At 70.7% G+C, this 55906-nt stretch carries 59 protein-coding genes and 2 pseudogenes (2 of these 61 running past the window's edge); 35 read left to right on the plus strand and 26 right to left on the minus strand.

Annotated elements, in window-relative coordinates; all coding sequences use genetic code 11:
- The 4 genes from ABD256_RS23890 to ABD256_RS23905 all read right to left on the minus strand — a co-directional run.
- A protein-coding gene (locus ABD256_RS23890) for a PhoX family protein (RefSeq protein WP_344422879.1) crosses the window boundary here: on the minus strand, positions 1-1948 show its 5' portion. 152 nt of this gene lie to the left of the window's left edge; the window shows 1948 of its 2100 coding nt (coding positions 1-1948); the start codon lies at positions 1946-1948; the stop codon falls past the left edge of the window.
- Between the two features lie 254 nt (positions 1949-2202).
- On the minus strand, positions 2203-3096 hold the full coding sequence (locus tag ABD256_RS23895; protein WP_344422882.1) for an alpha/beta fold hydrolase: 894 nt from the start codon (positions 3094-3096) through the stop codon (positions 2203-2205).
- Positions 3097-3123: 27 nt separating this feature from the next.
- Entirely contained in the window at positions 3124-4350 is a 1227-nt protein-coding gene (locus tag ABD256_RS23900; protein ID WP_344422885.1) for an MFS transporter, read from the minus strand.
- Positions 4337-4810 (minus strand): MarR family winged helix-turn-helix transcriptional regulator, encoded by a 474-nt coding sequence (locus ABD256_RS23905; RefSeq protein ID WP_344422888.1) that lies wholly within the window; start codon positions 4808-4810, stop codon positions 4337-4339. The genes ABD256_RS23900 and ABD256_RS23905 overlap by 14 nt, the downstream gene beginning before the upstream one ends.
- Positions 4811-4951: 141 nt before the next feature.
- On the opposite strand from ABD256_RS23905, the gene ABD256_RS23910 reads away from it, so the two are divergent.
- A complete protein-coding gene (locus ABD256_RS23910; protein WP_344422891.1) occupies positions 4952-5590 on the plus strand; it encodes an HAD family hydrolase in 639 nt (212 codons plus the stop codon).
- Positions 5591-5713: 123 nt separating this feature from the next.
- Here the strand turns inward: ABD256_RS23910 and ABD256_RS23915 are convergent, their stop codons facing one another.
- Both ABD256_RS23915 and ABD256_RS23920 read right to left on the minus strand, forming a co-directional pair.
- On the minus strand, positions 5714-6793 hold the full coding sequence (locus tag ABD256_RS23915) for an inositol-3-phosphate synthase (RefSeq protein ID WP_344422894.1): 1080 nt from the start codon (positions 6791-6793) through the stop codon (positions 5714-5716).
- Between the two features lie 44 nt (positions 6794-6837).
- A complete protein-coding gene (locus tag ABD256_RS23920) occupies positions 6838-7413 on the minus strand; it encodes a PadR family transcriptional regulator (RefSeq protein WP_344422897.1) in 576 nt (191 codons plus the stop codon).
- Between the two features lie 298 nt (positions 7414-7711).
- On the opposite strand from ABD256_RS23920, the gene ABD256_RS23925 reads away from it, so the two are divergent.
- The 3 genes from ABD256_RS23925 (at position 7712) to ABD256_RS23935 (ending at position 12294) form a co-directional block, all read left to right on the plus strand.
- Positions 7712-8125, plus strand: a complete 414-nt coding sequence (locus tag ABD256_RS23925; RefSeq protein WP_344422900.1) for a DUF5318 domain-containing protein — start codon at positions 7712-7714, stop codon at positions 8123-8125.
- Positions 8126-8222: 97 nt separating this feature from the next.
- Entirely contained in the window at positions 8223-11036 is a 2814-nt protein-coding gene (locus ABD256_RS23930) for a transglycosylase domain-containing protein (protein WP_344422903.1), read from the plus strand.
- Positions 11037-11121: 85 nt separating this feature from the next.
- On the plus strand, positions 11122-12294 hold the full coding sequence (locus ABD256_RS23935; protein WP_344422906.1) for a macrolide family glycosyltransferase: 1173 nt from the start codon (positions 11122-11124) through the stop codon (positions 12292-12294).
- On the opposite strand, the gene ABD256_RS23940 is transcribed toward ABD256_RS23935, so the two are convergent.
- Entirely contained in the window at positions 12287-13342 is a 1056-nt protein-coding gene (locus tag ABD256_RS23940) for a Gfo/Idh/MocA family oxidoreductase (RefSeq protein WP_344422909.1), read from the minus strand. The two genes, ABD256_RS23935 and ABD256_RS23940, sit on opposite strands and share 8 nt — an antisense overlap.
- Before the next feature lie 54 nt (positions 13343-13396).
- Between ABD256_RS23940 and ABD256_RS23945 the strand changes: the two genes are divergently transcribed.
- Together ABD256_RS23945 and ABD256_RS23950 are read left to right on the plus strand one after the other, a co-directional pair.
- The gene (locus ABD256_RS23945; protein WP_344422912.1) at positions 13397-14497 is read left to right on the plus strand and encodes an ROK family transcriptional regulator; all 1101 of its coding nucleotides are present in this window, start codon (positions 13397-13399) and stop codon (positions 14495-14497) included.
- A gap of 46 nt (positions 14498-14543) precedes the next feature.
- On the plus strand, positions 14544-16085 hold the full coding sequence (locus tag ABD256_RS23950) for a glycosyltransferase family 87 protein (RefSeq protein ID WP_344422915.1): 1542 nt from the start codon (positions 14544-14546) through the stop codon (positions 16083-16085).
- A gap of 20 nt (positions 16086-16105) precedes the next feature.
- Here ABD256_RS23950 and ABD256_RS23955 read toward each other — a convergent pair whose 3' ends face one another.
- Both ABD256_RS23955 and ABD256_RS23960 read right to left on the minus strand, forming a co-directional pair.
- Positions 16106-16438, minus strand: a complete 333-nt coding sequence (locus ABD256_RS23955) for a hypothetical protein (RefSeq protein WP_344422918.1) — start codon at positions 16436-16438, stop codon at positions 16106-16108.
- A 151-nt stretch (positions 16439-16589) separates the two neighbouring features.
- Complete coding sequence (locus ABD256_RS23960) at positions 16590-17366, minus strand: deoxyribonuclease IV (protein WP_344422921.1); 777 nt, start codon at positions 17364-17366, stop codon at positions 16590-16592.
- 142 nt (positions 17367-17508) lie between these two features.
- On the opposite strand from ABD256_RS23960, the gene ABD256_RS23965 reads away from it, so the two are divergent.
- The 12 genes from ABD256_RS23965 (at position 17509) to dnaB (ending at position 27533) form a co-directional block, all read left to right on the plus strand.
- On the plus strand, positions 17509-18417 hold the full coding sequence (locus ABD256_RS23965) for a hypothetical protein (protein ID WP_344422924.1): 909 nt from the start codon (positions 17509-17511) through the stop codon (positions 18415-18417).
- A gap of 126 nt (positions 18418-18543) precedes the next feature.
- Complete coding sequence (locus ABD256_RS23970; RefSeq protein ID WP_344422927.1) at positions 18544-19413, plus strand: hypothetical protein; 870 nt, start codon at positions 18544-18546, stop codon at positions 19411-19413.
- Between the two features lie 111 nt (positions 19414-19524).
- Positions 19525-20445 (plus strand): hypothetical protein, encoded by a 921-nt coding sequence (locus ABD256_RS23975; RefSeq protein ID WP_344422930.1) that lies wholly within the window; start codon positions 19525-19527, stop codon positions 20443-20445.
- A gap of 120 nt (positions 20446-20565) precedes the next feature.
- On the plus strand, positions 20566-20904 hold the full coding sequence (rpsF, locus tag ABD256_RS23980) for a 30S ribosomal protein S6 (RefSeq protein WP_344422932.1): 339 nt from the start codon (positions 20566-20568) through the stop codon (positions 20902-20904).
- A gap of 4 nt (positions 20905-20908) precedes the next feature.
- Positions 20909-21415, plus strand: a complete 507-nt coding sequence (locus ABD256_RS23985; protein ID WP_344422935.1) for a single-stranded DNA-binding protein — start codon at positions 20909-20911, stop codon at positions 21413-21415.
- 33 nt (positions 21416-21448) lie between these two features.
- Entirely contained in the window at positions 21449-21697 is a 249-nt protein-coding gene (gene rpsR, locus ABD256_RS23990; RefSeq protein ID WP_091288784.1) for a 30S ribosomal protein S18, read from the plus strand.
- Positions 21698-21708: 11 nt separating this feature from the next.
- Positions 21709-22164 carry a 50S ribosomal protein L9 gene (gene rplI, locus ABD256_RS23995; protein ID WP_344422946.1) on the plus strand — a complete coding sequence of 152 codons (456 nt, stop codon included), beginning with the start codon at positions 21709-21711 and terminating at the stop codon, positions 22162-22164.
- Positions 22165-22356: 192 nt separating this feature from the next.
- Positions 22357-22764 (plus strand): hypothetical protein, encoded by a 408-nt coding sequence (locus ABD256_RS24000; protein ID WP_344422949.1) that lies wholly within the window; start codon positions 22357-22359, stop codon positions 22762-22764.
- A 2-nt stretch (positions 22765-22766) separates the two neighbouring features.
- Positions 22767-23366 carry a DUF3558 domain-containing protein gene (locus ABD256_RS24005; protein ID WP_344422952.1) on the plus strand — a complete coding sequence of 200 codons (600 nt, stop codon included), beginning with the start codon at positions 22767-22769 and terminating at the stop codon, positions 23364-23366.
- Positions 23367-23419: 53 nt separating this feature from the next.
- Positions 23420-24766: a hypothetical protein gene (locus ABD256_RS24010; RefSeq protein ID WP_344422955.1), complete on the plus strand. Its 1347-nt coding sequence runs from the start codon at positions 23420-23422 to the stop codon at positions 24764-24766.
- Between the two features lie 48 nt (positions 24767-24814).
- The gene (locus tag ABD256_RS24015) at positions 24815-25618 is read left to right on the plus strand and encodes an ESX secretion-associated protein EspG (RefSeq protein ID WP_344422958.1); all 804 of its coding nucleotides are present in this window, start codon (positions 24815-24817) and stop codon (positions 25616-25618) included.
- Positions 25619-26129: 511 nt separating this feature from the next.
- Positions 26130-27533 (plus strand): replicative DNA helicase, encoded by a 1404-nt coding sequence (dnaB, locus tag ABD256_RS24020; RefSeq protein WP_344423086.1) that lies wholly within the window; start codon positions 26130-26132, stop codon positions 27531-27533.
- Positions 27534-27613: 80 nt separating this feature from the next.
- On the opposite strand, the gene ABD256_RS24025 is transcribed toward dnaB, so the two are convergent.
- The gene (locus ABD256_RS24025; protein ID WP_425546508.1) at positions 27614-28522 is read right to left on the minus strand and encodes an enoyl-CoA hydratase/isomerase family protein; all 909 of its coding nucleotides are present in this window, start codon (positions 28520-28522) and stop codon (positions 27614-27616) included.
- 93 nt (positions 28523-28615) lie between these two features.
- On the opposite strand from ABD256_RS24025, the gene ABD256_RS24030 reads away from it, so the two are divergent.
- A complete protein-coding gene (locus tag ABD256_RS24030) occupies positions 28616-29008 on the plus strand; it encodes a winged helix-turn-helix transcriptional regulator (protein WP_344422961.1) in 393 nt (130 codons plus the stop codon).
- A gap of 100 nt (positions 29009-29108) precedes the next feature.
- On the opposite strand, the gene ABD256_RS24035 is transcribed toward ABD256_RS24030, so the two are convergent.
- Positions 29109-29573 carry a MarR family winged helix-turn-helix transcriptional regulator gene (locus tag ABD256_RS24035; RefSeq protein WP_344422964.1) on the minus strand — a complete coding sequence of 155 codons (465 nt, stop codon included), beginning with the start codon at positions 29571-29573 and terminating at the stop codon, positions 29109-29111.
- A gap of 93 nt (positions 29574-29666) precedes the next feature.
- On the opposite strand from ABD256_RS24035, the gene ABD256_RS24040 reads away from it, so the two are divergent.
- The 5 genes and pseudogenes from ABD256_RS24040 (at position 29667) to ABD256_RS24060 (ending at position 32810) form a co-directional block, all read left to right on the plus strand.
- Positions 29667-30233 (plus strand): NADPH-dependent FMN reductase, encoded by a 567-nt coding sequence (locus ABD256_RS24040; RefSeq protein ID WP_344422967.1) that lies wholly within the window; start codon positions 29667-29669, stop codon positions 30231-30233.
- A gap of 35 nt (positions 30234-30268) precedes the next feature.
- Positions 30269-31141 carry an NAD(P)-dependent oxidoreductase gene (locus tag ABD256_RS24045; protein ID WP_344422970.1) on the plus strand — a complete coding sequence of 291 codons (873 nt, stop codon included), beginning with the start codon at positions 30269-30271 and terminating at the stop codon, positions 31139-31141.
- Between the two features lie 147 nt (positions 31142-31288).
- Positions 31289-32017, plus strand: a complete 729-nt coding sequence (locus tag ABD256_RS24050) for a hypothetical protein (RefSeq protein ID WP_344422973.1) — start codon at positions 31289-31291, stop codon at positions 32015-32017.
- Positions 32014-32310 (plus strand): annotated as a pseudogene (locus ABD256_RS24055) (LLM class flavin-dependent oxidoreductase); the annotation flags it as partial. The gene ABD256_RS24050 and the pseudogene ABD256_RS24055, both read left to right, overlap by 4 nt.
- Positions 32311-32348: 38 nt before the next feature.
- Positions 32349-32810, plus strand: coding sequence for a hypothetical protein (locus ABD256_RS24060; RefSeq protein ID WP_344423099.1), 462 nt, complete (start codon positions 32349-32351; stop codon positions 32808-32810).
- Between the two features lie 46 nt (positions 32811-32856).
- On the opposite strand, the gene ABD256_RS24065 is transcribed toward ABD256_RS24060, so the two are convergent.
- The gene (locus tag ABD256_RS24065) at positions 32857-33747 is read right to left on the minus strand and encodes an AraC family transcriptional regulator (protein ID WP_344422977.1); all 891 of its coding nucleotides are present in this window, start codon (positions 33745-33747) and stop codon (positions 32857-32859) included.
- A gap of 75 nt (positions 33748-33822) precedes the next feature.
- On the opposite strand from ABD256_RS24065, the gene ABD256_RS24070 reads away from it, so the two are divergent.
- Complete coding sequence (locus ABD256_RS24070) at positions 33823-34653, plus strand: alpha/beta fold hydrolase (RefSeq protein ID WP_344422980.1); 831 nt, start codon at positions 33823-33825, stop codon at positions 34651-34653.
- A 3-nt stretch (positions 34654-34656) separates the two neighbouring features.
- On the opposite strand, the gene ABD256_RS24075 is transcribed toward ABD256_RS24070, so the two are convergent.
- Together ABD256_RS24075 and ABD256_RS24080 are read right to left on the minus strand one after the other, a co-directional pair.
- Complete coding sequence (locus tag ABD256_RS24075; RefSeq protein ID WP_344423102.1) at positions 34657-34791, minus strand: hypothetical protein; 135 nt, start codon at positions 34789-34791, stop codon at positions 34657-34659.
- Between the two features lie 53 nt (positions 34792-34844).
- A pseudogene (locus tag ABD256_RS24080) lies at positions 34845-34955 on the minus strand (hypothetical protein); the annotation flags it as partial.
- Between ABD256_RS24080 and ABD256_RS24085 the strand changes: the two are divergent.
- Entirely contained in the window at positions 34948-35097 is a 150-nt protein-coding gene (locus ABD256_RS24085) for a hypothetical protein (RefSeq protein ID WP_344422983.1), read from the plus strand. The pseudogene ABD256_RS24080 and the gene ABD256_RS24085 sit on opposite strands and share 8 nt — an antisense overlap.
- A gap of 26 nt (positions 35098-35123) precedes the next feature.
- Here ABD256_RS24085 and ABD256_RS24090 read toward each other — a convergent pair whose 3' ends face one another.
- The 3 genes from ABD256_RS24090 to ABD256_RS24100 are packed head-to-tail and all read right to left on the minus strand — an operon-like array spanning position 35124 to position 37119.
- Entirely contained in the window at positions 35124-36104 is a 981-nt protein-coding gene (locus ABD256_RS24090) for a DUF2332 domain-containing protein (protein ID WP_344422986.1), read from the minus strand.
- The gene (locus tag ABD256_RS24095; RefSeq protein ID WP_344422989.1) at positions 36101-36556 is read right to left on the minus strand and encodes an SRPBCC family protein; all 456 of its coding nucleotides are present in this window, start codon (positions 36554-36556) and stop codon (positions 36101-36103) included. Before ABD256_RS24095 ends, ABD256_RS24090 begins: the two co-directional genes overlap by 4 nt.
- Complete coding sequence (locus ABD256_RS24100; protein WP_344422992.1) at positions 36553-37119, minus strand: helix-turn-helix domain-containing protein; 567 nt, start codon at positions 37117-37119, stop codon at positions 36553-36555. The genes ABD256_RS24095 and ABD256_RS24100 overlap by 4 nt, the downstream gene beginning before the upstream one ends.
- Positions 37120-37194: 75 nt before the next feature.
- Here ABD256_RS24100 and ABD256_RS24105 point away from each other — a divergent pair, with 75 nt between their 5' ends.
- Positions 37195-38406, plus strand: coding sequence for a serine hydrolase (locus ABD256_RS24105; protein WP_344422995.1), 1212 nt, complete (start codon positions 37195-37197; stop codon positions 38404-38406).
- A gap of 6 nt (positions 38407-38412) precedes the next feature.
- Here ABD256_RS24105 and ABD256_RS24110 read toward each other — a convergent pair whose 3' ends face one another.
- Both ABD256_RS24110 and ABD256_RS24115 read right to left on the minus strand, forming a co-directional pair.
- Complete coding sequence (locus tag ABD256_RS24110) at positions 38413-39039, minus strand: hypothetical protein (RefSeq protein WP_344422998.1); 627 nt, start codon at positions 39037-39039, stop codon at positions 38413-38415.
- Between the two features lie 37 nt (positions 39040-39076).
- Positions 39077-39487, minus strand: coding sequence for a nuclear transport factor 2 family protein (locus ABD256_RS24115; RefSeq protein ID WP_344423000.1), 411 nt, complete (start codon positions 39485-39487; stop codon positions 39077-39079).
- Positions 39488-39581: 94 nt separating this feature from the next.
- Here ABD256_RS24115 and ABD256_RS24120 point away from each other — a divergent pair, with 94 nt between their 5' ends.
- A complete protein-coding gene (locus tag ABD256_RS24120; RefSeq protein ID WP_344423002.1) occupies positions 39582-40133 on the plus strand; it encodes a TetR/AcrR family transcriptional regulator in 552 nt (183 codons plus the stop codon).
- Here the strand turns inward: ABD256_RS24120 and ABD256_RS24125 are convergent.
- Positions 40123-40581, minus strand: coding sequence for a MarR family winged helix-turn-helix transcriptional regulator (locus ABD256_RS24125; RefSeq protein ID WP_344423005.1), 459 nt, complete (start codon positions 40579-40581; stop codon positions 40123-40125). The two genes, ABD256_RS24120 and ABD256_RS24125, sit on opposite strands and share 11 nt — an antisense overlap.
- Positions 40582-40620: 39 nt before the next feature.
- On the opposite strand from ABD256_RS24125, the gene ABD256_RS24130 reads away from it, so the two are divergent.
- Entirely contained in the window at positions 40621-40980 is a 360-nt protein-coding gene (locus tag ABD256_RS24130; protein ID WP_344423008.1) for a MarR family transcriptional regulator, read from the plus strand.
- A 72-nt stretch (positions 40981-41052) separates the two neighbouring features.
- Positions 41053-41829: a dioxygenase family protein gene (locus ABD256_RS24135; protein WP_344423011.1), complete on the plus strand. Its 777-nt coding sequence runs from the start codon at positions 41053-41055 to the stop codon at positions 41827-41829.
- Positions 41830-41896: 67 nt separating this feature from the next.
- Here the strand turns inward: ABD256_RS24135 and ABD256_RS24140 are convergent, their stop codons facing one another.
- Positions 41897-44986: a beta strand repeat-containing protein gene (locus tag ABD256_RS24140; RefSeq protein ID WP_344423014.1), complete on the minus strand. Its 3090-nt coding sequence runs from the start codon at positions 44984-44986 to the stop codon at positions 41897-41899.
- 218 nt (positions 44987-45204) lie between these two features.
- Positions 45205-46269, minus strand: a complete 1065-nt coding sequence (locus tag ABD256_RS24145; RefSeq protein WP_344423016.1) for a hypothetical protein — start codon at positions 46267-46269, stop codon at positions 45205-45207.
- A 302-nt stretch (positions 46270-46571) separates the two neighbouring features.
- Here ABD256_RS24145 and ABD256_RS24150 point away from each other — a divergent pair, with 302 nt between their 5' ends.
- From ABD256_RS24150 to ABD256_RS24160, 3 genes are read left to right on the plus strand one after another with little or no spacing between them, the layout of a single operon-like run.
- Positions 46572-47783: an AI-2E family transporter gene (locus tag ABD256_RS24150; protein ID WP_425546509.1), complete on the plus strand. Its 1212-nt coding sequence runs from the start codon at positions 46572-46574 to the stop codon at positions 47781-47783.
- On the plus strand, positions 47780-48907 hold the full coding sequence (gene macS / locus ABD256_RS24155) for a MacS family sensor histidine kinase (protein ID WP_344423019.1): 1128 nt from the start codon (positions 47780-47782) through the stop codon (positions 48905-48907). The genes ABD256_RS24150 and macS overlap by 4 nt, the downstream gene beginning before the upstream one ends.
- Positions 48904-49566, plus strand: a complete 663-nt coding sequence (locus ABD256_RS24160; RefSeq protein WP_344423022.1) for a response regulator — start codon at positions 48904-48906, stop codon at positions 49564-49566. The genes macS and ABD256_RS24160 overlap by 4 nt, the downstream gene beginning before the upstream one ends.
- 4 nt (positions 49567-49570) lie before the next feature.
- On the opposite strand, the gene ABD256_RS24165 is transcribed toward ABD256_RS24160, so the two are convergent.
- Positions 49571-50590: a hypothetical protein gene (locus ABD256_RS24165; protein WP_344423025.1), complete on the minus strand. Its 1020-nt coding sequence runs from the start codon at positions 50588-50590 to the stop codon at positions 49571-49573.
- A gap of 86 nt (positions 50591-50676) precedes the next feature.
- Here ABD256_RS24165 and ABD256_RS24170 point away from each other — a divergent pair, with 86 nt between their 5' ends.
- Both ABD256_RS24170 and ABD256_RS24175 read left to right on the plus strand, forming a co-directional pair.
- Positions 50677-51333, plus strand: coding sequence for a DUF1707 SHOCT-like domain-containing protein (locus ABD256_RS24170; protein ID WP_344423027.1), 657 nt, complete (start codon positions 50677-50679; stop codon positions 51331-51333).
- A gap of 2 nt (positions 51334-51335) precedes the next feature.
- A complete protein-coding gene (locus ABD256_RS24175; protein WP_344423030.1) occupies positions 51336-51953 on the plus strand; it encodes a DUF1707 SHOCT-like domain-containing protein in 618 nt (205 codons plus the stop codon).
- Here the strand turns inward: ABD256_RS24175 and ptsP are convergent.
- From ptsP to ABD256_RS24190, 3 genes are all read right to left on the minus strand, one after another.
- A complete protein-coding gene (ptsP, locus tag ABD256_RS24180; RefSeq protein WP_344423033.1) occupies positions 51950-53593 on the minus strand; it encodes a phosphoenolpyruvate--protein phosphotransferase in 1644 nt (547 codons plus the stop codon). The two genes, ABD256_RS24175 and ptsP, sit on opposite strands and share 4 nt — an antisense overlap.
- A gap of 51 nt (positions 53594-53644) precedes the next feature.
- Positions 53645-54577 (minus strand): ribokinase, encoded by a 933-nt coding sequence (locus tag ABD256_RS24185; RefSeq protein ID WP_344423036.1) that lies wholly within the window; start codon positions 54575-54577, stop codon positions 53645-53647.
- Between the two features lie 260 nt (positions 54578-54837).
- Positions 54838-55906, minus strand: the 3' portion of a protein-coding gene (locus ABD256_RS24190; RefSeq protein WP_344423039.1) for a hypothetical protein. The gene runs 29 nt beyond the window's last position; 1069 of the gene's 1098 nt are visible here — the last part of the coding sequence; its start codon lies off the right edge, out of view; the stop codon is at positions 54838-54840.

Below are 55906 nucleotides of genomic sequence, written 5' to 3' on the forward strand. Positions count from 1 at the left end.
CGAGCACGAGGTTGTCGGTGACCACCGGGCCGCAGGTCTCCGCGCCGACCGGCACCGACAGGAACTGCTTGACGTGCCCGCGTTCCGGGCCGTCGACGGGCACCGAGAACAGGCCGTCGTTGGCGCCGAGCGTGTTGCCGTCGGTGGAGATCCACAGGTTGCCGTGGCGGTCGAAGGCGACGTTGTCCGGGCACGAGATCGGCGACACCTGCTCCTTCGGGAAACCGCCGAAGTAGGTGTCCGCGGTCTTCGGGTCGCCGCACACGAGCAGCAGCCGCCACGAGAACGTCAGCGACGCGCTGTCACCGTTGTCCTCGTCCCATTCCAGGACGTGGCCGTTCTTGTTGCCGTTGCGCGGGTTCGGCTCATCGGCACCGGCCTTGCCCGCGGCGCCGCGGTCGGTGTTGTTGGTCAGCGCGGCGTAGATCCTGCCGTTGACCGGGTTCGGCTCGATGTCCTCCGGCCGGTCCATCTTGGTCGCGCCCGCCTTGTCCGCGGCCTGCCTGGTGAAGACGTACACCTCCTCCGCGCTGAATCCGTCCACAAAGGACTTGTCGCCGCTGGCGAGCGGGATCCACGAGCCGGTGCCGTCGAACTCGCCGTCCGAGGGGAGCTTGCCGGTGCCGTCGATCTCGCCGGGGCTGTTGCCGGTGAACTTGCCGACGTAGAGCGTGCCGTCGTCGAGCAGGCCCGAGTTGTGGCGGCGGGCGTGCGCGCTGTCGCCCTTCTTGTACTTGCCCTTCGACACGTACTTGTAGATGTACTCGAAGCGCTCGTCATCACCGGAGTACACCGCGACGCGGCCGTCCTTGGTGATCTTCACGTTCGCGGCCTCGTGCTTGAACCGGCCGAGCGCGGTGTGCTTGATCGGCGTCGAATGCGGGTCGTGCGGGTCGATTTCGACGACCCAGCCGAACCGGTTCGGCTCGTTCGGTTCGCGCGCGACGTCCCAGCGCTTGTCGAAGCGCTCCCACTTGCGGGTGCTCTCGCCGGTGCCGATGGCGTAGCGCTTGAGGCGCGTGGCCGCTGAAGGGTCTCCGGGGTCGGTGACCTTGTCGGCGTTCGCGAAGTACTGGTGGAAGTTCTCCTCACCGGAGAGCACCGTGCCCCACGGCGTGACGCCGCCGGAACAATTGTTCTGCGTGCCGCGCACCTTGCGGCCGCTCGGGTCCGCGGAGGTCTTCAGGAACTTCGACCCCGCCGCGGGCCCGCGCACCTCGAACTCGGTGTCGAGCGTGATGCGGCGGTTGAGCGGGCTCGGCACCGTGCGCAGCGCGCCGAACACCGGGTCGCGGAAGGTCTGCACGACCGACAGCCCGTGCGCGGCCCAGGCGATCTTCGCCTGCTCCTCGGTCGGGTTCTTCGGGTCGTACTGGTCGGCGGGGAACAGGTGCACCTCGGTGGTGTACTCGTGGTTCACCACCAGCAGGTTGCGGATGCCGAGCGGGTCCTGCGGGATCAGGCCGACGAAGTCGTTGTTGTAGCCGAACTGCTTCGCCTGCGCGGCCGCGGTCTGGTTGCGGAAGTCGAACTTCGGCGCGCCCGGCACCACCGCGTCGCCCCAGCGGATGACGACGCTCTGGCCGTAGCCCTGCGGCGTCGTGACGGCGTCGAACTTGTTCGGCGGCACGGGATCGAAGTCGGTGCCGGGGACCGGACGACCGGGGCGCGGGTGGTGACCGGCGGTAGCCGCGGCGGTGGCTTCGGCAGCCGCGGCGGTGCCGGACAGCGCGGCGAACCCGCCCGCGGTCGCGGCGAGCACGGCGCCCGCCTTCAGCGCGCCGCGGCGGGACACGACGTCCTTGACGACGTCACCGAAGTACTCGTTGTCCGAGGGGTTCGGTGCCTCGTGCGCGCAGGCGTTGCCGCAGCGGTATTCGCAGGTGACGGGGGATCGGCCACCGGGGTGGGCGATCAGGGGCAACAACCGCCCGGGCTCGATGGACACACGGCCTCCATGGTGGTCACTCGGTCAGGGGAACGCGAGCGACCGTAAGTGCCCAAAGCGATCCGATCAGGACATCGAGGTGAACGGACGGCGAACGGGACGGACCGATGCGAACGCGTTACCGCTGCTGGGACCGGTCGAAACGGCACGGACGCGGAGCGTCACCGAATCAGGGTTTCGGGCACGGCGAGGTCGTGGACGGGGAAGCAGATCTCCAGCAGGTCAGCGGGCCGGGCACGGCGTAGTCGATGGTCCTACCCCAGCAAGCTCGCGACGGCGTCCGCGAACGCTTCCGGGGCCTCCTGCGGGACGTTGTGCCCGATCCCGTCGAGGTACCGGTGTTCGTACGGCCCGGTGAAGAACTCGCGGTCCTCCGCGGCACTCGGCCCGCCGACGCCGTCGGCGCCGCTTTCGAGCACGACCGACGGGACGGTGATCGGCGGCTCGCCGTCGAGCAGGTCCTCGAGCTTCTGGTACCGCGGATCGCCGTCCGCGAGGCCGTACCGGTGCCGGTAGGAGTGGATCACCACGTCGACGAAATCGGGGTTGTGCAGGCTCGGCGCGCTCGCCGGGAACGCGGTCGCGACGCCGTCCCAGGTCGGCGACCAGGTGCGCCACAGCAGCTCGCACAGCTCGTCGCGGTTGCGGTCGAGCCCGCGGCGGCCCCGCTCGGCGTGGAAGTAGTACTGGTACCAGTACGTGCGCTCCCATTCCGGCGGCGCCGGTTCGCCGGCGTAGGCCAGGTTCTGCACGTTGTAACCGTCGACGGTGACGAGCCCGCGGACGCGCTCGGGGTGCAGCGCGGCGGCGATGCAGGCCGCCCTGCCGCCCCAGTCGTACCCCGCGAGCACGGCCTTCTCGATCTTCAGCGCGTCCAGGAAGTCGAGCAGGTCCTGCGCGAGCGCGCCCTGCTGGCCGGAGCGGATCGTGGTGTCGTCGAGAAAGCGCGTCGAGCCGAAGCCGCGCAGGTACGGGGCGAGCACGTAAGCGCCCCGACCCGCGAGGATCGGGGCGACTTCGTCGAACGTCCGCACGTCGTACGGGAATCCGTGGAGCAGGACGACCGGGACACCGCCCAGGTCACCGGCCCACTCGTACGCCACGTCGAGCACTGGCGTCGAAATCCGTGCCGGGTAAGGAAAAACCATACCGTGATCTTGTCACGCCCGGCGGGCTCAGAACTCCTCGCCGCCGACCAGCGCGGCTTCGGCGGGCACCGTGTGCGCATCGGGCTTGCGCTCCCGCAACGACAACAGCCCACCGGCGATCACGCACAGCACGGCGGACACGACGAACGGCGACTGCGGCGAGCCGAGCCATTCGGCGACGTGCCCGACCAGAGTCGCCGCGACCGCGCCGCCGAGCCAGCGGCAGAAGTTGTAGCCCGCGCTCGCCACCGGGCGCGGAGCGTCCGAAATGGACATCGCGGTCCCGGTGAACAACGTGTTGAGCAGCCCGGAAACGAGGCCGCTGACCACGATCGCGACGACCAGCACCGGCTTGCTCGGCACCGCCATCACCAGCATCAGCACCGCGTACCCGAACACCGAAAGCGCCGCGGCGTGCCGCTCGCCGAGCTTGCCGGCGAGCTTCGGCGCGAACACCACGCCCGCCACCGCCACGCACAGGCCCCAGCCGCAGAAGATCAGGCCCACCGCGATCGCGTTCCACTCCAGTACGAACGGCGACCACGCGAGCACGGTGAAGAACGCGGCGGTGTACAGCGCCGACGCGACGGAGGTGCGCAGCAGCCCGCGGTGCGCGAGCGCGCGGATCGGGTCGAGCAGCCGGATCGGATCCCGTTTCTGGTGCGAGTCGCTGTTCAGGAACACCGCGCACAGCACCAGCCCGGCGAGCATCAGCACCGCCGTCCCGACGAACGGCCCGCGCCACGAAATGCTGCCCAGCAACGCCCCGAGCAGCGGACCGACCGAAAGCCCGATACCGAGCGCGGCCTCGTACAGCAGGATCGCGCCGCCCTGCCCGCCGGTCGCCGCGCCGACGATCACCGAAAGCGCGGTGGCGATGAAGAACGCGTTGCCGAGCCCCCACACCGCGCGCAGGCCGACGAGCTGCTCGATCGAACCGGCCACCGAGCACAGCGCGGTCGCCGCGACGATCAGGGTCAGCCCCACCAGCACGGTCCGCTTGGCGCCGAACCTCGCGCTCGCGGCACCGGTGACGAGCATCGCGATCACCTGCACGCCGAGGTAGCTCGAAAAGAGCAGGGTCACCTGTGACGGCGTCGCGTCCAGCCCCTTGGCGATCGAGAGCAGGATGGGGTCGACCAGGCCGATGCCCATGAACGCGATCACGGCCGCGAAAGCGGTGATCCAGACTTGTTTCGGCTGTCCCTTGACCGCGTCAAGCAGGCTGCCGTGATGGCTGTTACTTCCGCTCATCCCGGATCAGTTCCTCCTTCAATGTGCTCTGCTCCAGAAGCTTCCGGAGCGCCGGTAGCGCGGTGTCGATCGCCGCGCGGTCTTCCTCGTCGAGCGCGATGAGGCGTTCGCGAAGGAACTCCTCGCGCGCGAGCACGAGTTCGTCGTAGAACCGGAGACCGTCGTCCGTCACCGCGACGAGGACGGCGCGCCCGTCGGCGGGATCGGGCGTCCGCTTGACGATGCCGAGGCGTTCGAGCCTGGCCACCACGTCGGTCATCGACGGGAGCCGGACGCCTTCCAGCTCGGCGAGCCTGCTCATCCGGCTCGGGCCGCCGCGCACCAGCTCGGACAGCACGGAGCCCTGGGTGAGGGTGAGCTGGAGCTGGGGTGTCTGCCTGCGGACGACGTAGTACAGCCGGAACAGCAGGGGGCGCAGCTCGTGGGCCAGTTCGGCGACCGATGCGGCTCGACGATTCACTTAGCCAGGCTAACATATTTAGTTAGGGTGGCGAAGTAATTCGGCGCACACCGGCTCGAGCCGAAGCTGCCGAAGCTGCCGGGGATCAAGGATCATCAGCGGGTGCGGCGATGCGCGTCGGCGCGCACTACCGTCGCGGACATGGATGCGGTGGTGTTCGACCTCGACGGCGTACTGGTGGACTCGGAGCAGATCTGGGACGAGGTGCGCCGGGCGGTGGTCGCCGAGCACGGCGGCACCTGGACCGGCGAGGCGACCAGGGCGCAGCAGGGGATGAGCACCCCGGAATGGGCGCGCTACCTGGTCGAAGAGCTGGGCGCGCTGCTCACCCCGGACGAAATCGCCGAGGTGGTCATCTCGCGCATGGCGCGGCGGTACGCGGCAGGGCCGCCCGTCCTGGACGGCGCGGCGGAAACCGTGCGCGCGGTCGGCGAGCGGTATCCGGTGGCGATCGCCAGCTCGTCACCACCGGTGCTGATCGAGGCGTTCCTGGACGCGACGAAACTGGCTCCGCTGGTGCCGGTCGCGCTGTCGAGCGAACTCGTCGCGAGGGGGAAACCGGCGCCCGATGTGTACGTCGAGGCGGCGCGGCGGCTCGACGTCGACCCGACGCGGTGCGCCGCGGTGGAGGACTCGACGAACGGGCTGCGGTCGGCGCTCACCGCGGGCATGACCGTCTACGCGGTGCCGAACCCGCACTTCCCGCCCGACCCGGCGGTGCTGTGGCAGGTCCCGCACGTCCTCGGGAGCATCCGGGACCTGCCCAGCGCGCTCGGCTGATCCTTCCTCCAACGCCCTGAAGATGCCCTTCGCGGCAGCAGATTCCCCGAAGGGCACCTTCAAGGGCACGCACGGCCCCGCGACTACGCGAGGGCGGGGAGAGTGGCGTCAGCGCCCGGCTGGCTACTCGCCCGCGATGAACGTCTCGACCGCGTCGCGGGCGACGGAGTCGCTGTACTGCTCCGGCGGCGACTTCATGAAGTACGAGGACGCGGACAGGATCGGGCCGCCGATCCCGCGGTCCTTCGCGATCTTCGCGGCGCGCACGGCGTCGATGATGATGCCGGCCGAGTTGGGCGAGTCCCAGACCTCGAGCTTGTACTCCAGGTTCAGCGGCACGTCGCCGAACGCGCGGCCTTCGAGGCGCACGTAGGCCCATTTGCGGTCGTCGAGCCACTGCACGTAGTCCGACGGCCCGATGTGCACGTTGCCCTTGCCGAGGTCGCGGTCGACCTGCGAGGTCACCGACTGGGTCTTGGAGATCTTCTTCGACTCGAGGCGCTCGAGCTCCTTCATGTTCAGGAAGTCCATGTTCCCGCCCACGTTGAGCTGCATCGTGCGGTCGAGCTGGACGCCGCGGTCCTCGAAGAGCTTGGCCAGCACGCGGTGCGTGATGGTGGCGCCGACCTGCGACTTGATGTCGTCGCCGACGATCGGCACGCCGGCGTCGGTGAACTTCTTCGCCCACTCGGGGTCGGACGCGATGAACACCGGCAGCGCGTTGACGAACGCCACCCCGGCGTCGATCGCGCACTGGGCGTAGAACTTGTCGGCGTCCTCGGAGCCCACCGGCAGGTAGGCGACCAGCACGTCGGCCTTCGACTCGCGCAGCGCGGCGACGACGTCGACGGGCTGCTCGTCGGACTCCTCGATCGTCTCGCGGTAGAACCGGCCGAGCCCGTCCATGGTGTGCCCGCGCTGCACGGTGACGCCGACCGGCGGCACGTCCGCGATCTTGATCGTGTTGTTCTCGCTGGCGAAGATCGCCTCCGAGAGGTCGCGGCTGACCTTCTTGGCGTCCACGTCGAACGCGGCGACGAACTCGATGTCGGACACGTGGTAGTCGCCGAACTGCACGTGCATCAAACCTGGCACGCGCGATGCGGGATCGGCGTCGCGGTAGTACTGCACGCCCTGCACCAGCGACGCCGCACAGTTGCCGACGCCAACGATGGCCACCCGAACGCGGCGGTTCTCGCCCATGCCGGTTTCTCCTTAACTAGTGATCTGTAGGTGAGTGCTCGCCGTCAGCGGCCCGGGTCGCCCCGGTCGTGCTGCTCGGCCTGTTCGTGCGCGATCAGCTCGTTGAGCCACCGCACTTCCCGTTCGCTGGTCTCCAGCCCGAGCCGGTGCAGCTCGCGGGTGTAGCGGTCGATCTTCTCCTCGGCCCTGGCCATGGCGGCACGAAGCCCTTCGCGGCGCTCCTCGACGCGACGGCGACGACCCTCCAATATGCGCATCCTGACGTCGGCCGGTGTCCTCGAGAAGAACGCGAGGTGGACGCCGAAGCCCTCGTCGTCCCAGGTCTGGGGACCCGCGTCACCGAGCAGCTCGGCGAAGTGCTCCTTGCCCTCCGCGGTGAGCTTGTACACGCGCTTGGCCCGGCGGCCCCACGTCCTCGTCGACGCGGCACGGCCCGCCTCCGCCTCGTCGTCGATCTCCTCGACGAGGAAGCCGTTCCGCAGCAGCCTCCGCAAGGTCGGGTACAGCGATCCGTAGGAGAACGTGCGGAACGTGCCGAGCGTGTCGTGCAGCCGTTTCCGCAGCACGTAGCCGTGCATCGGCGCCTCGTGCAACAGCCCGAGGATGGCGAACTCCAGCACGGGGACACCTCCCTCCGGGGAATGAACGGCCTCGCCCGGCGTTGTCCCACCTGCGAGCGGGCGAACCGCTCGACGGGTGCTCCGACCGCTTGACGACACCGTCAACCTACCGCCGGAGTATATCGCGCCGATACATCGAAGTGGTGTACATAACCTTTCCGAGTGACCTCCGCGCCGCCCAGTCGACGAGGGAAATTCACCGGAGTGTTATCAAATTTCCGGCGTGTCGCATTTCGGGCGAAGATCGCTAGGCAGAACGGCTCATTGGGAGCACACGCCGGGCACGTAGTCTGTCCACGTGCGGAACGAGCGACAGATCGTGGACTACGCCTTGCAGCGCCGTGCGCTGCTGGCCGGTGTCTACTCCGGTCGCGTCGGCACGATGGACGTCTGCGACGCCAGCCCGTACCTGCTGCGGGCAGCCAAGTTCCACGGCCAGCCGAGCCGGACGAGCTGCCCGGTCTGCCGCAAGGAGGCGTTGACGCACGTCTCGTGGGTCTACGGCGACGAGCTGAAGCACGCCGCCGGCTCCGCGCGGAGCCCGGACGAGCTCACCAGGATGGCCAACCTGTTCACCGAGTTCACCGTGTACGTGGTGGAGGTCTGCCGGACATGCGGGTGGAACCACCTGGTGCAGTCATACGTCCTTGGCACGGGAACCCCTGGCTGCCCTGAACCCAGGCGCAGCTCGCGGAGGACAGCAGGACAGTGATCAGCAGGACAGTGATCAGCGCGACCGGAACGACCAGAAGTGCAGCTCATGACCACAGAACGGCGTACCCCGAACCGCCGTCCTGGGAGGCTCTTTCGTGAACGACCAGTACAACCGCTCCTGGCCTGGCGAGGAGCCTGATCGGCACCGTCACGCCCAGTGGCCGACCGACGACGAGCCGCAGTGGCCTGGCGAGCGACCCCCGCGCCGCCAGCCGCCGAGGCAGCAGAACCAGCCGCCGCAGTGGCCATCCGGTGACGAGCCGCAGTGGCCTGGCGAGCAGGAGCCGCCGCGCAGGCCGCCGAGGCAGGGCCCGCCGCCCGGGTACCGGCCACCCCCCGGCCCCCCGCCGGGCGCACCGCAAGGTCCCCCGCAGGGCCCGCCGCCAGGGCAGCGCCCGCCGCAGGGGCCACCGCCTCCCCAGTACCGGCAGCCGCCACCGCCGCCACCGCCGCCGGGCAGGCGGCCCCCCGGCGACGAACCGACCGGGTACGTGCCGCGCGGCGTCGACCCGAGCGCGCGCGAGCCCGAGCTGCTCACCCACCACGAGCACAACGGCACCGTCGGCCAGCCCGCGCACGACGACCACGGATACGACGACGGCTACGACCACGGGTACGACGATTACGACGACGGCTACGCCGACGAGCAGGCCAGGTTCAACGAGTTCGGCGCGGACGAGGAAGACCCCGGTGACGGCAAGGGCAAGAAGGAAAAGCCGGTACTGACCCCGAAGCAGCGCAAGAAGCGGCGCTGGCGGCGGATCCGGCGCACCCTCTACGTCCTGTTCGGCCTCTTCGTGGTGCTGCCGGCGGCCGCGTTCACGATCGCCTACTTCTTCGTCGACGTGCCGACGCCGGAGGAGGTGGCCGCCAAGCAGAGCCAGGTCGTCACCTACTACTTCGGCGACGGCTCGGAGATGGGCAAGGACGTCCCGCCCGGCGGCAACCGGCAGATCCTGAAGCCGGAAGAGATCCCCGAGGTGGTCAAGCACGCCGCGTACGCGGCGGAGGACGCCACCTTCGAGACCAACAGCGGTTTCGACGTCACCGGCATCCTGCGCGCGGTCTGGAACCAGGCCACCGGCAAGCAGGGCGGCGGGTCCACGATCTCGCAGCAGTACATCAAGAAGGCGACCGAGAACGAAGCCCCGACGCTCACCCGTAAGTTCACCGAGCTGGTGAAGTCCTTCAAGATGAACAACCAGCAGGACAAGAAGGACATCATCGCGGCGTACCTGAACACGATCTTCTTCGGGCGCGGTGCGAGCGGCGTCGCGACCGCGTCGGAAGCGTATTTCAAGAAGCCGGTGAAGGACCTGAACGCCTCCGAGGCGGCGCTGCTGGCCGGACTCATCCAGGGGCCGAGCCGCTCGGGGAACATCGACTACGCGAAGTCGCGCTGGAAGTACGTGATGGACCGGATGGTCGAGAACAAGTGGCTCTCGCCGGCCGACCGCGCGGCCGCCACGTTCCCGATGCCGGTACCCGCCGAGGAGACCAAGCCGAAGGGCATCACCGGCCCGAACTCGCTGGTGCAGAAGCGGGTCGAAGCCGAGCTGGACGCGGCGGGCTACTCCGAGGAGAAGATCCACGCCGGCGGCTACAAGATCTACACCACGATCGACCCGAAGGCGCAGCAGATGGCGCAGGACGCCGCCGAGTCGGTCATGAAGGACGTGATCGGCAAGCAGCCGGAACTGAGGAAGGCGCTGGTCGCGGTCGACCCGAACAGCGGCGGCGTCAAGGCGTACTACGGCGGCACCGGGCTGTTGCCCGACGGCAAGACGGCGGATCTCGACTGGGCCAACTACCAGCGAGAACCCGGCTCGTCGTTCAAGCCGTTCGACCTGGTGGCGCTGCTGCAGAAGGGCAAGGGCCTCGGCGAGACCTTCACCTCGAAGAACGGCGCGTCGTTCAAGGGCTCGCCGCCGATCGGCAACGTGAGCCACTGCGACAACGAACCGGCGCCGTGCACCGTCGCCGAAGGCATGCAGAAGTCCGTCAACACCGTGTTCTACGACATGGTGACGAACGTGACCGGCACCCAGCCGGTGATCGACGCGGCGCACGCCGCCGGGATCCCCGCCCAGCACGGCAACGTCAAGACGATGGAAGCCGGTGACGCGAACATCTCCATCGGTGGTGGCAAGACGCAGGTCACCACCGAGGACATGGCCGCCGCGTACGCCACCTTCGCCGCCGAAGGGATGCACCGCGCGCAGCACTTCGTCGACAAGATCACCATGCCGGGCGGCGATGTCGTCTACCAGACGCCGACCCAGGAAAAGCCCGCCTTCTCCGACGACGCGGAGAAGAGCAAGCAGATCGCGGGCAACGTCACCGAATCGCTGCAGCCGGTGGTCTCGTACTCGAAACTGGACTGCGCGAGCGGACGGGAATGCGCGGGCAAGACCGGTACGCACCAGTACGTCGGCGGGAGCGACAGCCCCAAGTCGAAGGACAACGCGCAGGCGTGGATGGTCGGCTACACCCCGCAGATCTCGACCGCGGTGTGGGTCGGCACCAACGGGAACCGGCCGATCTACAACGCGCAGGGCAAGCCGATGTACGGCAGCGCCGAGCCGGGCAAGATCTGGCAGAAGTTCATGGACGCCTACCTCAAGGGGCAGCAGGAGCTGAAGTTCCCCAAGGTGGACCTGATCGGGAAGCCGGTCGTGTCCGCGCCGCCGTCCACGTCGTCGAAGGCGCCGGAGACCCCGAAGACGAGCGAGCCGCCGCCCCCGCCACCGTCGACGAGTTCGGAGCAGCCACCGCCTTCGACGTCGAGCGACACGGGCACGCCGACCAAGCCGACGAAGACGACCGACCGGCCACCCTTCCCCGGCGGTGACAACGACCACAACGGGTGGCTCGGCCAGCCACCACCCGGCCGGAGCCGCGACGGCTGACCGAAGGCCCCGCACGATTCGTTCGTGCGGGGCCTTCTTCGTGTTTCCGCGTATGCTCGGGCTTGTCACCGGGGGGAGACATCTCATGAGCCACATCGCGTTCTGCGTCCCGTTCGGCGCCGGGCACGTCAACCCGACGCTCGGCCTCGCCGCCGAACTGCTCGCGCGGGGGCACCGGGTGAGCTACGCCGTGCACAGCTCGATGGCGGGGCGGGCCGAGGCGATCGGCGCGGAAGTGCTCGCCTACGAGTCGAAGATGCTCGGCGAGTTCGACGAGCCGCCCGAGTTCGGCCGCGGCGAGCTGCCGAAGGTGATGGCCGCGATGCTGCGCGAGACCAAGCGGCTCGTCCCGGAAATGATCGCGCGGTACGAAGGCGACGAGCCGGACCTGGTCGTGCACGACGGTCCCATCGCGTGGTGGGGCCGGTTCCTCGCGGCGCACTGGGGCGTGCCCGTCGTGACGAGCTGGCCGAATCTGGTGAGCAACGAACACTGGTCCATGACGCGGTACGTGGACGTGAACAGGGCGAGCCCGCGCCTGCTGCTGACGTTCCTGCGGATGGCGGTGTTCGCGAAGAAGTACAGGCTGCGCGCCGACACCGTCGTCAACGGCTCGACCGACCTGCCCCAGCTGGTGTTCGTGCCGAGGGCGTTCCAGTTCGAAGGCGGCACGTTCACCGGGGCGCACCACTTCGTCGGGCCCGGCCTCGGCGACCGGTCGGCGTTCCAGGGCGGCTGGGCCCCGCCGGGGGACCGGCCGGTGGTGCTCGTCTCGCTCGGCACCGCCTACAACGACCGCCCGGAGTTCTACCGGACCTGCCTCGACGCCTTGGCCGGTCGCGACGAGCACGTCGTGCTGTCGGTCGGCGAGAAGATCGACCCGGCGGGCCTCGGCGCGCTGCCGTCGAACGTCGAAGCGCACCAGTCGGTGCCGCAGCTCGCCGTGCTGGAGCGGGCGTGCGCGTTCGTGACCCACGCGGGGATGGGCTCGACCATGGAGGCGCTGCACTTCGGCGTGCCGACCGTCGCGATCCCGCAGATGCCGGAGCAGCGCGCCAACGCCGACCGGCTGGCCCAGCTCGGCCTCGGCGTCCACCTGCCACCCGCGAACGTCACCGCGGCGAGCCTGTCGGCCGCGCTCGACTCGGTGCGCGGCAACGAGGAGATGGCCGCGAACCTGGCGTCGATGCGCGACGAGATCAAGCGCGCCGGGGGCGTGCGTGCGGCGGCCGACGTCGTGGAAGCCGAACTCAGGTGAGTTCGACGACCCTTCGCTCGGTACCGGCCACGCGAGCGGCCTCGAGCACGCGCAACGCCTCCAGCGCGCTCGCCGGGTCGACCGGGAACTCGCCCTCGCCCAGCAGCGCGTCGCGGGTGCGCGCGTAGAAGTCCTCGTACCGGCCCGTTTCCGTCGGCACGGTCTCGACGTCGTCTCCCACGCCGAGCACACCGGCGTCGGCTGCCGGTTCGACGCCCCAGCCTTCGTCGCCGGGTCGCATGCCGTCCTTGATCTGCGGCTCCTGCACGTCGAGCCCGTACTTGGTGAACGTGCCCGCGTCGCCGAGCACCCGGAAGCGCGGGTTCCGCGTCCCCGCGAGCGCCGAGGCCCACAGGTGCGAGCGCACGCCGTTGGCGTGGTGGAGCGCGACGAAGGTGTCGTCGTCGGAGGCGCAGGCGGAGACGCCTTCGCGGCGGCGGTCGAGTTCCGCGTAGACCTCGGTGACCGGCCCGAACAGCGTCAGCGCCTGGTCGACGATGTGCGCGCCGAGGTCGTAGAGCAGGCCGCCGGCTTCGGCGGGATCGCCGAGCTCCCGCCAGTTGTCCTTGGGCCGCGGCACCCAGCGGTCGTACCGGGACTCGAACCGGAAGACCCTGCCGAGCCTGCCCGTGTCCAGCACTCCGCGGACGGTCAGGAAATCGGAGTCGAGGCGGCGGTTCTGGAACACGGTGAGCCCGACGCCCGCCTCCGCCGCGGCGCGGACGAGCCGTTCGCCGTCGGCGACCGTCGGCGCGAACGGCTTGTCCACCACGACGGGCGTGCCGCGTTCGATGGCCCGCAGCGCCAGCGGCACGTGCGTCTTGTTCGGGGTGCTCACCACGACGAGGTCGAGCGGGAGTTCGAACAGCGCGTCCGCGTCCGCGACCACGGTCGCGCCGGGATGATCGGCGGCGGCCCGGCTCGCGCGCTCCGGGTCCGAGGTCACGATCGCGGAGACGGTCAGGCCCGGCGTCGCGGCGACGAGGGGGGCGTGGAAGACCCGGCCCCCGGTTCCGTAGCCGAGGATGCCGACACGAAGCTCAGTCATGCGGTAATTAAACAACACTGTTGCTTTATCAGCAATCGGTGGCAAGATGGACACGTGGCGAAATCCGGAGCGAACGTGCGCGGCCTGCGCCAGCACAACCGCGCACTCCTGCTCGACGAAATCCGCCGCACGGGCGGCCTCAGCCGGATCGAACTGGCGAAGGTCACCGGGCTGACCCAGCAGGCCGTCTCCAAGATCGTGCCCGATCTGCTCGACGCGGGCTTCCTCGACGAGGAAAGGCAACCCGCGCAGGGGGTCGGCAAGCCGCGCACGCGGCTCACCATCCGCGGCGAGGCACGGTACGCGATCGGCGTGCAGCTCGAACGCGACGAACTGCGCGCGGTCCGCACCGATCTGCTCGGCACCGTGCGCGCCAGGACCGGCAAGCGCTTGCGCCCCGGGTTCACCCCGGCCGAAGCGGTCACCGCGATCGCCGACTGCGCGCACGAACTCCACAGTGGTGTGGCCGGTGTGGCCGGTGTGGCCGGCACCGGCGCGCTGCTCGGCCTCGGCGTCGGGGCGGCGGGCCCGCTCGACCACGTCACCGGTGTGGTGCACCACGCCACGAAGATGCCCGGCTGGGACCGCGTGCCCCTGCGCGCCGATCTCAGCGCCAAGACCGCGCTCGACGTCGTCGTCGACAAGGACACCAACGCCGCCGCGTTCGCGCACGGCTGGCTGGCCGGCGAACGCCCCCGCGCGACCGCCGTCGTCTTCGTCGGCAGCGGGATCGGCGTCGGCCTGCTCATCGACGGCGAGGTGTACCGCGGGCCGAGGACGAACGCGGGTGAGTTCGGGCACACCACGCTCGACTACACCGGACCGCGCTGCGCGTGCGGGCGGAACGGCTGCGTCGAGGTGCTGCACAACGAGGCCGTGCTGGCGGGCGACCCGGAACGCGCCGCCGACCTGCTCGGCATCGGGCTCGTCGACCTCGTCCAGGTGCTCGACCTCGACCGGATCGTGCTGGCGGGGCGGGGCGTGCGGGCCACGCCGTCGCTCTACACCGACGCGATCAGGAAGCGGCTCGAAGCGTCGCTGCCGCTCCCGCACTGGCAGCGCATCCAGCTCGATCTCGACGAGTTCGGCGACGACATCGTCGCCGCCGGTGCCGCGGCGGAGGTGCTCGCCAAGTTCTACGCCGACCCGGGATGAGCGGGCGTTCACACCTCCGCGACGCGGATCTCGTTAACATCCCCGGGTGTCCAGCCCGACCGAGCAGACGAGCGCACCCGAGGTCCCCGAGCCGGCGCCGCGCGTGGCGCCGAGCCGGACCGACCCCTTCGCCGCCGCCGTGACCCGTCCGATCGGCGGGCCGCTCGGCTCCCACGCGGCCACCGGCAGACACTGGTTCTGGTCGCCGCTGCGGGTCGCGCTGCTGCTCTGCGTCGTCGCGCTGATGCTGGGCTGGTTCGGCAAGGCCCCCTGCATCCAGCAGTTCACCAACGACCAGGGCCAGACCGAGCTCGACTGGCGTTCGGGGCGGCCGTACGTCGCGATGTGCTACTCGGACATCGTGCCGCTCTACGGCGCCGAACGGCTCAACAAACCGGGCGCCTTCCCGTACGAGACGAGCTGGGTGGAGGACGAGGGCACCGCCGGCGCGCAGACCAGGTACATGGAGTACCCGGTGCTCACCGGCCTGTTCCAGTGGGCCAACGCGAAGGTCACGCAGGCGTGGCAGTCGGTCGCCGCGTCCGGGTGGCTGCCGAGCGGCCTCGACGTCGCCGTGTACTTCGACATCACCGCGCTCTTCCTCGCCGCGGGCTGGCTGGTGACGGTGTGGGCGACCTCCCGCACCCACCGCAGGAGACCGTGGGATTCGGTGCTGGTCGCGATCTCCCCGCTCGTGCTCGTGCACGTCTTCACGAACTTCGACGCGCTCGCGACCGCGTTCGCCGCCACCGGCCTGCTCGCCTGGTCGCGGCGAAAACCCGCGCTGGCCGGGCTGCTGCTCGGCATCGGCGCCGCGGCGAAGCTGTATCCGCTGTTCCTGCTCGGGCCGTTGCTCGTGCTGTGCCTGCGCGCGGGCAAGATGCGAGAGTTCGCGAAGACCGCCGCCGCGGGCGCCGGCGCGTGGCTGGCGCTCAACCTGCCGTTCGCGATCTGGCTGCACCAGGGGTGGGCCGAGTTCTTCCGGCTCAACACCAGCCGCCCGATGGACCCGGACTCGATCTACAACGTGATCTCGTACTTCACCGGCTGGACCGGGTTCGACGGCCCGCTCGGCGCGCACCAGACGCCGACCTGGCTCAACATCGTCAGCGGCGGGCTGTTCGTGATCTGCTGCGCCGGGATCGCCTACCTGGCGCTGGCCGCGCCGGTGCGGCCGCGGCTCGCGCAGCTGTGCTTCCTGGTGGTGGCGGCGTTCCTGATCACCAACAAGGTGTGGAGCCCGCAGTACTCGCTGTGGCTCGTCCCGCTGGCCGTGCTCGCGATCCCGCGCTGGCGGCTGCTGCTGGCGTGGATGGTGCTCGACTCGCTGGTGTGGGCGCCGCGGATGTTCTACTACCTCGGCGAGGACCACCGCGGGCTCCCCGAAGGCTGGTTCCTCGGCGCCGTCACCGTGCGGGACCTCGCCGTCGCCGGCCTGTGCGTGCTGGTGATCAGGGAGATCTACCGCCCGTCCGCCGATCCGGTGCGGATCGACGAGGACACGCTCACCGGTGATCCCGGCGGCGGCGTGCTGGACGGCGCGCCGGACGTGGTGACCTGGAAGCAGCGGGCGCCGGTTCCGGTCTGACGCCCGGAACCGGCCTCCCCTCAGCCGGGGCGGAGCACCTCGGGACCCGGCCGGTCGAGCACCCGGGTGGCGCCGAACCCGGGTGAGCCGAAGTCGGTGATCCGCACCGTGACCCGGCCGGGCGCCGCCTCGGCGAGACGGCACGCGAGCCACTCGCCGTCGTGGCGCACCGACCACCGGTCACCGAGGACCGCGAGCCCGCGGCCCTCCAGTTCGGCCACCGAGTCCTCGAGCGGGCCCGCCTCGGCGAGCGGGTAGCCGAACACGGTCAGCGGCAGCCAGCCGTCGCCGTCGCGGCGCAGGTATCCGACGAGCTCACCGTCCTCGGCGCGGTAGACCGGCCGGTCGTTCATCGCTTCCTCCTCGGTCGGGGTGCGTACCCGGCCGAGGCTCCGCCCTGACGCCACGTCAGGAGCAACCCCGATTCCGCCCGCCGAGCGCGTTTAGCCCGCTAACTGCAGCTCAGCGGGGGGCATCGTGCCGGTGGCCGATGCGGGAAAGGGGTCAGGCGCCCAGGTGTTCGCGGAGGTAGGCGATATCGGCGGCCTGGCCGTCGGCGGGGGTTTCCACCACCACCGGGGCGCCCGCCGAACCCGCGACGCCGACCAGCACCTCGGGGTCGATCGTGCCCTCGCCGCCGACCACGCTCGCGTGCCTGTCCCGCGTGGAGCCGAACTCGTCGCGCGAGTTGTTCAGGTGCACGAGGTCGATCCGGCCGGTGATCGCCTTGACCTTGTCCACCGCGGTTTCGAGGTCCCACCCGGCGGCGAACGCGTGGCAGGTGTCGAAGCAGAACCCGGCGCCGAACTCGCCGACCTGCTCCCACAGCCGGGCGATCATGTCGAGATCCTTGGTCATCGCGCCGTCGCCGCCCGCGGTGTTCTCGATCAGGATCGGCACCGCGAACCCGCCGTCCGCGGCCTGGCGCTCGAACAGCTTGCGCCAGTTGACCAGGCCCTCCCGCGGGTCCTCGCCCTTGCGGACGTGCCCGCCGTGCACGATCAGCCCCTTCGCGCCCACCTCGGCCGAGCCGTTCGCGTGCTGCAGCACGCCCTTGCGCGACGGGATCCGGATCCGGTTGTTCAGCGACGCCACGTTGATCAGGTACGGCGAGTGGATGAACACCTCGACCTCGGACGCGGCGATCTCGTCCGCGCTCGGATGCCGCTTCGGCGCCTTCCACCCCTGCGGGTCGGACAGGAAGAACTGCACCACCGCGGCGTCTCGTTCGCGGGCGGCGGGAAGCGGGTCCTCGTCACGGACGTGCGCACCGATCTGCATGCCAGGCAGCGTAGCGCCGGGCGCCGACAGGAATCCGGCGTGCGTGCGCGTGAGGATCCACCGGGTGAATTCCGGTGTCCGGCACCGGGCGGTGACGCTCGTGCAGTACCGTGAGCGCGTTCCGTGAGGCAGCGTGGGTCAGATGCCGGAGGGCGAAGAGCACATGGGGAAGACCGCACAGCGCGTCGGCGCACTGGGGTTCGTCGTCGCGGCGTCCGCGGGCCTGTTCCTTTCGAACAGCGCTTCCGCCACACCCGGCCCGGACCCCCTCCTCAAGGGCGACTGCGAAGCGACCGTGTCGGCCAAGGACGGCACCCCGGTGACCGTCGACGTCGGCGCGCTGGTCAACCGGCCCGGCGCGGTCGACCTCGGGCTCGGCAGCAAGTCGACCAGCGCCAACGGCGGGAAGCCGCTGCTGAACCTCCCGGTCACCGACGCGCTGGACGCGCTCGGCATCACCAAGGTGCCCGGCCTCCGCGACGTGACCACCGGCGTCTGCAAGCCCGTGCAGACGCTCGCCAACAAGGCGGCGGGCGGCGTGCAGAACCTGACCGCCCCGGTCACCGGCGACGACAACGGCCCGACGCAGCCGGACAACCCGCCGACCGAACCGGACGAACCGGACGACCCGAGCGAGCCGCCGCCGAGCGAGCCGCCGCCGGGCAAGCCCACCCCGCCGGACAACCCCGGCAAGCCGGGCGGCCCCGGTGACCAGATCTCGCCGATCGTCACCGCGCCCGGCGACGGTGTCGGCAGCTTCACCGGCGTGCAGACGAGCTTCCCGCTCGACGGCGTGGCGATCAACGGCCTGCCGCCCATCACCGCGCCGATCATCCCGCCCGGCGTGGTGCCCCCGGTGGCGCCGAGCCTCGGCAGCCCCGAACAGCCGCAGGAGGCGACGCCGCCGACGGTGATCGCGCAGCCTTCGTCGGTGGAGGCGCTCCCGGCGTCCACCCCGCCCGCGCGGCTGCCGCTGCTGCTGGCCGTGGTCGCGCTGGCGATCGTCGCCGCCGCGCTCGTGCGCACCTGGATGCGCCGCAAGGCCGCCTGACCGCACACTCGGTGACCGGCAAGTCCACCCGTTTGCGCCCGCCGTTCGGTTCGACGGGCGTCACCGCGCTCCGTTAGCGTCGTTGTCCCTGTGGGTGACCGCAGCAGATGCCGCTGGAGGAACGCGATGCAAGGGCGTACGCGCAGGACGGTAGCCACCGGGGCCACGGTGTTCGTGCTGGCCGGATCCGCCGTGCTCGGCGCGCCGGCGACGGCGTCGGCCGGCACGGTCGTGCCCGCGCGCTGCGGCCAGACCGTCACCGTCCATCCCGGTGACAAGGTGCAGACCCCGTTCGGCCTGAAGACGATCACCGATCTCATCGGCGGTGTGCTCGACGCGCTGTGCCACATCACCGTGAACGTGGTGGACGCCGTCATCGCACCCGTCCCGGTCATCGGCGCACCCGCGGCAGGCGCGATCAACGGCGTCGTTTCGGGCACCACCAACGGGCTCGGCAAGGCCGCGGGCGACGTGGGCAAGGCGCTCTCCGGTGGTGGCCAGCCGCCGAAGCAGGGGACCCCGCCGCCCGCGCAGCCACCGAAACAGGGCACCCCCGGCACTCCGGGTTCGCCGGGCGCACCCGCCACCGGCGGTGGCGCGGGTTCCGTGCTCCCGCCGGTCAACAGCCCGCTGGTGCCCGGCGCGGGCACCCCGTTCAGCTTCGGCGGCCTGCCGGTGAGCTTCTCCGGCGGCTATTCGCCGATGCGCGACTACAGCAACGTCCCCGCCGCGACAGCGGGCCTGTACACGCCGTCGCCCGGCGTCCGCTACGGCGGGCAGGTACCCGGTTACGCGCCGGAGTTCGGGATTCTCGGCCAGGAGGGCCCGAAACAGCCCGGCGGTGTCCAGAACGCGGGACGGGCGGAGGCGCTGCCGTCCGGTTCGAGCGGGCTCCCCGGCGGTGTCGGACTGCCCGTTCTCGTTGCCGTGGTCGCACTTTCCGGTGCGAGCGCCGGTCTCGTGCGCACCTGGGTGCTCCGGAAGACCGTCGCCTGAAACACGGCCTGTGCACACCGGCTCCGCTACTTCCTAGTATCTTTCCGGCAGCCCGCTCGTTATCACTCGGTGATAGCCCGTGTCTCGCGCCATGACCGGAGGAACCAGCCCGTGCGGATTCGACGCGCCGACCTTGCCAGCACCAGCCGCAGGGCCACCCGCCGAACACTGACCGCCACCGCGCTCGCGGCGATCTTCGCCGGCGGGAGCCTGCTGAGCGCGGGCACCGCCGCCGCCAGCCCCGTCACGGCCGACGGCTGCTCCGGCACCGTGGTGGGCCCGATGGGCGAGACCGTCGTCGTACAGGGCCCCAAGCTCAACGACCTGGTGCGCAAGGGCACCCTTGCCGCGAAGCAGTTCTGGAATCTGGCCGTCGATCCGGACAAGGTGGCGGCCGAAACCGCCAAGAAGGGCGCGATTCCGGTCGGCGCCCTTCCCCAGGGGCAGAGCGGGGCGATCAGTGGCTCGGCCGTGGCCTCCGTGGTCGCCGACACCATCAAAGACGTGGACGGGCTCGGCCTGTTGCCGGACGTGCGGAAGAACGCCGTTCGCAAGATCGCCGAAACACTCACCGCGAACTGCGGCCTGAACACCTACGCCAGCAACTACGTGGCGCCGACCTCGAACACGCCGGGCAGCACGCCCGGTGGCACCGCGGGCCGCCCGGGCGCGCCCGGCTACACGACACCCGGCAAGCCCGGTTCGAGCACGCCGAGCCCTGCCGGGATCGCGCCGCCGCGCAACTACGGCAACATCCCGGTCGCGGTGCCCGGCGTCGCGATGCCGCCTGGCGCCCGCTACCCGCAGGCGGGCCCGCTGCCCGGCGTCCAGTCGCCGGAGTTCGGCGTGCTCGGCGGCGACCAGCAGCCGCAGGGCACCGCGGACGTGCACAACGCGGGCAAGGCCGATTCGCTGGCCGCCACCGGCACCACCGGCACCGTGCAGCTGCCGATGCTGCTCGCCGTGATCGCGCTCGCCGGGGTCACCGCCGCGCTGGTGCGGACCTGGGTGCTGCGCAGGGTCTCCCCGTAGCGCGCGGCCCGCTCGACCCGCCCGGCGGCGGGACTGCCGGACCACCCGGCTATCCTTACCTGGACAAACCCTCCTGCCACGGACAGGCCGTGGCCGCGAGCCCATAGGAGGTGAGTGGTTGTGTCACGCCATTACGAGGTAATGGTCATCCTCGATCCCACGCTCGACGAGCGCACGGTCGCGCCGACGCTGGACACGTTCCTCAACGTGATCCGCACGACCGGCGGCAGTGTCGAGAAGGTCGACGTGTGGGGCCGTCGCAGGCTCTCGTACGAGATCAAGAAGCACGCCGAAGGCATCTACGCGCTGCTGGACCTGAACTCCACCGCGGACGCGGTCAAGGAGCTCGACCGCCAGCTGTCGCTGCAGGAAACCGTGCTCCGTACCAAGGTCATGCGGCGCGAGACCCCGAAGCCGGGCTCCCGCAAGCTCCGCAAGCCGGCCGACGCGAAGGCCTGAGGCCATGGCTGGAGACACCGTCATCACGGTCGTCGGGAACCTGACCTCCGACCCCGAGCTGCGCTTCACCCCGTCCGGTGCGGCGGTCGCGAACTTCACGGTCGCGTCCACCCCGCGCACCTTCGACCGCCAGTCCGGCGAGTGGAAGGACGGCGAAGCGCTGTTCCTGCGCTGCAACATCTGGCGCCAGGCGGCGGAGAACGTCGCCGAGAGCCTCACACGTGGCGCGCGCGTCGTCGTGCAGGGCAGGCTCAAGCAGCGGTCGTTCGAGACCAAAGAAGGGGAGAAGCGCACCGTCGTCGAGCTCGAATGCGACGAGATCGGTCCTTCTCTGCGCTACGCCACCGCCAAGGTGAACAAGGTGAGCCGCGGCAGCGGTGGTGGCGGCGGCGGGTTCGGTGGTGGTGGCGGCGCGTCGAGCGCACCCGCCGACGACCCGTGGGGTTCCGCGCCGGCCGCGAGCAGCGGCGGTGGAGGCGGCGGCGGTTTCGCCGACGAGCCCCCCTTTTAACCAACCACTTTCGGATATTTCCAGGAGTACACCGTGGCAAAGCCACCCATTCGCAAGCCGAAGAAGAAGGTCTGCGTTTTCTGCAAGGCCGCGAAGAAGGGCCGTCCCGAGTCGATCGACTACAAGGACACCAACCTCCTTCGCAAGTACATCTCCGACCGCGGCAAGATCCGGGCCCGTCGGGTGACCGGCAACTGCAGCCAGCACCAGCGTGACATCGCCATCGCGGTCAAGAACTCCCGCGAGATGGCGCTGCTGCCCTACACCTCGACCGCCCGCTAAGGAGGCACGTCATGGCGAAGATCATTCTCACCACCGACGTGGCGAACCTCGGCGGCCCCGGCGACATCGTCGAGGTCAAGGACGGGTACGCGCGCAACTACCTGCTTCCCCGCGGCTACGCCATCGTGGCGAGCAAGGGCGCGGAGAAGAACGTGCAGACCATCCGCCGCGTGCAGGAGACCCGCCGCATCCGGGACCTCGACCACGCCAAGGAGATCAAGGCGACGCTCGAGGGCCTCGGCACCGTCTCGCTGTCCGCGAAGGCGGCCGAGGGCTCGAAGAAGCTGTTCGGCTCGATCACCACGGCCGACGTCGTCTCCGCGATCAAGGCCGCCGGCGGCCCGCTGCTCGACAAGCGCGTCATCGAGCTCGGCGAGCACATCAAGACGGTCGGCAAGCACCAGGTCAGCGCCAGGCTGCACCCCGACGTCAAGGTCGGCGTCCGGCTCGAGGTCACGGCCAAGTAACCGCCCAGCACGTCCACCGATGCCCGTCCCCGATCCGGGGGCGGGCATCGGTCGTTCCGGCACCCGGGGCGGTGCCCGCGAATGTGACACCGATCAGGTGTTCCGTACCGGGAACCAAACCGCCTGCGCTATCGTCCGATAGGCGGGTTTTGTGAGAACTTGGTGAATGCGCAGTGAAGGGGGCCCTCGCTCATGGCCGATCCGGACCAGAAGACGGTAACGCCGACCGACACGAAGAAGGACGTGCCTCCGCCGGCACCGATCCAGGTCGGCAGCAACGGCGAGGCCGGTGGCTACAAGTTCGATCCGGACGGCGTGGACGGCGTCATCACCAAGTGGAAGAACCTGCTGACCGACCTGCAGAGCGACGAGAAGTACGCGATGCAGATCGCCGGGGTCAAGGCGCCGGGCAAGGAGTTCGCCAGCGGCGACTTCACCAAGGCCGCCAACCCCTCGGGCGACACCCTCCTCCAGCAGACGCGGCGCATGATCACCTACGTGACGAACTACATCACCGCGCTCGAAAACGCCAAGAAGGGCATCCAGCAAGGCGAGGACGACGCGAAGCAGGCAGTGCAGAAGCAGAGTCAGGGGATGTGACCGTGCCGTACCCGATCCGCATCGGTGCCGCCGCGCTCGCCGCGGGCGCGCTGCTCGCCGGCTGCTCCGGCACCGGCGGGAATTCCGGCAGCACCTCGGCACCGGCTTCGTCACCGCAGGCGAGCGCCCCGGCCGGTGACGTGCCGCGCGTGCCGTCCCCGCTGCCGGTCGACAAGCTGACGAGTACGCCGTGCTCCGCGCTGTCCGAGGGCCAGCTCAGCCAGATCGGCATCGCCCAGCCGACACCCGGTCAGGGCGCGGGTGGCCCGCAGTGCGTCTGGACCTCGACCGCGAGCGACCTGAACCACCTCACCATCTCCCCGGTGACGGCGAACAAGAACGGGCTCAGCGACTTCTACGCGACCAAGGCGAGGAACGTCTACTTCGAGCCGACCCGGATCAACGGGTACCCGGCGGTGTTCGCCGACACCGACGACGGCAGGGCGATGGGATCGTGCGGGCTCTGGGTCGGTGTCACCGACCAGCTCGTCGTCGACGTGATCACCCAGATCCCGAGCGGGGCGAACAAGGCGAAGTCGTGCGACTTCGCGCAGCGGGCGGCGACGTTGATGATCGACAACCTCAAGGGGGGCGCGCGATGACGCGGCGCAGGAACATCGATTCGGCATTCGGCTCCCGGGAGGGTTGATCCGCCATGGGCAATGACGCGAACACAGCAGGTGAGACGCTCAAGGGCGCCGCGATCGGCGCGGGAACGGGAGCCGCGGTCGGTTCCGTCGTGCCGGTGATCGGCACCGCGGCGGGCGCGGTCGTCGGCGGTGTGGTCGGCGGGCTCGTCGGCCTCATGAGCGGTGGCCCCGAGGCGCAGAAGGCCGAGGCGAGCTTCAACAACCGGACGATCGACGGCAGGCAGATCTGGGAGCAGATCACGCAGGGCATCGGCTCGGAGTCGTTGCACGGCGGGCACCGCGCCGCGGTCGACCTCTCGAAGACGCACGACACCCGGTCGCAGCAGATCGCCAAGCTGAACTCCGAAATGGACGCGCACTGGGTCGGCAACTCGGGGCAGGCCGCGCAGAACGGCGCGCACCCGCTGGGAGTCTGGCTGAAGGACTCGTCGACCAACCTCGACAACAGCGGCAAGTACCTCGGCTCGCAGGCCACCTCCTTCGACAACGTCCACAAGAACGTCCAGGAGATCGCGAAGGACCCGCCGGAGGCCGGGTTCGTCGACGGGATCAACCCGATGAGCGACAAGGACGACCAGATCGAGGAGTACAACAAGCAGGGCCAGCACAACGTCCAGGCGTTCACCACGTACTTCAGCGAAAGCGCGCAGAACGCCGCGGGCATGCCGAAGTACAACGCGTGGGACGGCAACAAGTTCTCCGACACCGGTGACGGCGGCGACTTCGGCGGTGGCGGTGGCCCCGGCGGGAGCTTCGGTGGTGGCGGTGTCGGCGGTGGCGGTGGCGGCATCCCCGAGGGCAAGTTCACCATGCCCAAGTCCGAGATCCCGAACACCTCGCACCTGACGGACCCGAACGACCCCCGCTTCAACTCGGACATTCCGAAGACGGACATCCCGAAGACGGATCTGCCGAAGTTCGACGACAGCACGACCCAGGCCGGGTACACGCCGCCGAGCTTTAACACCGGCGGCCTGAACAGCAACTTCGGGCCGGGCGGCGGATCGGCGAGCTTCGGGCCTGGCGGCGGTGGCGGTGGCGGTGCCGGTGACTTCTCCGGCGGCGCGTTCGGCCCCGGCGGTGCCGGGCTCGGCGCGGGTTCCGCGACCGGTTCGGGCGCGGGTGCCGCCGGCGCGGGCAAGGGCGGCGCCATGGGTGCCGGTGCCATGGGCGCGGGCAAGGGCATGGCGGGCAAGGCCGGAATGGCGGGCATGGGCGGCATGGCGGGCCACGGCGCCAAGGGCAAGGGCCAGGAGGACGAGGAGCACCAGTCGAAGTACCTCGTCGGCGACGACCCGAACGAGATCTTCGGCACCGACGAGCTCACCGCGCCACCCGTGATCGGCGAATAGCCGGCCAGTTCCTTCCCACCGCACAATCCCAAGACCGAGGTCGAAACCGTGCTGGACCGAGCACTCACCTTCACCACCCCGACGATCACCGCGCTGATCAAGCGTCGTGGCGGTGAGCCGCACAACGTGTTCGGCGGCAAGGCCGTCTTCATGGAAGACGGCATCCGCCGCGAGCTGGACGAGCGCGTCAACCAGGCGCTGGCGGAGTACGGCCTGCTCGGGCCGCGCGGGATGGAACGCGGTTTCGCGGCGACCATCGAGGCGATCGCGCAGCCGCAGGTGGAGTTCTACGGCTGGTTCGAGGGCAGGTTCGCACCTGGCCTGCCCTCGAACTTCACCGTGCTCGCGGGCAGCGCGAACGGCACCGGGTTCGTCGCGGCGCGCAGCATCACCGAAGAGGTCGTCACGATCGCGCCGCTGCGCTCCGAGCAGTTGCTCCAGGGGTTCCTCGAGCAGATCCCGCCCGGCCAGCCGGGACGCGGGCAGACGATGATCGTCGAGAAGTCGGAGTTCGTCACCGGCCGCGCGCCGCAGGCGGAGTCCGACGGCGGGTTCTCGATCATGCAGGCCGCGCCGCGCACCGGCGCACCGCCCGCGGGCGGCAAGGAGATGCAGCGGATCCTCGGCCTGGAGCGCACCGGCGGCGGCAGCGTCTACATGGCGGCGCGAACCAGGGCGGGCACGCGGCGCCGCATCGAGCGGCCGCTGAACTTCATCGACACGGTCGAAGGCCGCTGGCTGATGGAGGAGCTCCCCGGCCGCGGCGACTCCCGGATCGCGTTCGCGCCCGCGACGCTGCAGCTGTTCGGCGACCGGTTACGGAACGCGCAGAGCAGGATCATGGGCGGCTGACGGCCGCCACCCGCTCAGCCTAGCGAGTGAGGGATCTACCCTCCGTAACAGCCATCCACAGGTTTCCCACACCTCTTGTCCCACCGCGTGTCCCCGACACGCCGATGATGCGACGTTCGGCGACACGCCGCAGGTCTTTCAACTAACTTACCCACAGCTTGTCTACAGGGTTTGACCTGCTATTTCTCCCCTGGGAGGAGTCGTTGTCCCCAAGTTGTGCACAGGGTACGGAGCACCTGTGGCTGGTTACCGCGATTCATCCACAGGTAGTGCACAGGGGCGTCCCCAGCCCGGCTTGCACTCGTCCGTCCGGGCGATCTAGCGTGCTCCGGCCGGGCAGTGCGACGGACGGTGCGAAGCGTGGCCGGAACGCCTGTGGGGGACCGCCGCGCGGGACCGGAAGATCCGGCATACTAGAACACGTGTTCGACAGAACGTCCCGGTGGCCGGTGTCTTCGAGACCCGGTCGCCGTGCCGGTTCTGTCCCCGTAACGAGGAGGTGTCCGCAGCGGTGGCGCTGACCGACGACCGCGGTCCGATGTTCTCCGATCCAGGGCCGAGCGACCCGGGGCCGGAGCCCGGCACGTTCGACCGCCAGCCACCGCAGGACATCGCGGCCGAGCAGTCCGTGCTCGGCGGGATGCTGCTGTCCAAGGACGCCATCGCCGACGTCATCGAGGCGCTCGGGCCCGGCGACTTCTACCTGCCCAAGCACCAGGCCGTCTACGACTGCGTCCTCGACCTCTACGGCAGGGGCGAGCCCGCCGACCCGATCACCGTGTCGGCCGAACTGGAACGCCGCGGCGAGCTCGGCAGGGTCGGCGGCGCGCCGTACCTGCACACCCTGATCGCGACCGTGCCCACCGCGGCGAACGCGGGCTACTACGCCGAAATCGTCTCCGAGAAGGCGGTGCTGCGCAGGCTCGTCGAGGCGGGCACCCGGATCGTGCAGTACGGGTACGGCGCGAACAGCGCCGACGGCGGCAACATCGACGAGGTGGTCGACCGCGCGCAGGCCGCGATCTACGACGTCACCGAGAAGCGCACCAGTGAGGACTACGTCGCGCTGGAGGAGCTGCTCCAGCCGACCATGGACGAGATCGACGCGATCGCCTCGCGCGGCGGCCAGTCCTTCGGCATCCCGACCGGGTTCATGGACCTCGACGACGTGACCAACGGCCTGCACCCCGGCCAGATGATCATCGTCGCGGCCCGTCCAGGTGTCGGCAAGTCGACACTGGGACTCGACTTCGCCCGCTCCTGCTCGATCAAGCACGGCATGAGCAGCGTCATCTTCTCGCTGGAAATGAGCCGCACCGAGATCGTCATGCGCATGCTCTCGGCCGAGGCGAAGATCCGGCTCGCCGACATGCGCGGTGGCCGCATGACCGACGACGACTGGACGCGGCTGGCGCGCCGGATGAGCGAGATCTCGGAGGCGCCGCTGTTCGTCGACGACTCGCCGAACATGACGATGATGGAGATCAGGGCGAAGGCGCGGCGGCTCAAGCAGCGCAACGACCTGAAGCTCGTGGTCGTCGACTACCTCCAGCTGATGACCTCGGGCAAGCGCGTCGAGTCCCGCCAGCAGGAAGTGTCGGAGTTCTCCCGTCAGCTCAAGCTGCTGGCCAAGGAGATCGAAGTGCCGGTGATCGCGATCAGCCAGCTGAACCGTGGTCCCGAACAGCGGACGGACAAGCGCCCGATGCTGTCGGACCTGCGAGAGTCCGGTTCGCTGGAGCAGGACGCGGACATCGTGCTGCTGATCAACCGGCCCGACGCCTGGGAGCGCGACGACCCGCGCGCGGGCGAGGCCGACCTGATCCTGGCCAAGCACCGTGCCGGGCCGCAGTCGACCATCGTGGTGGCGCACCAGCTGCACTACAGCCGGTTCGCCGATCTCGCCCAGAGCTGACCGGAAAGCTTGCCGGGCCTCAAAATCGGCTTGATGATCTCGCCGCCCGCTTCACCTGTGAAGCGGGCGGCGAGACCGGGCTACGGCTTTCCGGGCGTAGACGACAGGGTTTCGCTCTCTTGATCAGCACCGGCCAGCGTGCGGAGCAAACCCTCCAGATCGCGTTCGCCGTCGCGGGTCTGGGCGCCGTGGGCCAGTCCGGCTCGGATCAGCCGTTCGGCCGCGGGCCGGGTGAACTGGCTCGCCCAGGCGTCGTGTTCTCGCCGGTAGCCTTCGGCCAGATCGTCCGGGGTGACGGCGCGTTTGGCGGCGGCGACCACGCCCTCGGGCAATGCGGCGATATTGCGGGCCAGGCGGTCGACGACCTCGTCGAGCTCATCGGCGGGGACGGCCCGGTTGACCCAGCCGTAGCGTTCGGCGGTTTGCGCGTCGTACAGGTCGGCGCTGAGCACCGCCTCCAGGGCGCGATTGCGGCCGATCCGCTCGGCGAGGTACTGCGTGCCTCCGCCGCCGGGCACGATTCCCATGAGGGCCTCGATCTGGCCGATCCCGGCACGACCGGTCGCCGCGAACGCCATGTCCGCGGCCGTGACGAATTCCGCCCCTCCGCCGCGCGCCAGGCCGGCGATCTTGACGATCGTCACCTGGGGCTGGTGGCGCAGCAGTTCCCCCAGTGCTTGGAAGACGTTGATGCCAGGGGGCACGTCGGCCGCGAGTTCGTCGAAGGCGTCCGGCGCGTCGACCAGTGACATGTCGACGTGCGCGATGAAGAACTCCGGGTCGGCACTGTCGAACACGATCACCCGTGCTGAATCGTCCTCTCGCAGCGCGGTCAGCAGCCGCCGGAGGTCCGTCATGAGCGCGACGTCGAGGACGTTGACGGGTGGGTTGTCGAGGGTGACGCGGACGATGCCGGCCTCGCGGCTCACTCGCAGGGTGGCGTAGGCGTCGTGGTGCACGTGGATCTCCGATCCGTACCTGGCAGGCATCTAGGTTCCTGATGTATACCTAGGCTGCGGCGCGGGACCCACCAGCGTCAATAACGCACTTTCGGCATCGTAAGGATCGCGGAGGATACCGACATGGCCATGCCCGGCACCGGCGCGGACGACGGCACCGTCTACCGCGCCGACTGCCCCAGCCGTCCGATTCTCGACCAGATCGCCGACAAGTGGTCGATGATGGCGATGGACGTCCTCGAAAGGCCCCGCCGGTTCAACGACATCAAACGCCGCCTCGGCGGCGTGACCCAGCGGGTACTGACCCAGACCCTGCGCCGCCTGGAACGCAACGGGATGATCGAGCGGCGGGTGCTGCCGACCTCGCCGGTCGGAGTCGAGTACTCCCTCACCCCGCTCGGCGAATCCCTGCGGGAGCCGTTCGGCCGGTTGTACGACTGGACGGTCGCCCACACCGACGAGATCCAGGAGTGCCAGCGAGGCTACGACCACCGTCTCCGCTCCGGACAGTCCTAGAAGCGGTCAACCACCGGGAAAGCCGCAGGGCTCCGCACCTGCTCTTCGGAAGGCCGACTGGAATTCCCACAGTCACTCTCTCTCCGAGCGCGGCCCGAGGTCATAGCGGAATGGCGCGCTGGGTCACGTAGTACTGGATCAACGTTTCCATCGAGCGACGAAGGGTGTCCTGCCGACTGTCGCTCAGCGTTCCGGCAAGTTGACCCAGCTCGGCTCGGACCGCCTCGCGCACCAGGTGCACGACGGCTCGGCCGGCGTCGGTAACGGTGACATGAACGGCACGCCGATTACCGGGGACCGCGATCCGTTGCACCAGGCCACGTCGCTCGGCGCGGTCGACCAGGCCGGTGACGCTGGACTTCTCAAGTTCCAGGATGCCCGCCAGCTGCCGCATACCGATCTGACGATCGTCCAGCACGGCGAGCATCCGCAACTGGGTCACCGACAGCCCTTGTTCTCCAGCGAGGCGTCCCAAGATCGCCTGCACGATGAACGACAGCTGCATAAGCCCATCGATCAAGTTCAGGTCCGGCGTCTGAGCAGCTCGGGGCGAGGAAGCGGTCACAGTGATCAGGCTATCTTGACTGAGTTCGTGACACCAACTATTTTAGTTCGTGACACCAACAGTATGTGCAACAAACCAAGGGGGAACCCTGCCATGCCGGACAAGAAACGCGTCGCTGTCGTCATAGGCAGCACCCGCCCCACCCGCATCTGCGGCGGTATCGCCACCTGGGTGCGCGACAGCCTGCGAGAGGACAGTGACCTCGACTATGACCTGCTCGATCTTGCCGAGGTCGGGCTGCCGTTCCTGGACGAACCCCGCAAGGCCGCACTGCAGCGGTACGAGCATGACCACACCCGCGCCTGGAGTCAGCTCGTGCAGAGCTATCACGGATTCGTGTTCGTGTTCCCGCAATACAACTGGGGCTATCCGGCGGTGCTGAAGAACGCAGTGGACTACCTCTATCGGGAATGGCACGAACGGCCCGCGAGCCTGCTCACCTACGGCACCCGAGGCGGCGGCAAAGCCGCCGAACAGTTCATCAGCGTCCTGCACGGACTGCACATGCGGCTGCTCGACACACACGTCGAAGCCGTCATCACCGAGCAGGACGTGGACGAGGACGGGCAGCTGCGCGACCTCTATTCCACGCTTCAGCCGAACCGGGACCTGCTGCGCAAGATCGACGCAGAGATGACAGAAGCGCTCACCAAAAGCTGACAACCGCAGTCCTTGCGGAGAACGGAGAACCGATCATGACAACTCGCCACGTGGGTTTCGTCGGGCTCGGCAGAATGGGCAGCGCTATGGCGGGCCGGCTGCTCGACGCCGGCTACGAGGTCACTGTGTGGAGCCGGACCGCCAGCAAGGCGAACGACCTGCTGGCGCGGGGCGCGACGGTCAGCGACCGGCCCGAGGACGCGATCGCCACTGGGACGGTCTTCTCGATGCTGAGCAACGAAGATGCGGTGCGGCAGGTCTTCACCGCCGAACGTATCCGCTCTGCGCCAGCGGGCTTCGTGCACATCAACCACGCGACGATCAGTCCGGCCGCAGCCCGCGAGTTCGCCGGTTACGACTGGGGTTACCTCAGTGCGCCGGTGGTCGGCAGGCCCGAGGCCGTGGTGGCGGGGAAGCTGGCCGTGCTGGTCTCCGGCGATGCGGCCGTCCGCGCCGCAGCGACACCGATCCTCACCGCGCTCGGCCGTCGGGTGTGGGACTTCGGCGACGCCGTGGACGCCGCGCCGACAGCGAAGATCTCAGTCAACTACCTGATCATCCACGCGTTGCAGGCACTGTCGGAATCGATCACCCTCCTGCAACACACAGGTCTGGACGCCGGGCCGTTCGTCGAGATGATCAACGATTCCGTCTTCCCGGGCGCGGTGTACGGGGGTTACGGCGACACCATCGCCACGGGCACCTACACGCCGCCGGGATTCACCACCAGGCTGGGGTTGAAGGACTTGAATCTCGCGCTGAGCGTTGCCGGTGAGCTCGGCGTCAACCTGCCCACTGGACCGATCCTGCACGACGTGTTCGCCACGGCGGTCGAGCAGATCGGTGCAGATCTCGACTGGGCGAGCATCGCCGAGGTCACCCGGCGACGGTCCGGCGGCGGGCTCTGACAGGGACACACGGAGTTCCGGGAGAAATGATCAGCGACCGGCAGGGGAGTGGGGCGGAATTGCCCCACTCCGCTCGACTACCACTTGCTGGGAACGCAAGACCTCCACGGAGCCCTGAGCTGCGGTGATCCGATCATCGGCGAAGGCATGTCCCTCAGCAATGGGGCTGAGCATTTTGCAGGTGAAACCTGGCGAACCCACTTCCCGGACGAGGGCGAACCGCCGTTGTGGGTGGAGCACATGCTGCTGCACGGCGACCGCGCCATGGGTCCCGCGCTCGTGCTGTTCGAGACCGGCCCGGACTACGAGCTGACCGACTACGACATGCGCGGCATCACCGCCGAGCAGCTGGAAGCCCTGGTCGGCGAGCCGGTCGACGTCGGCCGCGGCGAGCAGCAGCCCCGGCAGCGCACTGAGCCGGAATACCTGGATCCGCCGTTCCGAGTCGAGACGGTGTCCTGGCGACTCCAGCCTCGCCCGTTCCGGACCGGCTGCATGGCCACCACGCCGCCCTGGTGGCGCCGACTACTACCCGGCCGGGCCTCAGCCACCAGGGACTGCTGCTGGTACCACGCCGGATCCTGGAAAACGGTCAACCGGACCGCCGCCCGACTCTTGGCGGCCCATCAGCACCCGGACCCGGACGAGGTCATGGGCGCGGTACTCGCCGCTGCCCACCGCGAAGGCATCACCGGCTGGGAGCTGGAAGCCCTGGAGAGCCCGTTCGAGGCACCGATCTACCTCGCCACGGACACCGAAGGCGAACAGCTGATCACCAACGGCCAACATCGGATCCGCGCCATGCTCGACAGCGGCGCCACCCGGACCGTCGTCCAACGCGAAGAACCCAGCAACCGAGGCTCGGTGCCGGGGTGACCTCACCGGCGCTGCGCTCGGCCCCGGCCGCGGCGAGCGGGTTCGCCAGCCTCAACGCATTGGCGCCGGGCCGGATCCTCTGCGGGGTCGGCACCGGGAACACCGCCTGCCGCACCCTGGGCATGCCGCCTGCCACGGCGGCCGCGCTCGAGGAGTTCACCGCCGCGCTGCAGGACCTGTGCGCCGGGCGCCCGGCGCAGTACCGCGAAGGCGACCGGGTCCGCGAAATCCGGTTCCTGCACACCGGGGCGCACGTGAACACCACCGATCCGATCGAGTTCGTCGTGGCCGCGCTCGGCCCGAAGGCAGCCGCCGTCGCGGCACCGGCCTCATGTCCTTCGGCCTGCTGGACCCCGCCGCCTGGCACGCGCTGCACGACGCCCGCCGCCACGCCGCCCAAAACACACCTTCCGCGGATTCCTACCTGGTCACCGCGCTCCACGTACTCGGCGAGGACGAGGATCCCCGCGGCGACACGGCCCGCGACGCGACCGGCCACCTCGTCCTGTCGCTGCTGGCCTCCGCCGCCGACACCGCCGCCGACACCGCCGACACCGCCACCGCACCGGACCGGTACACCAAGCTCTACCCCGGCTACCTCGACCGCATCGCACCGCAGGACCGCGACCTCGTCCTGCCCTCGCTGATACACACCCTCGCACTGGTCGGCGCCCGCGACGACCTCCGCACCCGCATCGCCACCCTGGGCCGGGCCGGTGTCGACGAACTCCTCATCCAGCCGGTGCTCGACCCGCCTGCCGAAATGGCCCAGTTCGCCGACCTCCTCACCTGATCCCGGCCTCGCGCGGTCGGTGCGCCGATGACGGCCGAGATCGCCATCAGCAGCCCGAATCCCCAGCGCGGACCCGCCCGGTCCCACGACGGTTCAGCGGTCCCGGCCAGCCCCACGCGATGTCGTCGACGGCGAGGAACGGCTCGTCGACCACGGTCGCGGGGGTCAGCGAAGTGAACTCCATGACGTCCCGGTGCAGATGGGACTGGTCGGTGTAGCCGCCGTCGGCCGCCACCCCGGCCGCGTTCCGGCCCGCGGCCAGCCGGTGGACGGCGTGGTCGAAGCGGACCAGCTTCGCGGCGCGCTTGGGCGGCAGGCCGAGCTGCGCGCCGAACCGGGACCACAGGCGTTTGCCGCTCCAGCCGACTTCGGCCGCGAGGTGGCCGATCCGGCCCCTGCCACCGCGGGCGACGATCCGGTGCCAGGCCACGGCCACCTCCGGGTCGACCCTCCTGGCCGCCGCACAGCGGCGGGCGAGCCACGCCTCGGTCAACGCGAAGCGGTCCTCCCAGGAGGAAAGGGCGCCGAGCCGTTCACTGAGCCGGGCCGACTCGCGGCCCCACAGGTCGTCGAGGGTCACCACGGCGCCGATTTCGGCCACCACACCACCCAGCACCGCGTGGGCGGCCACCGGCGACAGGCGCACCTGGAGGCACTCGAACGCCTCCATCCTCCGCGTGCGGAGGATGTCGCCGAACCCGAGGCCGGTGACGAAGCTGCCCTGCCGCTGCCGCCCGGTGGCGTCTTCCACCGCGATCGTGCCGCCGAACACCAGCAGCAGGGTCACCGCGGGGTGGGGGATCAGCCGGAGACCGGGCGGGGTGCTGCCGCGGTCACCGAACCCGGCCATGGTGACGCCGGGCAGGCGGCCGGGCCGCCCGGGGCACGTGATGTCCCACAACAGCCCATCGTCGCGTTCGGACGCACCGGTCCACACACGGCCATGCTACGCACGCCCGCCCGGGAATTTTCGTCCAAGCCACGGCGCCCACCCGGCGACGACAGTGCGGGCATGACTGTTCATCACGGCAAGTCCAGCGCCACCCAGGAAACGACCCTGCGACTGGACGACGGCGAGATCCGCGTCCACCAGGACGGCCCCCGCGAAGCACCCGCGCTCCTGCTCATCCACGGGACCGGCGTCTCCGCCCGCTCGTGGGAGCCGATCCTTCCGCTGCTGACCGGATCCCATCGCGTCCTCCGGATCGACCTGCTCGGCTGCGGCCGGTCGGCCAGGCCGGACGGCGCGAGCTACGCGGTCCCGGACCAGGCTCGCCGGGCAGGCGAGGCACTCGACCGGCTCGGCGTGGAGCACGCCGTCGTCGTGGGGCATTCCAGTGGTGGGGTGGTCGCGACCTCGCTCACCGAACAACGACCCGGCCTCGTGACCGCGGTCGTGCTCGTCAACACCGGACCCGACATGGCCGCCTACGTCGCGAAGGAGCCCGGCATCCGGGTGGCGTCGTGGGCGGAGCTGACCGACGACCAGGTCCGCCAGGCCATCAGCAACGGATTCCGCCCTGGCTACGAGATCCCGCAGGCGTTCGTGGACCAGTTCCGCGACGTCGACTTCGGCGTCTTCGCCGCGACATCGCAGGCGATCCGCGCGTACCTGGACGAGCGGTCGCTCCCGGACCGGCTGGCACCGCTCGGAAAACCGCTGCTGGCGCTCTTCGGCGAGGAAGACAGCAGGTGGCGTCCGTCCTCGGCGAACGACTACCGCGCCGTCCCCGGCGCCACGATCGCGATGCTGCCCGCTACCGGGCACTCGCCCCTCATCGAGGACCCGCCGGGAACAGCCGCGCCACTACTGGCTTTCACCGCGAACCACCGGGGCCGGTGACGATCAGTGTCCATTGTGGAGGGATCTGGGAGCGGCCTTCCGCGCGTGGGTGGTGCCGGCGTCGAGGCGGGCGCCGCCGGCGCTGATCGGCGCGATTTCCGGCACCGGGGTGCCGTGCTCGTCGACCAGGGTCCCCACTGCCGCAGGGTGACGACGACCGGGAAGAGATCGCGGCCCGCGTCGGTGAGCACGTATTCCTGGCGGCGGCCCGATGGTGCGGTGCGCTGGACGACGAGCCCGTGTGCGGCGAGCTTGCGGAGGCGATCGCCGACGAGGTCGAGCGTGCGGGCGGGCATGATCATGACGACCACCTGGCTGGCGTTCGCGGGGCTGCAGACCGCGGTGGCCTACGCCGCGTCGGTCTCACCGCCCGCCGAACGCGGCCGGAACATCGGGGTGGTGACCCCGGCCGCCGCTCCAGCCGGAACCGCCCCTCGGACGTGATCACCACAGCCCGCACGACCGCGAATCTACGACAGCCATTCGAGCCGCTGCCCGTGGGGCGCGGCGAGGGCGAGCGGCCTGCCGTCGAGCGCCAGGACGGAGAGCTGCGGGCCGTCGGCGGGCACGGGCACGGTGATCTCCGGAAAGATCTCCGGAAAGACCTCGGCGCCCTCGTTGGAAATCCAGTGCCCCGGCAGGCCGCGGACGAGCTCGGTGAAGGCGAGCCGCGTCGGGGCGGGCACCTGGTACAGCACGGAACTGTGGAAGACCACCAAGGTCGCCTCGCGCGGCGCCCGCGCGGCCAGGCGGGGCAGATCCGCGAGCAGATCGCCGCGGACCAGGTGGGGCGGGTCGGCGCGGACGATTCCGGCGGCGGCGCGCAGCCGTTGCCGCCGGTGCCCGTGCTCCGGCCAGATCAGGGCTTCCAGCCAGCGCAGGTCGTCGTCGCGGGTGACGTCGAGCGGGTTGAGGTCGAGTCCGGCGCGCCACACCACCTCGGGCATCCGCGACGGCAACGGAATCGGCCCCGTCACCTCGCACCGCAGCCGGACGGGACTGTCCACCGGGCCGAAGACGCGGGAATGCCCGGCGTAGCGGTACTGGTAGGCGTCGGGATACAGGCACAACCCCGCCGACGCCCCGACCTCCAGCAACGCCAAGGGTTGCGGAAGCCGGGCCAGCACCGGCAGCAGGACGCCGCAGCGGGCGGCCTCGTTGGTCTGGGTGCGGCGCGCGGTCATCGTGGCCGCGACCTCGGTCCAGTTCCGCACCGCCCAGTCGCGGAAGGCGGCGGGCTCGCCGACCGGGCCGTTCAGGTACCGGGTCGCGGCGAAGAGCAGGTTGGGCTGCCGACGGGGTTCCGGCACCCCGTCGAGCAGGTCGAGCAGCCGGGCGTCCTCGGCGACGGCGAGCGCGAGCCGCTCGTAGGTCGCGGACTGCCCCCGTGCTTCGCGCACCCCGAACGCCCGGTACTCGGCAGCCGTCGCGCGAGCACCGCGGCCCGTCACGACTCGGCGAGTTCGGCGAGCTTGTCGAGGGACGCCCGGAGCTTGTCCGCGGTGGTGGCACGAGCGCGCGCGAAACGGTTCTCGTCGGTCAGACCGGACCAGTCGTAGGTGTGCGTGACCACCGTGCGCGCCCCGCCGACGGGCTCCAGCTCCCACCGCCAGAGATGCCCCGGCGGCTCGGCACCCGGCTCCGAAGGGAGCCAGGCGATGCGGCGGCCCTCCTCGAACTCCACGACGTGGTTGTCGCGCACCTTGTCCCCGGTGAGCCGCATCGTGAACACCTCACCGGTGCCGTGGACGCGCTGCCCCGCGTCCGCCGCGGCGAGGTTGTCGTTGCCGTCCCACCCCGGCTGCCGCGCCGGGTCGGCGATCAGCTCGAAGATCCGCTCGGCGGCAGCGGCGATCTCGCGCCGCGCGGTGACGACGGCCGGCGTTTCGGTGTTGTCGGTCATCCTGCGATCGAACCACCTTCGCCGCCGGAGTCCACGACTTTTTCACCGGGCAGCACGACGGTCGCGAGCACGCGACGCGTGCGGCCCGGCGCGGGCGGATTGGCCAGCCGGGGCTGGAGCACGCGGGTCAGCTCACGGCGGAGTTCGGCGGCTTCGGCGTCGTCGAGCCACATCCCGGCCAGGCCGTAGCCAACCTCGTCGCGCACGACGTCGAACCCGTCGCGGGCGAGATAGCGGTCGAACTCGCCGAGCAGCCCGGCGACGTAGGCCATGAATGCCTGGCGGTGCTCGTCGGCGCTCATCGCGGCGAACTCGTCGAGCCCGATGTCGGCGGCGCTGACCCGCAGGACGTAGGTGCGCTCCACCGCGCCGCGCACCCGGCGCTCCGCGACGACCGCGAGCACCCCGGCGTCGACGAGCTTGGCGACGTGGCGGTACAGCGTGGTGGGCGGCACGTCGGCGAGTTCCTCGCGCAGCGCGCTCGTGGTCAGCGCCCGGTCGCCGAGGAAGGCTCGCACGACCCGCAGGCGAACCGGGTGCAGGAGCAGATCGGCCGAGGTCATGCCGGGCACCCTAGCATTTTGATTCCATCTTCAGTAATGTTCCCAAAAATGGAAAAGGTATCTCTTGGGGGAATCATGACCGGAAGACCGGCCGCGGACGAGCAGCTGGCCTGGATCGTGGCCGCGTCGGCGCGCGGGCCGCTGCCGGAGACCGAGATCCGCGGGCACCTGGCATCGGCGCTGCTGGACGCGAGCGGCGGGCCGTCGGGGGTGAACGCGGCGCTGGCCGGAGTCGGCCGGGTGACGACGACCAGGCTCATCGACTCGGAGCCGGGCCGGAGCCGGGCCGTCGTGCGCGGCGACGGCGCCAGCTACGTGCTGACGGTCCGGGTGGACGAGACGGGCCTCGTGGACGATCTCGGCCTCGTCCCCGAAGAGACCCCGCCGTCGTCGTGGTCCGAGGTCGACGATCAGCTGTCCCCGCTGGGCAAGCGCGTGTCGTTCGCCGCGGGCGAGGTCGAGGACGGAAGGTTCCGGGGCGTGCACGGCATCGACGCCGACACGCAACGGCCGATCGGCTCGGCGTGCAAGCTGTACGTGCTGGGCGCGCTCGCGCAGGCCGTCGCCGACGGCACGGCGGCGTGGGGCGAACGGCTGGCGATCCGCGAAGACTGGAAGAGCGTGTCCTCGGGCGAGTTGCCGGATCGCGCGCTCACCCTCGCGGAGTTCGCCGACCACATGATCTCGACGAGCGACAACACCGCGACCGATCACCTGATCCACCGGCTCGGCCGGGACGCGGTGCACCGCCAGCTCACGCTGTCCGGCAACCAGCGACCGGCGGCGAGCATCCCGTTCCTGACCACCAAGGCACTGTTCCAGCTCAAGCTCACCGCGGACGCGGCACCGGCCGAGCGGTACCTCGCCCTGCCGGAGGCGGCGCGAACGGCCGCGCTGGAAGAGCTGGAACGCGCACCGCTGCCCGAGAACCGGTCGCTTTGGCCGCGCCCCAGGCACATCGACGCGATCGAATGGTTCGCCTCGCCGAGCGACGTCTGCCGCGCCTACGCGGGGCTGTACCGGGTGGGCATGCCGGAGATCGGTCACGCCCTGTCCATCAACGACGACGGGCTCGCGCTGGACCCCGCCCGGTTCGCCACCACCTGGTACAAGGGCGGCAACGAACCCGGCGTCCTTTCGCTGAACTACCTTGCCCGCACCGCCGATGACCGGGCGCTGGTGGTGAGCCTGATGGTGTCCGACCCCGACGAGGACCTCGACACGATGCCCGTGGCGCTCAAGGGCTTCTCCGCCATCCGGGGCGCGTTCGACCTGCTGAGCCGGTGACCGCGATCAGCGGATGGTGAGCATGCGGATGCACTGGGGGGCGCCGGGGCTGTCCTGCACGGTGACGGTGCCGCTGGTCTGCTTCCCCATCGTGGTCCCGGAAACCTGGACCTGGATCCGCCTGGCACCGCTGGTGGCGGACCCGACGGTGAGGCTGGTCGGCGGTTCGATGGACAGCACGATCAGGCCCTCCAGGATGGTGCCCGAGTCGGGGCACTTCATCGCGCCGGCGCCCTTGGTGTCGTTGGCGTTCAGCTTGTCCACGAACTGCCGGGTCAGCGCGACGGCCTTCTCCAGCGATTCGGCGGAGGCCCCGCTGGACGGACGGGACGGGGCGGTGGTCGGAGTGTCCGAAGTGGACTCCGACGGCGGCGCGGGCGGCGGGGTCTCCGGCCCCGCCTGCCCGGTGCCGGAGTCCTTGCCGAGGAAGAACCCCGGCGCGACGAACCCGGTGATCGCGAGGACGACCAGTACCACGACGCCCGCCGCGAGCCCGGCCCACAACCCGGTCCTGCTCTTCTTCGGCGGCCCGCCCCGCGGATAGCCGTGCCCCGGATAGCCGGGCCCCTGCGGGTAGCCCTGTGGTTGACCGGGGTAGCCGCCCCAGTTGCCCGGCTGCTGCGGGTGCGTCATCGGCGTCGCCTTCCGTGCTCGAAGTCGGGCCGCCGGGTCAGGCGCGGACGGCGTCCAGCGCCAGCGGGTTCTGGTACTCGCGGCACAGCACGATCTTGCCGTTCTCGGTTTTCAAAATCATCACGAACGGCGCCGCGTGTTGCACACCGGTGACCAGCGACGTGGCCACCATCTCGTACTCGACGACGATCGTGCCGTCGGCGGTCTCGTGCACGACCACGTCACGGAACTCGTCGAACCGCACGGGCAGCGCCGCGGCGCCCGCGCGGGCGAACTCCTCGAACGCGCCCCTGCCGACGATCCGCTTCGGGCTGCCCGGTCTGGCGAACGGCCATTCGACCACCACGTCCTCCGCGCAGCCCTCCCCGGAGAGCAGGCCGTGCTCGCCGCTGAGCACGGCCCGCTGGAAGTCCTCGAAGATCTCGCGCGCCGTGCGTACCTCGGTCATGCCTTCTCCTTCGACTCAACAAACGTGGAGTGACTTGCTCAACGAGCGTAGAGCGAACGGATCCGCTGGGTCAACGGTTGTAGAGTCGACGGCCGTGAACGAGCGCGCGGAACGACGCAGGCGAAGCGAAGAGAAGATCCTGGCCGCGGCGCGGGCGCTGTTCGCCGAGCGCGGCTACCAGGCCACCACGATCAGGGCGGTCGCCGCGGCCGCCGCGGTCGACCCCGCGCTGATCATGCAGTTCTTCGGGAACAAGGGGAATCTCTTCCGGCTCGCGGTGACCGCACCGAGCGAAGAGCCCGCGACCTGCGATCCCGAGCGGCTCACGGAACTGGTGCTCGACGTGCTCGGGGTCAAGCTCGCCGAGGGGCCCGGCGGGTCCGATGCGGCGATGCGGTCGATGCTCACCCATCCCGAGGCCGCGGCCCACGTCCGCGATTCGCTGAGCACGCAGATCCAGCAGGCGAGCACGGCGATCGACGACGACGAAGCCGAACTCCGCGCGGCGCTGATGCTGACCACCCTGCTCGGCGTGACGGTCGGAAAGCACTTGCTCGGCCTCGAGTCCCTGCGCACCGCGTCGCCGGAGCGCATCGTCGAACTGCTGCGGCCGAGCCTGCGCGCGCTGGCGAACGTCAGGAACTGAGTTCGCCGTAGCGGGTCGCGAACTTGCCGAGCAGCCTGCCGAAGGCGGCCCTGTCCGCCTCGGGCCAGTCGCCCATCACCTCGGCGAACACCGCGCGGCGGAACCGGTGCATGCGGTCGAGCTGGACCCGGCCCGCATCGGTCAGCACCAACGCCGCCTTGCGGCCGTCGCGCTGATCGGCTTCGCGGCGCAGGAACCCGTCCTCGACGGCACGCGCGACGATCCGGCTCGCGCGCGGCTGGTCGAGGGTCAGCGCGTGCCCGACCGAGGTCACCGTGCACGCGGCACCGCGCTGGTCGCACTCCTCGACCGCGTCCAGCACGCCGAGCACCGCCTGGTCCACGGTGTCGCCGGTGCGCTCGCGCGACAGCTTGGACAGCGACCTGCGCCCGAGGCTCCGCCGGATCGCGATCATCGCGCGCTCGACCTCGACCACCGGGTCCGCCATCGCTTCTCCTTCACCAAAAGAATGCTAATTTACATGTACATGTCTATGTACATTCACCTGGAGACCTTCATGACCACCACCCGGCGCCACTGGCAGCTATTCCACACGATCGCGAACGGCGCGCACACCCGAGCGGGCCTCGAAACCGCGCTCGCGCCGTTCACGCGGCCGGACGACGAACCGCTCGCGCCCCTGGTCGGCGACCTCGTGAACCGGGGCTGGGTCACCGCCGAAGAGCCGCTCCAGCTCACCGGAGACGGCGAGCGCGCCCATGCCGCGCTGCACGAGAAGGTGTTCGCCCAGCGCGCCAAGATCACCGAGGGCATCTCGGACGAGGAACTCGCCACGACCCTGACCGTGCTCGAACGGATGGCGAACACGCTCGAAGCCCTTCGCTGACGCGGACGGAATATTTCGCCGGAGCCGGGCGTAGAGTGGATCATAGTTGAACTTTCAACCTTGGAGGTGGGGATGACGGCCGCTCCCGTGCTCTACCTGAGCCACGGCGCACCGCCACTGGCCGACGACGCCACCTGGACCCGCCAGCTCGCCGAGCTGTCCGCGGGGCTGGCGAAGCCGGCCGCGATCCTGGTCGTGTCGGCGCACTGGGAAGAAGCACCGCTCACGATCGGCGCCACCACGACCGTGCCGCTGGTCTACGACTTCTGGGGTTTCCCCGAGCGCTACTACCAGGTGACCTACCCGGCGCCGGGCGCGCCGGAACTCGCCGAGAAGGTCCGGAAACTGGTGCGCGGCAAGCGAACCCCGGTACACGAAGCGCCGGAGCGCGGGCTCGACCACGGCGCTTACGTGCCGCTGGTGGAGATGTTCCCCGACGCCGACGTGCCGGTGCTCCAGATCTCCATGCCGTCACTGGATCCCCGCGACCTGTACGAACTCGGTCAGCGGCTCGCGCCGTTGCGCGACGAAGGCGTGCTGATCATCGGCAGCGGGTTCTTCACGCACAACCTGGCCGCGATGCGCGTGGTGACCGGCAGCGACGGCGCCCCGCCCGCGTGGTCGTCGGAATTCGACGCCTGGGGCGGGGAAGTGCTCGGCAACGGCGATCTCGACGCGCTGCTCGACTTCCGGCACAAGGCGCCCGCCGCGGCGCTCGCGCACCCGCGGATCGAGCACTTCGCGCCGCTGTTCGTCTCGCTCGGCGCCGGAAGTCCCAGCGCCACACCGGAAACCGTGATCGACGGCTACTGGTTCGGCCTGGCGAAACGATCCCTGCGCATCGCCTGAGACGGAAAACGGGAACGGGCCCCGGGAGCTGGCTGCTCCCGGGGCCCGTTCGTCGTGCGTCACTGGATCACATGGTGTGGAACTTCTTGCCGGAGAACGCGGCCAGGAACTTCTGGACCAGGCTCATCGGGCCGGAGGGCATCTCGGCCGTGACGGGGGCCTGCACGGTCTCCGGGGTGAGGTGCACGCCGTTGAGGGCGGGCAGGGTGTGCATCGGGTTGGACACGCCCGTCAGCGTCGGCAGCGTGACCGGCAGCTTCGGCAGCGAAACCGGCAGCTTGGTCAGCGAGTCCAGCGCGGGCACCGTGACCGGCAGGTCGGCGGGCAGCGTGTGCGGCACGTCGGCCCGCTGGCCCATGCCGGGCAGCGAGGGGAGCGAGTCCAGCGCGGGCAGCGCCGGAAGCGCGGCACCGCCACCGGTCAGCGACTTGCCACCGATGCTCGGGATGGTGGGCAGCTCCGGCTGCGGCAGCGAGGGCAGCATGTCGATCGGCAGCTCGTCGCCGTCGATCGGCAGCTCGATCGTCGGGTCGTTGTCGATGTCGGTGTCGTTCGTGGCCGCGGCCGCCGCGTGGGCGAGCAGTGCCAGCGGAACGTCGTACACCTGCACCAGCGCGCCGAGCGGCAGCTGGCCGTCGAAGCCGGCGAGGCTGTTGAACTCGCCGTCGGTCGTGGTCTCGCCACCGGCGGTGCCGCTGGTGGTGTTGTTGCCGACCGCGTCCGCGACGCCTGCCGCCGCGATCGCGTCGCCGAACACCTGCGGAACCGCGGCGACCGGGACGTCGATGATGTCACCGGAGCCACCGCCTTCGACACCGGAGGTGGTGATGTCGCCACCCGCGTGCGCCTCGGTGGTGTTCGAGCCGAGCCCGGTGGCCTTGGCGGCCGCGGCGACGCCGTCGCCGAAGACCTGCACGATGGGCAGCGCGTCGGCGCTGACCACGTCACCGGACACGGCACCGCCGTCACCGGCGGTCTTGCTGTCGCCGCCCGCGGTGGACACGACGTCGTTCGTGCTCTCGCCGGAAACCAGCGCGGCGAGCCCGGGGGCGAGGCCGAACACGGTGGCGGCACCGGCGACCGGGGCCTGGACGATGTTCCCGCCGAGGGCGGCGTCCTTGCCGGTGGCCTTGGCGTCGCCGCCCGCGAGGGAATCGGTCAGGTTCTCGCTGGCGCCGGAGGCGGTGCCGATGAACGAACCGCCGATGCCGTGCGGCTGGACCGGGAGCGAGATCGGCGCGAAGACGATGTTGCCCGAGGCGCCCGCCTTGTCACCGGTGGCCTTGACGTCGCCGCCCGCGGTGGAGGTGGTGTCCGTGGTGGCTTCACCGTTGCCGCGCCCGATGTGCGACGCGCCGATGCCGAAGACCTGCACCGGCAGCGAAACCGGCGCGGCGGCCAGGTTCGAGTCCAGGAAGCCGTTGTCGTCCTGGGTGTTGCCGCCGCCACCGGCCTTGACGACCTTCGTCTCGGTCGCGGTGCCGTGGCCCTGGCCGATGTAGGAGCCGCCGATGCCGAGGACCTCGGCGGGCACGGCGAGCGGGACCTGGACGAGGTTGCCCGCACCGGTGCCGTCGTTGCCCTGCGTGCCGTTGTAGCCGCCGGCCTTGACGTTCTTCTCCTCCGTGGTGGTGCCGGAGGCGTTGCCGATGTGCGACGCGCCGACCCCGAGCACCTCGGGGGTGAGGGCGGGCTGGGCGGAGACGCCGTTCCCGGCGAGGAACGAGCCGTTGCCCGTGGTGTAGGTGCCGTCACCGGCGACCGCGTCGGTGGTGTTGTCGCACGCGGCGTGGGCGTTGCCGATGTAGGTGCCGCCGATGCCGCAGGCCTCGACCGGCAGCGCGACCGGCGCGTCGACGATGTTGCCCGATCCGGCGGACTTGTCACCGGTGGTGCTGGAGAAGCCACCCGCGTTGACGGTGCTCGACGTCGACCCGGCGCTGGCGTAGTCGCCCAGCGCGTTGCCGGTGGCGGCGTTGCCGATCCACGAGGCGGCGTTGGCGGTGACGTTGGCGAGCAGCGCGCCCTGCGGCTGCACGATGTTGCCCGCCAGGAACGACTTGTCGCCGTTCGTCTGGATGTAGCTCGGGATACCGTTCAGCCCGGCGGTCTTGCCGCCCGCGGTCGCGTCGGCGACCGAGTTGGACTTGGCGTCCGCGTCGGAGCCCCACGCGGCAACGCCGTTGCCGTTGACCTTGACCGGCAGTGCGATCGGGGCGCCGACCACGTTGCCGGTGACGGACCCGCCGTTGCCCTTGCTCTTGAGCGAGCCGCCCGCTTCGGCGTTGGTGTCGGCGTCGAACTCGCTGTACGCGTTCGCCAGCAGCCCGGAGACCGCGTTCCCGGTGATCTGGATCGGGGTCGCGAACTGCGGGGCGACGACGTTGCCCGAGGTGCCGGAGCCGGTGCCGTCGGTGCTGGTGTCACCGGTCTCGACGACGCTCTGGCTCGCCGAGCCCTTGGTGCGCGCGCTGCCGCCCGCGCCGCCGATGGCGTTGCCCGCGATCTGGACGGGCAGCGCCCAGTCCAGCGCGACCGCGTTGCCCGCGAGGCCGGAGTGCGCCCCGTCGGTGGCGACGTCCTGGTTGTGCTCGTAGGTCTGCGTCGCCTCGGACGCGTCGACCTCCGCGTCGCCGAGCGCGGCGATCGCGTTCCCGGCGATCTGCACCGGGACCGTCACGTCACCGGAGACCTTGTTGCCCTTGAAGGCGTCGTCGGTGAGGGTGAAGTCCGGGTCGGTGATCTCGCCGACGCCCTGCGCGACGTCGCCCTTGCTCATCGCCTGACCGGCCTTGACCGCGGTGTCGGCGGCCTTGGTCGCGGCACCGGTCGCCTTGGCGGCGAGGTCGGTGGCGGGCTTCGCGGCGTCGGTGACCGGCTTGGCGGCCTTCGTCAGCGGCGCGAGAGCGTCCTTGATGGGTTTGGTGATCGGCTTGGTGCTGATCTCGCCCTTGTAGCCGGGCAGGTCGAGCTGCCCGAGCGGGGTGCCCAGCGCGTTCTCCTGGATGTCAACGGGGATGTTGACGTTCAGGTCGAGCGGGCCTGCGGGGGTGTCGGGGTTTCCGCCCTCGTCGGCGGAAGCGATGCCAGTGCCCAGCATCAGCAAACCACCCGTGACCAACGCGGTCTGGAATCCGCGCTTCGCCCAGGTCTGCATGTGTTGGATCTCCTTTTTCCTTGGGTTCCCTTGCGGGCTTGTGGGTCCCTTGCCTGCGAATTCGCGCACGACGAGGGAGAGGTGGGTGCCGAAATGGCACCCGAGGGGGGCGGGCACGTCGAAGTGCGCCGCGGGAAATTGCGGGGGAATGGAAGGCAACGCGCTGCCGCACGGAAAAGGCGGCGATTCAGGGCGCGTCGGCTGCCCCGCGCGGGAAATCAGTCAGGAGTGACACCGGGCTGCGCGCCCGGCTCGAACGGCAGGTGCCGCACACCGGCGAGCAGCGTGCTCGGCTCGATGTAGTCGTACACGGTCGCGGCCGCGGCGGGGATGCCGAGCAGCGGACCGTCGAAGTGGCCGCCGACGGTGGAACCGCCGGGAGTGGCCGGGAAGCTCAGCGGGACCAGCGGGGACTGGCCGGGCGAGAAGGGGGACGGAGACTCGTCGCGGTGCTGACGATTGGACTTCGCGTCGTGCGCGGTGTCCGAGAGCGCCGCCTTCGAGTTCGTCGCGGGGGAAGTCAGGAAGGGACCTGCCAGCGCGGCCGCCGGGTCGAGCACCGGAGCGGCGACCGGCGGAAGCGCGGGGAGCGGCGCCGGTTCGGCTGCCGGGTTCTCGCGGTTTTCCTTGTCCGGCAGGATCGAGGGCAGCTCCGGCAGGAGGCCCTTCTTCTTCGGGTCGAGGAACTTGCCGATCTCGTTGCCGAGGTCGAACGATCCCGGCGGCGGCGTCAGCGCGCGGCCGATCACCTGCGGCGCGTCCTGCGGCTTCCACACGATGTGCTCGACGGCGCCGAGCGTTTCGCCGACCGGGCGGACCACCGCGTTGTCCGCGAAGTCCTGCACCGCACCGGCGACCTGGTCGGCGGCCGTCTCGTCGATCTGCCCGGCGCCGATCACGCGGTGCTGGCGGTGCTTGAGGTGGCCGCGGTCGAAACCGGGGTCCATCGGCCGCGGCGACGGGGCCGCGCCGGTGACTTCCTGCCAGCCGCGCACGGCCGCGCCGGTGGCGTCGCCGACGAACTCGGAGACGCCGCCGGTGACGTGGTTGACACCGTGCACCGCGGCGTTGGTGATCGGGGTGAGGTCGGAGTCGCCGCGCTCGGACTCGGACGTGGCGACGTGCGCGGCGGAGGTCTCGGTGGTGGCGCCCGCGATGGTGGTCGACAGGACCCACGCGGCGGCGGTTCCGGCGAGCGCGCCACCGACCACGAGCAGCGCACGCGAGAACCAGCGACCGGCACGTGCTGTGCCCCGCTGTCCACTCGGTGCCGACTGCTCCACAGTGCTCCTTGGCTCCTTGCCCGCGTTTCGCCGTAACTGGATTTGCGCCTGGTGAACCGGATTTCGCGTTTCTGTTCCGGTGTCGCTCCACGAGATAATCAAATTGAGGAAGGTTCGCGCGACTTCGACGCGACTTGACTGCACGATCGAGTGAAGAACACATCGTGCGGCCGGAACTGACTTTGGGTAATCGGGGCTGGCCATCCTCGGATACTCGCGAGTCGGCGTGCATTCGGTGTGATCCGGGTGCCGCGGCGGCGATCGAGCGCGTCCCGGCGGGCCCGGACCGATACTGTGGGCCGGTGAGCGACGCCGAGGGCAGGACCGACCCCAACCCGTTCCGCGACGAGGGTGCCGACGCGGCGAGCCTGGTGCCGAGGGGGCTGCGCGTCGGCGCCGCGCTGTCGTGGCGGTTCCTCGTCGTGATCGCCGCGCTGTACGTGGTGGTGTGGCTCGTCGGCTACCTGTCGGTGGTCGTCATCCCGGTGTCGATCGCGTTGCTGCTCGCGGCGCTGCTCGCTCCCGCCGTGGCGCAGCTCGTGAGGGTGAAGGTGCCGAAGGGGCTCGCGGCGGCGATCGTGCTGATCGGTGGGCTCGCGGTGCTCGGCGGCCTGCTGACGTTCGTCATCGTGCAGTTCACCGACGGCCTCCCCGAACTGCAGCGCCAGCTCAACCAGAGCCTCCTGCAGATCAAGGAATGGCTCATCAACGGGCCGATCCAGCTCGGCCAGGACCAGTTCCAGGGCTTCGTCGACAAGGCGATCAGCTTCCTGCAGGACAACCAGGCCGCGCTCACCGACAGCGCGCTCACCACCGCCAGCACGGTCGGCGAGCTGCTCACCGGTTTCGTGCTGACGCTGTTCGTGCTGATCTTCTTCCTCAGCGGCGGCGACGGGATCTGGACGTTCCTGATGCGCGGCATGCCGGCGCACGTGCGGCCGAGGGTGGACGTCGCGGGCAGGCGCGGGTTCGCCTCGCTGGTCAGCTACGTCCGGGCGACCGCGATCGTGGCGGTGGTGGACGCCGTCGGCATCGGCATCGGGCTCGCCATCGTCGGCGTGCCGCTGGTGATCCCGCTCGCCACGCTGGTGTTCCTCGGCGCGTTCATCCCGATCATCGGCGCCGTGATCACCGGCGGCGTCGCGGTGCTCGTCGCGCTCGTCACGAACAACTTCATCACCGCGCTGATCGTGCTCGCCATCGTGATCGCGGTGATGCAGCTCGAAAGCCATGTGCTGCAGCCGTTGCTGCTCGGGCGCGCGGTCAAGCTGCACCCGCTCGCCGTCGTGCTCGCGATCACCGCGGGACTGGTCGCCGCCGGGATCGCGGGCGCGCTGCTCGCGGTGCCGCTGCTGGCCGTGCTCAACGCGGGCATCCGGTCGCTGCTGCACGAGGTCGACCCCGATCCGTCCGAAGTGGACGTTCTGCACGACCAGGCCGCGCGGCCGAACGCGGACGAGGACGAGGACGACAAGGCGAAGGGTAAGGGCGGCAAGGAAAACGACTCGCCGTGAGACGGCACGACCCGGCGGCGCCGCTGTGGCTCGCGACGGTCGCGCTGCGGGCGGTCACCGCGCTGTTCGCGGCGGCGGTGGTCATCGCGCACCACGACGGCTTCGCGCGCACGTGGCTCGCGTGGACGGTGCTCGGCGCGATGCTGGCGTGGACGGCCGCGACGACCGTGGTCTACGTGGCCGAACCGCTGCGGTGGCCGTGGTTCGTGGTGACCGACGTGGTGCTGACCTGCGGGCTGGTGCTCACCTCGCCGCTGATCCTGTCCGACGCGCAGTACGCCGCGTCGCATCCGCTGATCACCACCGTGTGGGCCGCCGTGCCACCGCTGGCGGCTGGCGCCAGGTTCGGTGCCACCGGCGGGGTGCTCGCCGGGCTGGCGCTCGCCTTCGCCACCGGGGCCGCCAGGCTCACCTTCAACCTCGACGTGGTGCGCGACGGCGTGCTGCTGATGGCGAGCGGTTTCCTGATCGGCATGGCGGCGACCGTCGCCCGCGGTTCGTCGGCCGCGCTGGAGCGGGCGCTGCGCACCGAAGCGGCGACGGCCGAGCGCGAGCGGCTCGCCAGGTCGATCCACGACAGCGTGCTGCAGGTGCTGGCCAGGGTGCGCCGCCGCGGCGCCGAACTGGGCGGGGAGGCGGCCGAGCTGGCGACGCTCGCCGGGGAGCAGGAGGTCGCGCTGCGCTCGCTCGTCAGCACCGAACCGGTCGGCACCAGCTCCGGCGGGCTCGCCGATCTCCGCGCCGCGCTGCAGCTCCTGCAGACGCCGAAGGTCCAGGTCGCCGCCCCGGCGGGCACCGTCGACCTGCCCGCGGAGACCACCGCCGAACTGGTCGCGGTCACGCGGGAAGCGCTGGCGAACGTCGACAGGCACGCGGGGCCGGACACCAGGGCGTGGGTCTTGCTGGAGGACCTCGGCCACGAGATCGTGGTGACCGTCCGGGACGACGGCAGGGGGATTCCCGATGGCAGGCTGGCACGGGCGGAGGCGCAAGGACATCTAGGAGTGGCGAAGTCCATCAAGGGCCGGGTGCGCGACCTCGGTGGCACCGCGGTGCTCGACACCGCGCCCGGCCGGGGCACCGAATGGGAGGTTCGGATGCCGCGAGGGAGGGGAGGCAGATGACCGAGCAACGCGTGATCTCCGTGATGGTGGTCGACGACCACCCGATGTGGCGGGACGGGGTGGCCCGTGACCTCGCCGAACACGGTTTCGAGGTGCGGGCGAGCGCGCCGGACGCCGATTCGGCGGTGCGGATCGCGAAAACGGTCGCGCCCGACGTCGTGCTGATGGACCTCAACCTCGGCGAAAGCTCGGGGGTCGAGGCGACGAGGCAGATCTCGGCGGCGGTGCCGTCGGCGAGGGTGCTGGTGCTGTCCGCCAGCGGCGAGCATTCGGACGTGCTCGAAGCCGTGAAGGCGGGCGCCTCGGGTTACCTGCTGAAGTCGGCGTCGGCGCCGGAGCTGGTGGACGCGGTCCGGCGCACCGCGGCGGGCGACCCGGTGTTCACCGCCGGGCTCGCCGGGCTGGTGCTGGGCGAGTACCGGCGGATGGCGGACGCGCCCGCCGTCGGCGGGGATCCGCCGCCGCGGCTCACCGAGCGCGAGACGGACGTGCTGCGGCACGTCGCGAAGGGGATGACGGCGCGGCAGATCGCGGAGAAGCTGGTCATCTCGCACCGCACGGTGGAAAACCACGTGCAGTCGACGCTGCGGAAGCTCCAGCTGCACAACCGCGTGGAACTGGCGCGCTACGCGATCGAGCACGGGCTCGACCGGGAGTAGCGCCTCACGGCAGCGCGACCACCGAGCGGTCCGCCCGCGGGGGCAGGTCCGTCGCGATCACGTGCCACTGGGAGGTCCCCGGCCGCCAAGCCGCCGCGAGCGACGTTTCGCCCGCGAAAGTACCCGTGAGCACCAGGTCGCCCGCTGCCGTCCAGTCGAGGGCGTCGGCGGTGAAATCGGTGGCGACCGGCATCGACGGCGCGCGCGTCCACCGGTCGCCGCCGTCGAGGTCGAGCACCCACAGGTCGAGCGAGCGCGTGCTGCCCGCGTGCCATTCCAGGTCCTCGAACGGCACCGCGAGCAGGCGGCCGTCCCGGCTCGGCACGACCTCGCCCGGCCTGCCGTTCGGCACCGGCCTCGGCACCGTGCGGGTGCGGCCGGTGTCGAGCTCGTGCGCGGTGAAGTCGACCAGGCCGAGCGCGAGCAGGTACCGCCCCGCCACCGCGGCGATCCGGGGGAACTGCCGCACGGTGCGGCCGGTGCCGGGGTCGACCAGCACGTCGAGCGCCTCCGGCCGCCCGGCGTCGACCGTGATCAGCAGGCCGTTGCGGTCCTCGCCCCGCACCGCGGTCTGACAGCTAGCGGGCTGGGCCTCGCCTGGCGGCCCGCCGTCGAGCGGGACCCGTTGCAGCAAGCAGGGCGTGCCGCCGTCGCGGATCATCCAGAGCGCGGCGCCGTCGGCGGACGGCCCGGCGCTGTGCGCCCTGCCGAGCGGCCGGGACCCGGCGTAGACCTCCGCCGGTTCGACGCACGACGGGCCGCAGCGGCGCGCCGAAAGCACCACGGGGGTGGTGCCGACGCGCATCACCGAGGTCACGCGGTCGCCGCCCGGAATCCCCGGCACCGGGTGCGTCCCGCCGTTTTCGACCACCACCGGCGGCGAAGCCGGCAGCACCAGGCGGATTCCGGCGGCACCGGGCTCGGCGCGCAGCGGCCCCGGCACCGGTTCGCCCGAAGGCGGCGGGACGGACGCGCACGAGGACACCAGCAACCAGGCCAGCAGGAGGACGGGGAACCGGGACACGGGCATCACCCCCGGCCAAGTAGACCACCAGCGGTCAGGGTTTTCCCCGGATCCGCCCCGGATTTTCCGCGCCTACCATCGACACCATGGGTGAGGACCAGGCAGAGATGGCAGCAGCGGGGGTCTCCACGAAACCGCTCAACCCGCGCGACCTCCGGGTGTCGGACGCGGAGCGCGAACACGTCGTCGCGGTGCTGCAGAAGGCGATCGGGCGCGGGCTCATCGACCTCGACGAGTTCACCGAGCGCACCGACGTCGCGCTCGCCGCGCGCACCAGGGGCGAGCTGAACGTGGTGCTCGCCGACCTCCCCGGCCTCGTCCACCGCGACGCCACCAAGGACACCGTGGTGCCCGGCACGCCGCCCGCCACCGCGAACTTCGCCGGTGAGCGGCTCGAACTGAAGGCGCACGGATCGAACCTGGTCCGCAGGGGGCGCTGGTCGGTGCCGGGGAACCTCAGCGTGTACAACAAGTACGGCAACACCACGCTCGACTTCACCGAGGCCGCCGTCGCGTCGCCGGTGGTGAACATCGAGCTGTCCACCAAGTGGGGTTCGGTGGAGCTGATCATCCCCGAGCAGGCCGCGATCGACGTCAACTCGGTCACCGAGGTCAAGTGGGGCGCGCTGAACGACCGGACCAACACGAACGGGCACGCGGGCACGCCCCGCTACGTGGTGTCCGGCAGAGTGCACGGCGGCTCGCTGACGATCCGGCATCCGAAGCGCGGGCTCTTCGGCTGACGATGACCCAACCCGATCCGCGGCACCTCCGGGTGTCCGACGCCGAACGAGAGCACGTCGCTTCGCTGCTGCAGAAGGCCGTCGGGCTCGGCCTGCTCACCCTCGACGAACTGGCCGACCGCACCGACGTCGCGCTCGCCGCGCGTACCAGGGGCGAGCTGAACGTGGTGCTCGCCGACCTCCCCGGCCTCGTCCACCAGCCGGACTCGGCACCGGCGGCGGACCGGCTCGAACTGAAGGCCACCCTGTCGCAGACGACGCGGCGCGGCGACTGGCTGGTGCCGAAGGAGATCGCGATCCGCAGCAAGATGGGGTCCACCGAGCTGGACTTCACCGAAGCGCGCTTCTCGTCCCGCTCCGTCCGCATCGACCTCGACGTCAGCGGCGGCTCGGTGGAACTGCTCGTGCCGTCGACCGCGTCGGTGTCCACGACCGACGTCCACGCGATCGCGGGCAGCGTCGAGGACCACTCCGGCGGCGCGGGGCGGCCCGACGGCGTGCGGTTCGTGCTCGCCGGGACCCTCCGGATGGGATCGCTGGAGATCCGCAAGCCCCGGTACTACCGGGCGGGCAGGCTGCAGGTTCGGTGGCCGCCGCAGGTCAGGTGGGATCCCCGCTAAGCGCCACGCGCCGCTTTCCGCGCGCTCGCGCCGTCTCCGGCGGCGAGCGCGGCCGTCGCGGCGGCACGGCACTGCTCGACGGTGACCTCGGCGAGGCTCGCGCCGACCGCGCGTACCGCGGCCGCGTTCATCGACAGGCTGGTCAGCCCGAGCCCGGTGAGCACGCGGGCGAGCAGGGGATCGGCCGCCGCCTCCCCGCACACGCCGGCGGGCTTGCCGGTCGCCTTCGCCGCGTCGCCGATCAGGCCGAGCAGCCGCAGCAGCGCGGGCTGCCACGGGTCGTTGAGGGTGGCGACGGCGCCGAGCTGGCGATCGGCGGCGAAGGTGTACTGGGCGAGGTCGTTGGTGCCGACCGAGACGAAGTCGACCTCGGCGAGGATCTCGGCCGCGGACAGCGCGGCGGCGGGGATTTCGATCATCACGCCGGCACGGGCGATCCCGGCGGCGCGGACGCGCCCGGCGAACCAGGCGGCTTCGGCCGCGGTCGCGACCATCGGCGCCATCACGGACACCTCGGCACCCGAGTCCGCCGCGGCGCCCGCGATCGCTTCGAGCTGCCGGTCGAGCACCTCGGGCCGGTCGAACGCGACGCGGAGGCCGCGCACGCCGAGCGCCGGGTTCGGCTCGTCCTCCGGCGAAAGGAACGCGAGCGGCTTGTCGGCGCCCGCGTCGAGCGTCCGGACGATCACCGGCTTGCCGCGGAACGGTTCGAGCACCGCCGTGTAGGCGGCGCGCTGCTCGGCGACGGACGGCTCGGCCGGCGCGTCGAGGTAGCAGAACTCGGTGCGGAAGAGGCCGACGCCTTCGGCACCCGCGTCGACGGCGGCGTGCGCGTCGGCGGCCGATCCGACGTTGCCGAGCACCTTCACGCGGTGCCCGTCGGAGGTGCGCCCGGTGCCGTCCCATTCGACGGGCCCGCTGGTCCCGGCGGTGAGGACCGGTTCGGACGCGTCCGCGCGCGCGATTTCGCCGGTGTCCCCGTCGACGGTCAGCGCGTCGGCGTCGAGCGCGATTAGCCCGCGAACCGCGACCACGGCCGGGATGCGCAGTGCGCGGGCCAGGATCGCGGTGTGGCTGGTCGGGCCGCCCTCCTCGGTGACCAGTGCGAGCACCTTGGCCGGGTCGAGGCCCGCGGTGTCGGCGGGGGCGAGGTCCCGTGCGACGAGCACGCTCGGCGTGGTCAGCTCCGGGACGCCCGGCGGGGCGATGCCGAGCAGTTCGGCGACGAGCCGGTCGCGCACGTCCTCGACGTCGCGAACGCGCTCGGCGAGGTATCCGCCCGCGGCGGCGAGTGCCTTGGCGAACCCGGCGGCGGCCTCGTGGACGGCGCGGGCGGCGGGGATCCGCTCCGCGGTGACGAGCTGCTGCGCCTGTTCGGTGAGCGCGGGGTCGCTCGCCATCGCGGCGGTGGTGATGAGGATCGTGGCGGCTTCGCCGTCGGCGGTTTCCGCGAGTGCTTCGAGCCTGGCGGCGACGGCCTTGGCCGCGGGCGCGATCCTGGCCGCTTCGGCGGCGGGATCGGCGGGCGCCGGCGTGCGCTCGGGCTCGCCGAGGGGCTCGGCCACCCTGACCACCGGGCCGCGGGCGCGGCCGGGACTGACCGCGACGCCGGTCAGGCTTCCCGTCATCGATTCAGACATGGTCTAGACCATACCGGTGCTGGGGCGTGGACGACACCCTGGCTCGCTCCATCATGACAGCTCCTCCTTGGTCGGGTAGGACGGCTGCGCGCCACGACGGGTCACCGAGACCGCCGCGACTTCGACCGCGCGCGCCGACGCGTCCGCGAGCGAAGCGCCTTCGGCGAGCGAGGCGGCCAGCGCACCGGCGAACGCGTCACCCGCGCCGGTCGTGTCGACCGGCTTCACCTTCGGCGAAGGCACTTCGCGCACGCCTTCCGCGGTCACCACCAGCGCGCCGCGGGCGCCGATCGTCACCACGGCCGCCTTCGGGCCAAGGTCGAGCAGCGCGCCCGGATCGCCGAGGCTCGATCCGCCGAGCAGCCACGCGGCCTCGTGCTCGTTGACCAGCAGCACGTCGAGCGCGGCCAGCGTCGCGTCCGGGACCTTCGCCACCGGTGAGAGGTTCAGGACCGTCGTCACCCCGGCCGCTGCCGCGGCTTCGAGCGCGCGCTCCACCACCGGCAACGGGATCTCCAGCGACGCGACCACCACCCGGACGCCGTCGTACACGTCGTCCACATCGTCCACGTCATCCGCGTCGGCCACGTCGTCCACGTCGGTGGGCACGAGGGCGCTGTTCGCGCCGGGGGACACCAGGATCGAGTTTTCGCCGTCCGGGGTCACCGTGATGTAGGCGATCCCGGTCGGCCTGCCGGTCTCGCGGACGAGGCCGGTGTGCACGCCCGCGTCGCGGAGCGAGTCCAGCAGGACCCCGCCGTAGGCGTCCTCGCCCACCGCGCCGAGCAGCGCCACCCGCGCACCGAGGCGCCCGGCCGCGACCGCGGTGTTCGCCCCCTTCCCACCAGGGGAAACCGCGGTGTCACCGCCGAGCACGGTCTCGCCCGCGCCCGGCCGCCGGTCGGCGGGCACGACCAGATCGACGTTGGCGGAGCCGACCACCAGCACCGCGGCGGAGCCTGCCGCCAGTTCCTCGTGCGTCATGCCCGCAGCCTGCCACGGCTGGCGCCGCGACTCCCATCACCGGCTATGCATATGTGAAGAACTTTGTAACTCCCCAGGTTCCGAATGCGACACTAAGGCGAGTGCTTGCCGCGGTTCACTCGATCGGGGTATATCCATCCCCCAGGCGTCACTTCGATGAACCGTGACCCTCTCCAAACTCGTCGCTTCGTCCGCGAAGCGGCGTTGCCCGCTCAGTGGCCTGAGAAACCGCCGAGGGGGCATCGGGTCGCCGGCACCGATCACGTAGCCCCCCGAGTGATCGGTGCCGGCGGCGCCCCGCTTTCGAGGCCGCCGGTCTCCAAGAACGCGGGCCACCGCGTCTCGACGGCGTGGGCGAAGTTCTTCGCGCCGGTCCGCGACATCTTCACCGGGAGCCGGTACCAGCCGGGCTCGCTGCCGGGGAACACCGCTTCCGGATGCCGCCGCGGGTAGTCGGCGTAGGACGGCAGGTACTCGATCCCCCGATCCACCCGGCGCAGGCGCGCGATTTCGTCCCACCAGAGCGCGACCGCGGGCCTCGTGCCGCCTGGACGGCACTCGAACCCGCGCGCCGTCAGCTCGATGCGCGGCTGCTTCGAACTCGTCGCGCTCACCTTGAGGCCCACCGCGACGAACACCATGGCGAGCCCGAACGAGGCCGCCGGGTAAGCGATGTCGTGGAGGACGCCGTCGGCGTACCGGCGCAGGAGGAAGAACCCGAGCGCGAGCACCACGCCGAGCGTGCCGATCCTGGCGACCAGGCCGGTGCCGACCGCTTGGAGGTGGACGACGACCGTCGGCACCGCCCCGGCCCCGCGCGGGTGTCCTGGTGCGATCCGGTCCTTCCTGATCTCGACGGTCGGCTCCTCGGCGCCGCCGAACCGGGCCGGGATGACCCGCCGCAGCTCACCCGCCTCGCCGGGGGTCAGCTCGAAGTCGACGGTCATCCGGCCGTCCTGGTGCCGCGGGAAGGTCCCGGCGAGCACCAGCTCGTAGGCCTCGGGGCCCGCTTCGGTCTCGTCGTAGCCGGTGAACGTCCGCTTCAGCTCGGCGCCGCGCAGTTCGTGCCAGCCGACGGACCACTTGACGGTCCCCGACACCACGCGTGTCAGGCCGCGCGCGTCGGCCAACAGCTCGTCGAGCCGCGGCTTGCGGAAGAACCGCCGGTAGAGCATCGCGACCGCCGACACCAGCGAGATCACGCCGAACACCGACGCGCCGATGACGTTGAGCCACGAGCCTGCCCAATGCCCGTCGACGACGTTGGTGACCCAGTAGCCGCCCAGCGCCAGCAGGATCAGCGCACCGGCCACCACGCCGGGGCCCCGT

This window comes from Amycolatopsis minnesotensis, assembly GCF_039529815.1.
In the GTDB taxonomy this organism is placed as follows: domain Bacteria; phylum Actinomycetota; class Actinomycetes; order Mycobacteriales; family Pseudonocardiaceae; genus Amycolatopsis; species Amycolatopsis minnesotensis.

Coding starts and splice junctions, on each gene's coding strand:
- ABD256_RS23895 (WP_344422882.1), bottom strand. CDS start 3,096: ATGGTTTTTCCTTACCCGGCACGGATTTCGACGCCAGTGCTCGACGTG.
- ABD256_RS23900 (WP_344422885.1), bottom strand. CDS start 4,350: ATGAGCGGAAGTAACAGCCATCACGGCAGCCTGCTTGACGCGGTCAAG.
- ABD256_RS23910 (WP_344422891.1), top strand. CDS start 4,952: ATGGATGCGGTGGTGTTCGACCTCGACGGCGTACTGGTGGACTCGGAG.
- ABD256_RS23915 (WP_344422894.1), bottom strand. CDS start 6,793: ATGGGCGAGAACCGCCGCGTTCGGGTGGCCATCGTTGGCGTCGGCAAC.
- ABD256_RS23935 (WP_344422906.1), top strand. CDS start 11,122: ATGAGCCACATCGCGTTCTGCGTCCCGTTCGGCGCCGGGCACGTCAAC.
- ABD256_RS23940 (WP_344422909.1), bottom strand. CDS start 13,342: ATGACTGAGCTTCGTGTCGGCATCCTCGGCTACGGAACCGGGGGCCGG.
- ABD256_RS23955 (WP_344422918.1), bottom strand. CDS start 16,438: ATGAACGACCGGCCGGTCTACCGCGCCGAGGACGGTGAGCTCGTCGGA.
- ABD256_RS23960 (WP_344422921.1), bottom strand. CDS start 17,366: ATGCAGATCGGTGCGCACGTCCGTGACGAGGACCCGCTTCCCGCCGCC.
- ABD256_RS23965 (WP_344422924.1), top strand. CDS start 17,509: ATGCCGGAGGGCGAAGAGCACATGGGGAAGACCGCACAGCGCGTCGGC.
- ABD256_RS23970 (WP_344422927.1), top strand. CDS start 18,544: ATGCAAGGGCGTACGCGCAGGACGGTAGCCACCGGGGCCACGGTGTTC.
- ABD256_RS23985 (WP_344422935.1), top strand. CDS start 20,909: ATGGCTGGAGACACCGTCATCACGGTCGTCGGGAACCTGACCTCCGAC.
- rplI (WP_344422946.1), top strand. CDS start 21,709: ATGGCGAAGATCATTCTCACCACCGACGTGGCGAACCTCGGCGGCCCC.
- ABD256_RS24000 (WP_344422949.1), top strand. CDS start 22,357: ATGGCCGATCCGGACCAGAAGACGGTAACGCCGACCGACACGAAGAAG.
- ABD256_RS24010 (WP_344422955.1), top strand. CDS start 23,420: ATGGGCAATGACGCGAACACAGCAGGTGAGACGCTCAAGGGCGCCGCG.
- ABD256_RS24025 (WP_425546508.1), bottom strand. CDS start 28,522: ATGCCTGCCAGGTACGGATCGGAGATCCACGTGCACCACGACGCCTAC.
- ABD256_RS24030 (WP_344422961.1), top strand. CDS start 28,616: ATGGCCATGCCCGGCACCGGCGCGGACGACGGCACCGTCTACCGCGCC.
- ABD256_RS24040 (WP_344422967.1), top strand. CDS start 29,667: ATGCCGGACAAGAAACGCGTCGCTGTCGTCATAGGCAGCACCCGCCCC.
- ABD256_RS24045 (WP_344422970.1), top strand. CDS start 30,269: ATGACAACTCGCCACGTGGGTTTCGTCGGGCTCGGCAGAATGGGCAGC.
- ABD256_RS24050 (WP_344422973.1), top strand. CDS start 31,289: ATGTCCCTCAGCAATGGGGCTGAGCATTTTGCAGGTGAAACCTGGCGA.
- ABD256_RS24060 (WP_344423099.1), top strand. CDS start 32,349: ATGTCCTTCGGCCTGCTGGACCCCGCCGCCTGGCACGCGCTGCACGAC.
- ABD256_RS24070 (WP_344422980.1), top strand. CDS start 33,823: ATGACTGTTCATCACGGCAAGTCCAGCGCCACCCAGGAAACGACCCTG.
- ABD256_RS24085 (WP_344422983.1), top strand. CDS start 34,948: ATGATCATGACGACCACCTGGCTGGCGTTCGCGGGGCTGCAGACCGCG.
- ABD256_RS24095 (WP_344422989.1), bottom strand. CDS start 36,556: ATGACCGACAACACCGAAACGCCGGCCGTCGTCACCGCGCGGCGCGAG.
- ABD256_RS24100 (WP_344422992.1), bottom strand. CDS start 37,119: ATGACCTCGGCCGATCTGCTCCTGCACCCGGTTCGCCTGCGGGTCGTG.
- ABD256_RS24105 (WP_344422995.1), top strand. CDS start 37,195: ATGACCGGAAGACCGGCCGCGGACGAGCAGCTGGCCTGGATCGTGGCC.
- ABD256_RS24110 (WP_344422998.1), bottom strand. CDS start 39,039: ATGACGCACCCGCAGCAGCCGGGCAACTGGGGCGGCTACCCCGGTCAA.
- ABD256_RS24115 (WP_344423000.1), bottom strand. CDS start 39,487: ATGACCGAGGTACGCACGGCGCGCGAGATCTTCGAGGACTTCCAGCGG.
- ABD256_RS24125 (WP_344423005.1), bottom strand. CDS start 40,581: ATGGCGGACCCGGTGGTCGAGGTCGAGCGCGCGATGATCGCGATCCGG.
- ABD256_RS24130 (WP_344423008.1), top strand. CDS start 40,621: ATGTCTATGTACATTCACCTGGAGACCTTCATGACCACCACCCGGCGC.
- ABD256_RS24135 (WP_344423011.1), top strand. CDS start 41,053: ATGACGGCCGCTCCCGTGCTCTACCTGAGCCACGGCGCACCGCCACTG.
- ABD256_RS24140 (WP_344423014.1), bottom strand. CDS start 44,986: ATGCAGACCTGGGCGAAGCGCGGATTCCAGACCGCGTTGGTCACGGGT.
- ABD256_RS24160 (WP_344423022.1), top strand. CDS start 48,904: ATGACCGAGCAACGCGTGATCTCCGTGATGGTGGTCGACGACCACCCG.
- ABD256_RS24170 (WP_344423027.1), top strand. CDS start 50,677: ATGGGTGAGGACCAGGCAGAGATGGCAGCAGCGGGGGTCTCCACGAAA.
- ABD256_RS24175 (WP_344423030.1), top strand. CDS start 51,336: ATGACCCAACCCGATCCGCGGCACCTCCGGGTGTCCGACGCCGAACGA.
- ptsP (WP_344423033.1), bottom strand. CDS start 53,593: ATGTCTGAATCGATGACGGGAAGCCTGACCGGCGTCGCGGTCAGTCCC.
- ABD256_RS24185 (WP_344423036.1), bottom strand. CDS start 54,577: ATGACGCACGAGGAACTGGCGGCAGGCTCCGCCGCGGTGCTGGTGGTC.